Below are 57,671 nucleotides of genomic sequence, written 5' to 3'. Positions count from 1 at the left end.
AACATCTACACAGATGCCAACGGCACGCGCCATATCGCCCTGCATAATGAACCTGATGCGATGGCAAAATGGCGCTATCTCGGTGCCGCCTTGCTGTTAATCGTGCTCCTGGCCTGTGGCCTGACTAACGGCCTGCTGGCACTGCGTCGTATGCATCTGAATCGTCAGCGTATGCTCGCGATTCAGCAATACTACGACACGTGCTTTAACCCTTCCCTCAGCACTATACAGGGCGTGCGCTCCGTATTCTGACCGGCCTGCAACTGTGCTACCCTGTTGCGCGAAAAGGCAATGGGTAAATCCGCCATGATGTGTAACGGTTCTGATATTGATACCGTGCTGTTGGATATGGACGGCACGTTACTGGATCTGGCGTTTGACCGCGTCTTTTGGCGGGAACAGGTGCCGGATGCGCTGAGCGCGCATCGGGGCATCCCTGTCAAACACGCGCGGCAGTTGATGGAAGAAAAATATCAGGCCGTGTCCCATACGCTAAACTGGTATTGTCTGGACTACTGGTCAGAGGCCCTGCAACTGGATATCCACGCGATGCTCTGGGCACACCGTCATCGCGTCCGCTTACGGCCCGATACGCTGCCTTTTCTGCAGATGCTGCGGCGCGCAGGTAAGCGCACTATTCTGCTGACCAATGCGCATCCCTGGAATCTGGACGTTAAACAACGACAAACAGGTTTAGCACCACACCTTGATTTATTACTTTCCACCCATACCTTTGGCTATCCGAAAGAAGATCAACGTTTGTGGCAGGCGGTCGCGCAACACACGGGCTTTGATGCATCACGAACATTGTTCATTGATGACAACGAAATCCTTCTTGATGTCGCTAAATCCTGGGGAATCGGCTGGTGTTTAGGCATCCGTAATCCTGATTCCGGTCGTCCCGAACAACCCTTTCAGCGTCACTATGCAATAAGCCATTACCGCACAGTGATCCAGGCCTGGGAGCAGCTATGAAAGAAAAATCTGAAGACGGTGTTCGTCTTGATAAATGGCTTTGGGCGGCGCGGTTCTATAAAACCCGTTCCATTGCACGCGAGATGATTGAAGGCGGTAAGGTTCATTACAATGGTCAGCGCAGCAAACCAAGTAAGCTGGTTGAACGTGATGCGGAGCTAACACTGCGCCAGGGCAATGATGAACGTACCGTCGTAATTACCGGGATCAGCGAACAGCGGCGCCCGGCCAGTGAAGCGCAGCAGCTTTATCGTGAAACGGACGCCAGCATTGAGAAGCGCGAAAAAATGGCGCTGGCGCGCAAAATGAATGCGCTGACTATGCCCCATCCCGATCGCCGGCCTGACAAAAAAGAGCGCCGCGATTTGATGAAATTTAAGTTATCGGGTGATGAGTAAGACAGGCCTTGATGCCGCTCACCGCCCGCCCAAAGAGAGAAAAATTATGTCTGTAAACGATCAACTGCGCCGTTATCTGTTTGAAAATGCTGCTGTTCGCGGCGAACTGGTCAACGTTTCAAACACCTGGCGTGAAACCATTAAAAACCACGATTATCCACCCGCTGTGCAAACCCTGCTGGGTGAGTTACTGGTGGCAACCAGCCTGCTTACCGCGACGCTGAAATTTGATGGTGAGATCACCGTGCAGTTGCAGGGCGATGGTCCGCTGACGCTGGCCGTGATCAATGGGAATAATCAGCAGGAATTACGCGGTGTCGCGCGAATGAAAGGCGAGATCCCTGACGACAGCACGCTTAAGAGCATGGTGGGCAACGGCTATCTGGTGATTACGATTACGCCAGAAAAAGGTGAGCGCTATCAGGGCGTGGTCGGTCTGGAAGGTGACACGCTGAGCGAATGCCTGGAAGATTACTTCATGCGTTCAGAACAGCTGCCAACCCGACTGTTTATCCGCACCAGCGATGCAGGCGCCGCCGGGATTCTGTTACAGGTTCTGCCCGCACAGGACACGGATAAAGAGGATTTCGACCATCTCGCTACGTTGACAGAGACGATTAAAACAGAAGAATTGATCGACCTGCCGGCAACTGATGTGCTCTGGCGACTGTACCATCAGGAAGAAGTGACCGTTTACGATCCCCAGCCGGTGATCTACAAATGTACCTGCTCGCGCGAACGTTGCGGCGAGGTCCTGAAAACGCTGCCGCAGGAAGAAGTCGATGAGATTATTGCCGAAGACGGCAAAATCGATATGCATTGCGACTATTGCGGATCGCATTATGTTTTCGATGCTGTCGATATTGCCGGTATCCGCAGCAACTCCGTGGAAAACAGCAACCGTCTTCACTGATCCGACCAGGGCGGTTCTGCCGCCCTCACCTCTGCTTTGCTATGCCCTTAATTTACTTGATAAATTATCTTTTTTTACTTTCTTAACATCTTAAAAACGTTCGAAACACGACCTTAACGCGCCCTGAGTCGCATTTTTAAAAGAACATACCTTCCCCCTCAGACTCAGTAGAGTACACTGCGCGCGATCTGTCTCCTCGCCTGACCGGGCGGCCTTTGACCGACACGATCCCAAACTCTTTTTGCCCGTACAGAACAGACACCGATTTAAGGAGCAGTAAAATGCGCGTTAACGGCCTGACCTCGAAAGCCCTTGCCGATCTGGGCATCACCGATACCACTGAGGTGGTTCACAACCCTGATTACGACACGTTATTTCAGGAAGAGATGCGCCCGGAGCTCGAAGGTTTTGAGCGTGGCACCCTGACGCAAAGCGGCGCAATCGCAGTCGATACCGGGGTGTTTACCGGGCGCTCGCCTAAGGATAAGTACATCGTCCGGGATGACACCACGCGCGATACGTTGTGGTGGAACGATCAAGGCACCGGAAAAAACGATAACCAGCCTCTGTCGCAGGAAACCTGGCAAGCGCTGAAAAAATGCGTGACGCAGCAGCTTTCAGGTAAGCGTCTGTTTATTGTGGATGCCTTCTGCGGTGCCAATCCTGACTCACGCCTGAGCGTACGCTTTATTACCGAAGTGGCCTGGCAGGCACACTTTGTGAAAAACATGTTTATCCAGCCCAGCGCTGCCGAACTGGATAACTTCACGCCGGATTTTGTGGTCATGAACGGCGCAAAATGCACCAATCCGGACTGGCAGGCGCAGGGACTGCATTCTGAGAACTTCGTGGCCTTTAACCTGACGGAAAGGATGCAGCTGATTGGCGGCACCTGGTATGGCGGGGAGATGAAAAAAGGGCTGTTCGCAATCATGAACTACCTGCTCCCACTGAAAGGCATTGCGTCAATGCACTGCTCGGCCAACGTGGGTAAAGCCGGTGACGTGGCGGTGTTCTTTGGTCTGTCCGGCACGGGTAAAACCACATTGTCTACCGATCCGGATCGCCAGCTTATTGGCGATGATGAACACGGCTGGGACGATGACGGCGTGTTTAACTTTGAAGGCGGCTGCTACGCCAAAACGATTAATCTTTCTGAGCAGGCCGAACCCGAAATCTACCGCGCCATTCGCCGCAATGCGCTGCTGGAAAACGTGGTGGTGCGTGAAGACGGCAGTATCGATTTTGCGGATGACAGCAAAACCGAAAACACCCGCGTCTCCTATCCGATTCATCACATCGATAATATCGTGCAGCCGGTTTCCAAAGCAGGTCATGCGAAGAAGGTGATTTTCCTGACCGCCGATGCCTTTGGCGTACTGCCTCCGGTCTCCCGTTTAACGCCAGAGCAGACGCAGTACCATTTCCTGTCGGGATTCACCGCCAAGCTTGCCGGCACGGAACGCGGTGTGACCGCCCCCACGCCAACATTCTCAGCCTGCTTTGGTGCCGCCTTCCTGACACTGCACCCCACGCAGTATGCAGAAGTGCTGGTGAAACGCATGGAAGCGGCCGGTGCGCAGGCTTATCTGGTTAACACCGGCTGGAACGGCAGTGGAAAACGCATTTCGCTGAAAAATACCCGCGCCATTATCAACGCGATTCTGGCCGGTGAGCTGGATGATGCGCCAACGGAAACGCTGCCGGTATTCAACCTTCAGGTCCCTAAAACCCTGGGCGATCTGGATGAAGACACCCTGGATCCACGTCGTAGCTGGGAAAGTGAAGCGAAGTGGCACGCTGCGGCGGATGATTTGGCCCAGCGTTTTATCACTAACTTTGAGAAGTATATCGATAATGCGGCAGGTGCCGCGTTGGTTAAAGCCGGTCCACAGCGCTAATCGCCACGGCGCGGCCTGAACCACCGCGCCGTTTTTTTAGCTCAGCGAAAGATTGCCGCTGTTTTGAACCGCTTCCGGAGTTTCTGCTAACGGCAGCCAGGCACGGATGCGTAATCCTCCCCGCTCACTGTCGCCAATTTCCAGCGAACCCTGATGTGCATCGATAATACGCTGCACGATAGCCAGTCCCAGACCGGTACCGCTGGTGCTACGCGCACTGTCACCGCGCACAAAGGGCTGGAACAGATGGGCCAGTTGATCGGGTTTAATACCCGGGCCATCGTCTTCAACCTGGAACCAGGCGCGATGCAGTTCCCGACCGCTGCTGACCTTGATCCAGCCATTTCCATAACGTGCTGCGTTCACCACCAGGTTAGCCAGCGCACGTTTAATGGAAAGGGGATTAATCTCCAGCATCAACTCTTCCGCCATCACCGCATTTTCGATTTCACGCTCGTAACCGCTTTCTGCGGCCACCACTTCACCCAAAACGCTGTTCAGGTCGGCCAGTTCGGTCTGCATTTCCTGACCGGTGCGCAGGTAGTCAATGAACTGCTCGATGATGGCATTGCACTCTTCGATGTCTTTATTGATCGATTCGGCCAGATAGCCATCCTGCTCGTTCATCATCTCTGTGGCGAGGCGAATACGGGTCAACGGCGTACGTAAATCGTGGCTGACGCCCGCCATGAGCAACGTTCTGTCGTCAGCGAGCTGTTTAACCCCTGCCGCCATCTGGTTGAACGCGCGCGTGACCGAGCGCACTTCTGACGCGCCATACTCACGCAGTGGCGGCGGGATAATGCCTTTGCCGACCTGCAGTGCGGCGTGTTCCAGGTCCACCAGCGGGCGGTTTTGTATACGGATAAATAGCCAGGCCCCGCCGATCGCCAGCAACATTATCGCCAGGGTATAGCGGAACAGCGGCGAGAAATCACCCTGGTGAATTTCAGTCAGCGGCACGCGCACCCAGATATCGGGCGACAGCCAGGTCTTTAACCAGACAACCGGGGAGTTTTTATTGACCTCGACGCGCACATCGGTCGGGCCACCAAGCTGCTGCCCCATCTGATCGCTGAGGAACTTATAGTGCTGTGCCCAGCGCAGTCCGCTCTCCTCTGCTGCCGCATTGGTATAGAGCGAAATACCCAGTTCACGATAGATTTCGCGGCGAAACGCGGGTGGCACTTCCAGCTGCGTGCCATCTTCCAGTTGTAGACGGTCCGTCATCAGCATACGGACTTCATACGCCAGAACCTTATTGAACTGTTGCAGGCTGGGAAGAATGGCGAAGTTCAGCACCACCAGGTAGGTCGTTACCAGGCTGACAAACAGCAAGGTAACGATCAACAACAAGGTGCGGGCAAACGAACTTCGTGGCGAGAAGCGCAACCGCCTCATGCTTTACTGCCGTCCGGTACAAAGACGTAACCCAGGCCCCAAACGGTCTGGATGTAGCGTGGGTGAGCCGGATCTTCTTCCACCATGCGGCGCAGGCGAGAGATCTGAACGTCAATGGAACGCTCCATGGCGCTGTACTCACGACCACGGGCCAGGTTCATCAGTTTATCGCGCGACAGCGGCTCACGTGGATGACTCACCAGCGCCTTAAGCACGGCGAATTCGCCGCTGGTTAACGGCATAGGTTCATCTTCACGGAACATTTCCCGCGTGCCCAGGTTGAGCTTGAACTTACCAAACGCGATGACCGCTTCTTCCTGCGAAGGCGCACCGGGCAGCTCATTGGCCTGACGACGCAGCACGGCACGAATGCGCGCCAGCAGTTCACGCGGGTTGAATGGCTTAGGAATATAGTCGTCCGCACCGATTTCCAGCCCCACGATACGGTCCACTTCTTCACCCTTAGCCGTGACCATGATGATAGGCATAGGGTTGCTCTGGCTACGCAGACGGCGGCAAATCGACAGCCCATCTTCGCCAGGCAGCATCAGATCCAGCACCATCAAATGGAAGGATTCGCGGGTTAACAGACGATCCATCTGCTCGGCGTTGGCGACACTGCGCACCTGAAAGCCTTGTTCGGTAAGGTAGCGTTCAAGCAGAGCGCGTAAACGCATATCGTCATCGACGACCAGGATCTTGTAGTTTTCTTGCATTTTTAACTCCCAAAGGCGCGATTGCCTGAGCCAATATTGTTAAAAAAACATGTGGCATAGCGACAGTGTTTAATGGTTTATATTCTAGTCAAAATTGTTACAAAGCATATTAAACAGCAGCTTATATTTAAATTCACGTTCTGCTGACGGAGAAGCCGTTCCGTTTCGTCCTCCATGGGACAGAATACGGCAAATCTGAAATATTGGCTAAAATTCCGCTATTTACTGGTTTTAACACCGTACCAGTGATAATCGCGCTAACAAAAACAACGGGTTGCCAGAAAATTTGACTTAAATCGAATCTGTTATTGCCCGCTTCTCCGGCAAGCTGCGGTTTATGACTCTGATAACAGCATATTCTTCCGCAAAAAAACAGGATAATACGCGACCGTTCTCGGATTAGTATGAGATCCGCTTTTAATGAGTCCACTTGCAGCTAAAGTCCAATAAATCAATCAGTAAAGCTCACTTTGCGTACTGCCTGATATCACCCAGACTAAAGCAACGCCAATCTGTCGCTTTACGGGGAAAACATGAAAAAAACGATCTTACTGCTGAGCGTACTGGCCTTGTCCAGCATCAGCCAAAGTTATGCCGCCCCTGCAGCCGGTGAAGCCGCCGGTGCACAGGCCACCACAACCGCTCAGGGCAACTCCAATGCCATCGGTATTGGTGCCATTGGCGCGCTGTTGGGCGTAGCGCTGGCGACCGCAGGCGGTGGCGGCGGTGATGGTAACAGCAGCAGCACCTCAACCACGACGTCGACCAAAGCGGGTAAATAAGTCAGCCTCCTCGCCTCATTGTGCTTCCCTGAGCGTGAAGCGCAGTAAAAGGGTTTTTAGCCTGTTAAAAACCCTTTTCTCGCCCCCTTTTTCGTCACACCGGATTTGCTTTACACTGAAGCTCTTTTGATTTGACCGGCTGCAGTACATGAGAACGCGACTGATTACCCGTGAAGGTTTTAACACCTTAAAAGCTGAACTTGATTATCTGTGGCGGGAAGAGCGACCCGAGGTCACCAAAAAAGTGACCTGGGCTGCCAGCCTGGGCGATCGGAGTGAAAATGCCGATTACCAGTACAATAAGAAGCGTTTGCGCGAGATTGACCGCCGCGTCCGCTATCTCAGCAAAAGTCTTGAGCAACTGCGTATTGTGGATTATTCGCCCCAACAGGACGGCAAAGTATTTTTTGGTGCCTGGGTGGAAGTCGAGAATGACGACGGTGAAGTGAAACGCTTTCGTATCGTGGGCTACGATGAAATTTTTGGCCGTAAGGATTACATCTCGATTGACTCGCCGATGGCCCGTGCGCTGTTAAAAAAAGCGGTCGGTGATATGGCCATTGTTGAGACGCCAGCCGGGCCGGCCGCCTGGTATGTTAATGAAATTAGCTATATTGAAGCCTGATTCAGAATATCGCTGAAAGCAGGCCCATTCTCTGGCATTTTCGCCCATCAATCCGTATAACTATCGGCTATTTCTCAACCCAGAAAGCATAATAGTCCGATGATGAATGTTCTTAGCCAGCTAATTGCAAGTGAGCTCCAGGCGCGCCCCGAGCAAGTTGACGCCGCCGTCCGCCTGTTGGATGAAGGGAATACCGTGCCATTCATTGCACGTTATCGTAAAGAGGTGACGGGCGGTCTGGATGATACGCAACTCCGCCAGCTGGAAACCCGCCTCGGCTACCTGCGTGAACTCGCTGAACGCAGGCAGGCCATCCTGAAATCCATTGAGGAACAGGGAAAACTCACCGACGACCTGGCTCAGGCCATCAATGCAACGCTCAGCAAAACAGAACTCGAAGATCTTTACCTGCCCTACAAACCCAAACGCCGCACCCGTGGGCAAATCGCCATCGAAGCCGGTCTGGAGCCGTTGGCCGAGACATTGTGGCAGGATCCCTCACACGATCCGGAGCAGCTGGCTGCCGGTTATGTGAATGCCGATAACGGTGTCGCCGATGTGCGCGCAGCCCTTGATGGCGCGCGCTATATCCTGATGGAGCGCTTTGCTGAAGATGCCGCGCTGCTGGCTAAAGTACGCCACTATTTGTGGAAGAATGCCCATCTGGTATCGAAAGTGGTGGAAGGTAAAGAGGAAGCGGGCGCGAAATTCCGCGACTATTTCGACCACCATGAGCCGCTGCATACCGTACCGTCTCACCGTGCACTGGCGATGCTGCGCGGACGTAACGAAGGCGTGCTGCAACTGTCGCTGAATGCCGATCCGCAATTTGATGAGCCACCGCGCGAAAGTCATGGCGAAACCCTGATTGCCGAACACCTGAACCTGAGACTGAATAACGCGCCCGCCGACAGCTGGCGCAAGGCTGTGGTCAGCTGGACCTGGCGCATCAAGGTGATGCTGCATCTGGAAACTGAGCTGATGGGCACGGTTCGCGAGCGGGCCGAAGATGAGGCCATCAACGTCTTTGCACGCAACCTGCACGATCTGTTGATGGCGGCACCTGCGGGCATGCGTGCCACTATGGGCCTGGATCCGGGCCTGCGTACCGGCGTGAAAGTTGCCGTCGTTGACGCAACCGGCAAGCTGGTCGCCACCGATACCGTTTATCCCCATACCGGCCAGGCCGCGAAAGCGGCGGCGGCCGTGGCGGCGCTGTGCGTGAAGCACCAGGTCGAACTGGTGGCGATCGGAAACGGTACCGCCTCACGTGAAACCGAACGTTTCTTCCTTGATCTGCAAAAGCAGTTCCCGCAGGTCACGGCGCAAAAAGTGATCGTCAGCGAAGCGGGCGCATCGGTCTACTCCGCGTCAGAGTTAGCGGCGCAGGAGTTCCCGGATCTGGATGTCTCCCTGCGCGGGGCGGTTTCTATTGCCCGCCGCTTACAGGATCCGCTTGCCGAGCTGGTGAAAATCGACCCGAAATCCATCGGTGTAGGCCAGTATCAGCATGACGTCAGCCAGAGTCAGCTGGCGAAAAAGCTGGATGCGGTCGTGGAAGACTGCGTGAATGCCGTCGGCGTTGATCTGAACACCGCTTCCGTACCGCTGCTGACGCGCGTAGCAGGTCTGACGCGCATGATGGCGCAAAATATCGTCGGCTGGCGTGACGAAAACGGGCGTTTTCAGAATCGTCAGCAGTTACTCAAGGTGAGCCGCCTGGGGCCGAAAGCCTTTGAGCAATGCGCAGGCTTCCTGCGTATCAATCACGGCGATAACCCGCTGGATGCGTCTACGGTTCACCCCGAAGCCTATCCGGTCGTCGAGCGCATTCTGGCGGCCACGGAACAGGCCCTGACCGATTTGATGGGCAATCCGGCCAGCCTGCGGAATCTGAACGCTGTGGACTTTACCGATGCGCGTTTCGGCTTGCCGACCGTGACTGACATCATGAAAGAGCTGGAAAAACCCGGCCGCGATCCCCGTCCTGAGTTTAAAACCGCGCAGTTCGCGGAAGGCGTGGAAACCCTGAACGACCTGATGCCGGGCATGGTGCTGGAAGGTGCGGTCACTAACGTCACTAACTTCGGTGCTTTCGTGGATATTGGCGTTCATCAGGACGGGCTGGTCCATATCTCTTCCCTGTCCGATAAGTTTGTGGACGATCCGCATCAGGTCGTGAAGGCGGGCGACATCGTCAAAGTCAAAGTCATGGAAGTGGATCTGCAGCGTAAACGTATCGCGCTTACTATGCGTCTTGACGAGCAGCCGGGTGAAGGCCATGCCCGCAGTGGTAAGAGCAGCACGGCACGTGAGGAAAGACGTCCCGCAGCGAACAAAGGCCGGGCGCGTCCCGCCAGTCAGCCAGCAGGTAACAGCGCCATGGGTGATGCCCTGGCTGCGGCCTTCGGTAAGAAGCGCTAGTTAACGGCGGTTACGTCGCCTCTTTCCCGGTGCGGAAGGAGGCGACGCTTCACCCTCCCTTCCCCTTTACGCTGTTCTTAGCCCTCCGCCAGGCTTTGCCTGCCAGCAAGCCGTTGCGCCCTTTCGCTGGCTGCGCGTGCGATTAAGTTGAAAATCCTCACCCTGACGCTACGCTAAAAAGACGCCCGTGATAATAACGACACCCGCTGTGGCAGCCCCTTAAAATGGAAAAAATCACTGCTTTACTCGATGCGATTTATGCCGATGCCTTTCCACAGGCTTTACGTGAACGCCTGCTCGTCCTGATTGCAGACGCTCGCGATACCACAAAATTGCCACGTAAAGCGCACTGGGACGAACAGGATGTCGTACTGATTACCTATGCCGATCAGTTTCGCGAACCGAATACGCCTACGCTCCGCACTTTCTCACGCTTTTATCAGCAGCATTTGCAGTCGACCTTTCCACTGGTGCACCTTCTGCCGTTCTATCCTTATTCGTCCGACGACGGTTTTTCCGTCATCGATTACCATCAGGTCAATCCGTTATGTGGCGACTGGCATGACATTGCCCTGCTGCATCAGGAAACACGACTGATGTTCGATTTTGTCTGTAACCATATGTCGGCGCACAGCGCATGGTTTAAGCATTATCTTGCACAGGATCCGGGCTGGGATGATTTTTTTATAAGCCTGCCGCCCACTACCGATCTGAGTGCGGTAACGCGGCCACGGACGTCGCCCTTGCTCACCCCGTTCACGCTGGCAAACGGTGACATTCGTTTTGTCTGGACCACCTTCAGCGCCGATCAAATTGACCTGAACTTTGCCAGCCCTGACGTGCTGCTGCGCATGGTTGAGGTCCTGCTCGACTACCTGAAACGTGGAGCCGATTACGTACGGCTGGATGCAGTGGGCTATATGTGGAAAACACCCGGCACCACGTGCATTCACCTCGAAAAAACGCATCTGCTGGTCAAACTGTTTCGTGCCATCGCCGACGAGGTTGCACCGGGCACCGTGATCATTACTGAAACCAATGTGCCGCATAAAGACAACATCAGCTATTTCGGCAAGGGTTATGATGAAGCCCAGATGGTGTATCAATTCTCGCTGCCGCCGCTGGTGCTGCACGCCATCCACACCGGCTCGGCGCGTGCGTTACGCCAATGGGCCAGTACCCTTACGACAGGCAATGGCAATACCACTTTTTTCAATTTCCTGGCATCGCACGATGGTATTGGCCTGAATCCGGCACGCGGTATTTTATCTGAAGTAGAAATTACCGCCCTGGTGCGCGATCTGGCGCTGGAAGGTGCGCTGATCTCGTACAAAAATAATCCTGATGGCACGACCAGCCCCTATGAAATCAACGTGACCTATTTCGACGCGCTCAACCGTGAAGGCGATGACGATGAAACGCGGCTCAAACGCTTTATGTTAGCGCACGCTATCTTACTGGCGTTTCCAGGCGTACCCGCCATTTATATCCAGAGCATACTGGGTGCACGTAACGATTATGAGGGCGTACGCGAAGCCGGCCATAATCGGGCGATCAACCGGCAAAAATATGCGATGCCGGAGATTGAAGACGCGCTGGCAAACAGGAACGGTTTACGCCATCAGGTTTATACGCATTTGAGTAAACTGATTCAGCAGCGTCGCCGTCTGGCCGCTTTCCATCCCGATAATCCGATGCAGCTCTTTCAAAGTGACAATGCGCTGTTAATAATGAAGCGTGATGAGCCCGCCCGCGGCGATGCGTTACTGTGTGTATTTAATCTCAGTGGCAGACAGGTTAAAGCGCAGTTACCCGAAGCGCGCCTTTTTCAGGATGTGATCAGAGGTGAGAAGGTGGATGGCACCCAGCCTGTGGTGCTGGATGCCTGGCAATTCATGTGGCTACGCTAATTACTTGTACACTTCCGCAGTTGCACTGAACTTACCGTGCTCACGGCCCGCGATCACCCGGAAGTACTTGCCGCCCTTCTCATCCGCTGCTTTTGACAGCTTCTTCTTGGCATCCATTGGCGAGGTGGTTTCTGCCGTGGTGTTTACGGTACCAATTTTGGTCAGATTCATCTTCTGCACTTCTTCTTTGGTGACTTCTTTCGCCGCCAGTGCAGAAAATGACACTGCGCCCATCATCACTGATGCAACTACCCATTTCATAACCTTCATTTGTCTACCCTCATTCATGATCCATTTTTGAGATGTAAGCAGCCGCAAATCGCTTAAGGCTATATCGAACGGCATAGTCATTTCCCTGACTAATCGCATAGAAGTGCAGCGGCCTTGCTCACTCATCAAGTATTGCCGCTACACAGAAATTTGCCAGTTACGGTCTGGGTTAACTGTCTAATCCGCTGATAAATGAAATAATATGCTGGCAGAAGGCGTCAGGATGAGAAATAAACGGCGCATGTGCGGCTTTGTCTGTCACAACAGAAGGCGATGCCGGTAACTGTTGGTCAAGCTGTTGCGCAATGCGACGGGGTACCAGACCATCCAGCGCGCCATAGATGCGCAGAAAAGGCAGTGAAAGCGTGGCAAGCCTGTCACGTAAATCGCATTCGCTCAGAATCTGCAGGCCACCATTCAGCACCGCTACGTCGGGCATTGGCTGTGACAGCACAATGTCTTTCAGCTGGCGTGCATCGGCGCGGGCGCTTTTCGAGCCCATGGTTTGCAGAGCCAGAAAACGCTCAACGGTACGCTGAAAGTCCTGACTCAGCTGCTGCTGAAAGTTATGTAAGGTTAAAGGGGCAATCCCAGGCCAGTCATCGCGGGCGGTAAAGCAAGGTGACGAGGCGACGGTAATCAGGGCACGTAATCGTTCGGGGACGCTCAACGCCAGCTGCGTGGCAACCAGCCCGCCCAGAGACCAGCCCAGCACAGTGGCGCGCGAGGGCAGATGCGGCTCAAGCACCTGTGCCATCGCTTCCAGCGACATCGCCGGAAATCCCTGGCTGCGGCCATAACCGGGTAGATCCACTAAGTGCAGACGGAAATGCGTGCTGAGTCGCGGCACGATGTTTTGCCACACTTCCGCATTCAGTCCCCAACCGTGCAGCAGCACAAGATCGTTATCTCCTTCGCCGCAGGTATGCCAGTAAAGTGAGCTCATCCGTTATGCTTCCATCATTCATTAATAAGGAGGCCACTATGCTACCAATGCCCGCCCTGTGTTGGCTATGCCAGTTGCCGCTACGTCTTGCCCGGCACGGCATTTGCTGTGTCTGTCTGCGCCAGTTGCCCCGCCTGCCCCCGTTATGCCCGGTGTGCGGTCTGCCTGCCGCTTCTGGCAACCTGACCTGCGGGCGCTGCCTGCGTCACCCGCCGCCCTGGCAGACGTTAGTCTGCGTCAGCGCCTGGCAGCCCCCGCTCAGCACATGGGTAAACCAGTTAAAATTCTCCGGGACAACCGCACTAAGGGTGATGCTGGCGCGTTTGCTTTTGTTAAGCTGGTTGAATGCGTACCGTAGCAAACGGACGAGCCGTCCCGATCTGCTGATGTGTGTTCCGCTGCATTCACGACGCTGCTGGTGGCGCGGCTACAATCAAACGGTCCTGCTGGCCGCACCCCTGGCTCACTGGCTGGGCTGTGCATTCAGTCCGGCGTTATACCGACGGCGCGCCGGTGCCGTTCAGCATCACTTAAGCGCCCGCCAGCGTCGTCGCAACTTGCGAGGATCGTTTCATCTTGAAGCCGATGTCACCGGACGCCATATCGCCCTGATCGATGATGTGGTCACCACCGGCAGTACGGTCAAAGAAATCAGCCGGCTGCTCCGGGCGCGAGGCGCAGCCAGCGTGCACATCTGGTGCCTGTGCCGTACCTTGTAGAGCCCGAATGATGGGCGTATTATAACCAACTAAATTAGTCAACTATTGAGCAACTGACATGATCCGAATTACTGATTCTGCCCAAGAGCATTTTTCAAAACTGCTGTCTAAACAAGAAGATGGCACCCAGATTCGCGTATTCGTGATTAACCCGGGTACGCCAACGGCCGAATGCGGCGTGTCATACTGCCCACCCGACGCGGTTGAAGCCACGGATACTGAACTTAAGTTTGAAAAACTGTCCGCGTATGTTGATGAACTGAGCGCGCCCTATCTGGAAGACGCTGAAATTGACTTCGTCACCGATAACCTGGGCTCGCAGCTGACGCTGAAGGCGCCTAACGCTAAGATGCGCAAGGTTTCTGACGATGCGCCACTGGTTGAGCGCGTTGAGTACCTGTTACAGGCGCAGATTAACCCACAGCTGGCCGGACACGGCGGACGCGTTTCGCTGATGGAAATCACCGACGACGGTTTTGCTATCCTGCAGTTTGGTGGCGGCTGTAACGGCTGTTCGATGATCGACGTTACCCTGAAGGATGGCATTGAGAAAGAGTTGCTGGCAGCCTTCCCGCAGTTGAAAGGCGTGCGCGATATTACTGAGCACCAGCGTGGCGAGCACTCGTTCTACTGATGTTCACGCGCGACAGCACCGCTGTCGCGCGTTCCCGTTATCCCGCCTTTCGCCGTTTAGTCACGGTTTTCAGTAGCTTATTGACGTCATCATCGGCAAAGATGCTTTCCAGTGGCTGCGCCAGCTTGCGGCGCCAGTTGGGATATTGATCGACGGTGCCCGGCACGTTAACCGGCGTGGTCATGCCCAGCCAGTCCTCAGGCTGCAACCCAAGCAGTGCACTGTTGGTATCCGCCAGAAAACGGTGCACAGACTGATTCAGACCGGGCGTCATCGCCAGCGACGCCGCCTGTTTTGCGCTCCGTGCCGGCACCGCGCCCGCTTTATGTAGCGCATCGAGCAGCGCCTGCTTTTGCTTCAGTCGCTGCTGCTGCAGGTTGAGGACAGTTTTTTTATCGGGATAAAGCCCAAGCTCCTCGCCAAGCTGCAAATCGCCGCCACTCCAGAACCCTGTCAATGTGGGCAGATCGTGCGTGCTGGCGCTGGCGATTGACTGCCGTGGATAGGCCCGGGGCGCGCGATACTGGCCCTGCCTGCCCTGTTCAAACCACAACACTTTCCACGAAAAGACGCCACTGTCGCGCAGCAGACTGACAATCTCTTCAGGCACGGTACCTAAATCCTCGCCGATCACCATACAGCCCTGTCGGTGGCTTTCCAGCGCCAGAATACCTAACAGATCGTGAACCGGATAAGCCACATATGCCCCTTTATCCGCCGTTTCACCCGCCGGTACCCACCAGAGGCGCAGAAGCGCCATTACGTGGTCGATACGTAGCGCGCCGCAGTCACGCATATTCGCACGCAGGATGTCGATAAAGGGTTGATAACCTCTGGCCTGCAGAACATGGGGATCCATCGGCGGCAGCCCCCAGTTTTGGCCCAGCGGACCAAGCCGATCGGGCGGCGCGCCGATGGACGCTTTCAGCCGGTAGAGCTCTGGATCGTGCCAGGTTTCAGCGCTGCCTTCTGCTACGCCGACGGCCAGATCGCGGTACAGGCCGACACTCATACCCAGCGCCTGACTGCGCGCCCAGCACTGCGAAAACTGCTGCTGCGCCAGCCACTGCAACCACTGCCAGAAAGCAATCTCCTCGCCGTGCTGTTCGCACCAGTTCTGCACCTCCGCGGAGCGACAGTCACGCCAGCTTTCGGACCAGGCAGGCCAGCCTGTCAGCGCGGAGCCTTCACGCTGCATGTCTGCCTGCAGACCGTCATAAACAGCCTGATAGCGCAAACTGTCGCTCCCTTGCTGGATAAATTCGGCAAAGCGTTGTTTCTGCTCATCTTCCGCACGCCGGGCCTGGAACTGAGTCCAGCTATGGCGCAACGCCGTCAGCTTCAGCGCCATCACTGCATCGTAATCCACCCACTCACTTTCCCGGGCCTTGCTGAGTGCTTTTTGGGTTTTCGCGCTTTTCCACCACTTTTGCGCCGCGCGGCTCTGCTGGAAATCCTCTACCTGTGCCACATCAATATAGATGATGTTTAACCAGCGACGGGACGACGGACTGTAAGGGCTGGCAAAAGCGGGGCTGGCCGGATAGAGCGCGTGCAGGGGATTCAGGCCGACAAAATCACCACCGCGCGCGGCAAGCTGCTCCAGCAAATATTCCAGATCGCAAAAATCACCAATGCCCCAGTTTGTTGCTGAACGCACGGTATAAAGCTGAACCAGCGCGCCCCAGCGTTTCTCTCCGGCACGCAAGGCCGGGGGGAGATAACAGCGGCGCGGCGTGACGATCACTCTCGTCTGCCAAGTACGCTTGCCCTTGCTCAGGGTAAGCTGGTGATAACCCTGCCCCAGAGGAGAAGGCAGCGTAAAGGGCGCACCACCTTCGAGTGTTCCGCTAAAAGTTTTGCCTTTCTCTGTCTGCAACTGCCAGCTTATGCGACCGTCAATCTGTGGTGCCAGCACACGTGGGCGATTACCGCTGAAGACCACAACAGGTGGCAGCGGTGATTTGCTGGCTTTCTGCGGGTTTTCCATCACGGCGAGCAAGGCACGCTTTGTCTCATCGCTGATCGCTTCCGGTTCACCGTTCGCATTGAAGTACGTCAGCGCTATTCCTGCCGCCAGTGCGGCTTTATCAAGTGAAGTGGATGTCATCGCAATTCCTTAGCGTTGCGCCTGCCAGATGCGCTGTTGGTAGTCCCGAATCGAACGATCCGAACTAAAAAACCCGGCTCGTGCCGTATTGAGAATGGCGGCGCGCGTCCAGGCTTCCTGATCGCGCCATAACGCCTCAACGCGTTTTTGCGCATCGACGTAAGCCTGATAATCCGCCAGCACCAGCCAGGGATCGCCATTTTTTGTCAGACTCTCCAACATTAGGTCGAATGCATGCTTATCGCCATTACTGAACTTCCCTTTTTTCAGAGACGTCAGTAATTCATCCAGCTCTTTGTTATGCTTGCGGATCTTTTGCGGCTTGTAACCTGCCGCTTTAAGCGCCTTAACCTCATCCACGGTATGGCCGAAAATAAAGATGTTCTCTTCGCCGACCTGTTCGGCGATTTCTACATTCGCCCCATCCAGCGTGCCAATAGTGAGTGCGCCATTTAATGCCAGCTTCATGTTGCCTGTGCCTGAGGCTTCGTAGCCCGCTGTGGAGATCTGCTCCGACAGATCGGCAGCAGGGATCAGGTATTCGGCTGCCGTAATGCGGTAATCCGGCATAAAGACGACTTTGAGTTTGTCGCCAACAAGCGGGTCGTTATTCACCACGTCTGCCACCTTGTTGATGGCATAGATAATGTTTTTTGCCAGGTAATAACCCGGTGCGGCTTTGGCACCAAAGAGAAACACGCGGGGAATCATGCTGGCATCATCGGGATTATCGCGAACGCGTTTATAGCAGTGCAGAATATGCAACAGGCCTAAATGCTGACGCTTATACTCATGCAGTCGCTTGATCTGCACATCAAAGATCGCTTCTGGATTAACAAGGATGCCGGTGCGCTGCGCAATGTAGGTAGCCAGACGCGCTTTGTTATGGCGCTTAACCGCACGGAAGCGCTCACGGAAGGCAGGATCATCCGCACAGGGCTCCAGGCCCTGTAGGGCCGTCAGATTACTGACCCATTCGCATTGAAGCGTATCGTCAATCAGGCTCGACAGGGCGGGATTACACTGCTTAATCCAGCGGCGCGGCGTGATGCCGTTCGTGACATTGTGGAATTTTTGCGGCCAAAGCTGATGGTACTCGGGGAAAAGATCGGTCACGACCAGGCCGGAATGCAGGGCCGCCACGCCATTCACCGCAAAACCGCTCACCACGCACAGGTTTGCCATGCGCACCTGACCATCGGCCACCACTGCCAGCTTCTTCCATATCGCTTTATCACCTGGCCAGCGCTGTTTAACCTGCTGTTTCAGGCGGCGATTGATCTCTTTGATAATGACCATATGACGCGGCAGCACACTGCGCATCAGCTTTTCATCCCAGCGTTCCAGCGCTTCAGGCATTAAGGTGTGATTGGTATAGGCAAACACGCGGCTGGTGATATGCCAGGCCTCATCCCAACTTAGCTGATGCGCATCCAGTAATACACGCAGCATTTCCGGTATAGCGATAGTGGGATGCGTATCGTTTAGCTGGATCACTTCATGATCTGGCAGGGCATGGATACTGCGCCCTGCCTGATGATGACGTCGCAAAATATCCGCCACTGCGCAGGCACACTGAAAATATTGCTGCATCAGGCGCAGGCGTTTTCCCTGTGGGTGATTATCGTTGGGATAAAGCACTTTGGTCAGGCTGGCGGCATCAATCCCCTGCTGTTCAGCCTGTAAAAACTTACCATCGTTAAACAGCGTCAGGTCAAAAGGATGTTCGCTGGTGGCTTTCCACAGCCGTAACGGCAGCGTCACCCCGTTACGGTATCCCGTGATCGGCAGATCCCAGGCTTCCCCGCGAAGATAAAGGGCAGGTACCCATTCCAGGCGACCTTCATCGCGCTTGATCACTTTTCCACCCAGCCCGACACGCACATCCAGCGCTGCGTTATGGCGAAACCAGGGATAGGTGTCGCGCTCCCAGTCATCCGGTTCTTCAACCTGTTTGCCCTCTGCGAAGCGCTGGCGGAACAGGCCATATTGATAATTCAGCCCATGTCCGGTTGCAGGCTGGCCTGCCGTCGCCATGGCGTCCATGTAACAGGCCGCCAGCCTTCCCAGGCCGCCGTTACCTAAGGCTGGATCGACTTCTTCTTCCAGCAGTTCGCTCAGCTCAACCTGATGTTCAGCCAGCAAGGCTTTTACCTCATCAAACCAGCCCAGATTAAGCAGGTTATTACCCGTAAGACGTCCCAGCAGAAATTCCATCGACAGATAGTTCACATGACGTTGTGGCGAGAGGGATCGGGCGGTGGGCTGCACACTGATCACATCATTCACTGCGGCACTGAGTGCCTGCCACCACTGATGCGGCGTCATTTGTCTGGCGGAGGTGTAGCCGAGATGTTGCCATTGGCGGGTTAATGCAGCCTGAAAGCGGGATTTATTGAATTTCTGCTGTGGCATATCACTCCCTTTGTATCCATATGGGTAAGGTAAACATGGCATGCGCATGGGCTGGCAACATGGCCAGCGACCGTTTTAATTAAATACGTGAGTGCGGGAAAAAGCGACAGACTGAGGTAAAAAACGCCAGTTTACTCACTGTCGGGCAGGAATTAGCAAAGTTCGAGGTGAACGTCGTGCTGTTCAATCACCTTCATGACGCTGGCGGGCGGCATTTTATCGGTATAAAGATAATCAAGCTGGCTCATATTGCCCAGGTTGACCATGGCATTACGTCCAAATTTCGAGTGATCCACAACCAGCATGACACAGCGTGAGTTCTCGATGATGGCGCGCTTGGTGCGCACCTCGTGGTAGTCGAACTCCAGCAGTGATCCGTCCATATCAATGCCGCTAATCCCGAGGATGCCGTAATCAAGGCGAAACTGTGAAATAAAGTCCAGCGTCGCTTCGCCCATGACCGCGCCGTCACGGGTACGTACTTCGCCACCCGCAATAATGACTCTGAAGTCCGGTTTGCCCATCAACAGCATGGCTACGTTCAGGTTGTTCGTCACCACGCGCAGATCGCTGTGGCCCAGCAGCGCATGCGCCACCGCTTCCGGCGTGGTGCCGATATCAATAAACAGCGTTGCGCCGTCGGGAATCTGGCTGGCAACGCGCTGGGCAATGCGCGCTTTTTCGGCCGACCACATCATTTTACGGTCCTGCCAGGCGGTGTTCTCCGAGCTGGAGGGCAAAGCCGCCCCACCGTGGTGCCGTTGAATTTTATTTTGATCGGCAAGGTCGTTTAAATCACGACGAATCGTTTGTGGGCTGACTTCAAAATGGTCGACCAGCTCCTCAGTACTGACATATCCCTGACGCCGAACCAGATCAATAATGGCGTCATGACGTTGCGTCTGCTTCACATTCCTCTCCTGTTTCGGGCTTATTCTTCTTCGTTGTGACTAGCGTTTTTTCTTGCGCGTATCAACAAATGCCATCGCCAGGCCAACCAGTAGCCCACCCACGTGCGCGGCGTTGGCGATGGCCAGACCAAAGGCCCCAAACCAGCCGACCACCAGCCAGACGAGGGCAAATCCGATTAACCCGCGCTCCAGACAGATACCACTCTCAGGATCGCGTTCGCCACGCAGCCAGCAATATCCCATTAATGCATAGACCACGCCGGACAGACCACCAAACCAGATGCCGCTGAACTTTGCCTGCAGCCAGCCACTGAGCAGGGCGGAGATCAGTAAAATGACAAAAAGTTTGCCGCTGCCTAACCGTTTTTCTACCGCTCCGCCGAGATACCACCACCACATCAGGTTAAACAGGATATGCAGCAGCGAAAAATGCAGCAACGCATGACTAAACCAGCGCCAGACCTCAAAGTGCTGATCGGCATCGGGCCAGGCTAACCAGTACATTACGGTGCGATCGCCCAGCACCTGCATCAGAATAAAGACGGCGATACAGGCCAGCATCACAACGGTCGTCAATGGTCCGGCCCGCTCACGTATGTTTGCCCAGATGTTGCTGCGCTCATAGCGCAGGCCGCTGTCGGTTTTACCACTTTGCCAGCTCGCTGCCTGGTAGCGCGGATGATTGGGATCGCGCACGAACGCCTGAAGTTCGTTTTCGACCATTGACAGCTGACTTTCATCATCCAGCACAATGACATAGTGACTTTCATGCTCAATACGCAATTTCACGCCACGCGTCGCCATGTAGTCAACAAAAGCCTGCGCCGTGCGCGGCTGATTAAATTGGGTAATGCGCATTACTCACTCTCCGTGTTACGCCCGCTTATTTATTCAGCGCCGCTGGCAACCTGTTGAGGAAAGGCGGCGCGCCAGGCGTCAAATCCGCCATCTATACTGTAAGCCGTGGCAAATCCCTGACCATGCAGATAGTCCGCCGCACCCTTACTGCTGTTGCCGTGATAGCACATCACCAGTACAGGCAGGCTCATGTCAGTGGTGCTGATGAAATCATTGAGGTTGCTGTTCGACAAATGCAAGGCGCCGCGGGCATGGCCGAGTGCAAAACTTTGCGCATCGCGAATATCCACCAGCACTGCGCCCTGCTCAAGATGCGCCTGCGCCTGGTGAACATCGATACATTGGTAGGTTTCCATGGTGTCTCTCATCATGTTTCATCATCAAAATGACAGCTAGTGTAACCCGATAATCCTCGGCAATAACCTGACAATAATTGTGGCTACTCACCTTTCCGCACACATAATGTTATCCATATCACGCAAAATTGTTTTTAAGCGGTTAAATACTGGCATCAATGTTGGTTTGCGATTATGATTATGCTCGAAAACGAACATAAGTGAACTATTCCGAACATCGGAGGAGACAACGTGGAAACCAAAGACCTGATCGTTATCGGCGGCGGCATCAACGGTGCTGGCATCGCAGCAGACGCTGCAGGACGCGGACTGTCGGTGTTAATGCTAGAGGCGCGGGACCTGGCTTGCGCGACCTCTTCCGCCAGTTCAAAACTGATTCATGGTGGCCTGCGCTACCTTGAACATTATGAGTTTCGTCTGGTAAGTGAAGCGCTGGCTGAGCGCGAAGTGCTGCTAAAAATGGCACCGCATATCGCGTTCCCGATGCGTTTCCGCCTGCCGCACCGTCCGCATCTGCGCCCGGCCTGGATGATTCGCACCGGTCTGTTCATGTATGACCACCTGGGCAAACGCACCAGCCTGCCGGGCAGTAAAAGCCTGACCTTTGGGCCGGATTCGGCGCTGAAGCCTGAAATTAAACGTGGTTTCGAGTATTCCGACTGCTGGGTCGATGATGCCCGTATGGTCGTCCTCAATGCGCAGGAAGTGGTTAAGCATGGCGGTGAAGTGCGCACCCGTACCCGCGTTACCCGCGCGTGGCGTGAAAATGGCCTGTGGATGGTCGAAGCAGAAGACATTGACAGCGGCAAAACCTTGACCTGGCAGGCTAAAGGTCTGGTCAACGCAGCCGGCCCCTGGGTTAAGCAGTTCTTTGACGACGGGCTGGCGCTGAAGTCGCCCTACGGTATCCGCCTGATCAAAGGCAGCCATATCGTGGTGCCACGCGTTCACAATGAGAAGCAGGCTTATATCCTGCAAAACGAAGATAACCGCATTGTGTTTGTCATTCCGTGGATGGACGAGTTTTCCATCATCGGCACAACCGACGTGGAATATAAAGGCGATCCGAAAAATGTCGCTATTGACGACAACGAAATCGACTACATCCTGAAAGTGTACAACGGCCACTTTAAAAAGCAGTTAACGCCAGACGATATCGTCTGGACCTATTCCGGCGTGCGCCCGCTGTGTGATGATGAATCGGATTCGCCGCAGGCCATCACCCGTGACTACACGCTGGACGTCCGTGATGAAAACGGTAAAACGCCATTACTGTCGGTCTTTGGCGGTAAATTAACGACCTATCGCAAGCTGGCTGAGCATGCGATGGAGAAACTGGCGAAGTATTATCCCAAGGCTGGCCCGGCCTGGACGAAGAACTGCGTATTGCCCGGCGGTAATATCTCTGGCACCAGTGATGACTACGCTGCCAGCCTGCGCCGCCGTTATCCGTTTATTACTGAAAACATGGCGCGCCACTATTCCCGCACTTACGGCAGCAACACGGAACTGCTGCTCAACGATGCAACGTCGCTGGAAGATCTGGGTGAGAACTTTGGCCACGAGTTTTATGAGGCCGAACTGCGTTACCTTGTTCAGCATGAATGGGTGCGTGAAGTCGACGACGCTATCTGGCGCCGCACCAAGCAAGGTATGTGGCTCAACGAAGCCCAGCAGGCCCGTATCGCTGAGTGGCTGGCGGAGAAGGCCAAGCCGACGCTGTCGCTGGCCTCGTAACAGCGCGTCAGCGTTGAGCGTGCGGCACAACAGGTTACGGCCTGTTGTGCCGTTTTTTTTTGCCTACGCGGCTGGGCGGTGGTGGGAAAGCGGCTGATGAAACGCTGAGAGGGTTTCGCCCGCCAGGCGGCCTGGAGTTTCAGTCTGCCCGGTGCGGGCGACCGACAAGGGGCCGCCAGCCGCCGCGGCCCCTTGACCCCGGGCTCCCGTCCTGCCCACCCGCCGCTGCGCGGTGCCTTCGCTCCTTCAGGATTTCTGCGGACCGCCAGGACGCGCCATCCGTGGCGCGGCCCGGCTCTCGCCGACGTCCTGTCGGCTCATCCGGAAATCCCTCATCCGCTCAGCGGGTGGGAAGGCCGCCCCAAACCCCCGCTTCACTATCTCTGTGTTAAAGCCACTTCCGGTGTCGCTGTAAGTAATCGCAAAACCTGCTCTTGTGGGTTCTGAAGCACTCCCCGTTTATCAAGTCTTCTCTTTTTAAGCCTCACTGAACACATTCAAACAGACAACACCCGCTTTTTTTAAAAAACCAGGACTGGCAGGCGGGGGTTTTTCTGCCGGCATCCGGCGCGCTGAGGAGGGAACGGAGGCCAGGACGGAGCGGCAGGATGCCGCGCAGAGGACGGCTGCGCCAGGGAGGGCGCATCCGGACGGTCCGTCAGGCCGGAGTGAGTGACGAAGGCACAGCGACGGCTGACGGCCGCCGGGATTGTTAAGGGGCTGGCGCGAGCCCCTTAACCCGGCCGCCTGCACGGACAGGCTGAAACTGCCATCGCCTGGCGGGCGGAAAATTCCCGGTGCAGGACCGTAATCTCCCCCGCCCGGCGCGCAAAATATTCCCGGCGTACGACTGTAATCTCCCCCGCCCGGCGGGCAAAATATTCCCGGCGCACGACCGTAATCTCCCCCGCCCCGCGGGCAAAATATTCCCGACACACAACCGTAATCTCCCCCGCCCCGCGGGCAAAATATTCCCGGCGCACAACCGTAAACCCTCACCCCACGAACAACGCCCCAATAAAAAAGGGGCTGTCACCAGCCCCCCTCAATCTCAACTTTATCGCCAGGCTACAACCTCACCGGCGAAATATTCCAGATCTCATCCGCATACTCCTGAATCGTGCGGTCAGACGAGAAATAGCCCATGCCGGCGATGTTCATGGCGGCGCGGCGCTGCCATTCGTCTGGCTGACGATACAGTTCATCGACCTTATCCTGCGTATCCACATAACTGCGGTAATCCGCCAGCAACTGGTAGTGATCGCCAAAGTTCACCAGCAAATCGAACAGGTTACGGTAGCGGCCCGGATCCTGCGGGCTAAAGACACCCGAGGCGAGCTGGGTGAGCACCTGGTGCAGTTCGGCATCTTCTTCATAGTACTTACGCGGGTTGTAGCCTGCCTGACGCAAGGCTTCGACCTGCGGAGTGGTGTTACCAAAAATAAAGAAGTTTTCTTTGCCCACATGCTCCAGCATTTCGACATTGGCACCGTCCAGCGTGCCAATGGTCAGCGCACCGTTGAGGGCAAATTTCATGTTACTGGTGCCCGAGGCTTCGGTACCTGCTGTCGAGATTTGCTCAGAGAGATCGGCTGCCGGAATAATAATCTGCGCCAGACTCACGCTGTAGTTAGGGATAAAGACGACCTTCAGCTTATTTTTAACCTGAGGATCATTGTTAATCACCTTCGCCACATCGTTAATCAAATGGATAATGTGCTTGGCAACGTAGTACGCCGAAGCCGCTTTACCCGCAAAAATATTCACGCGCGGCACCCACTCGGCATCGGGATCGGCCTTGATGCGGTTGTAACGGGTAATCACGTGCAGGACGTTAAGTAACTGGCGCTTATACTCATGAATACGCTTGATCTGAACGTCGAACAACGCGTTAGGATCGATCACCACATCGAGGTTTTTCGCCACCCAGACGGCGAGCCGTTTTTTGTTTTCCAGCTTGGCATCCGCCACTTTCTCAATAAAGGCCGGGTAATCGATACAGGCTTTCAGCTCGCTGAGCTGGCTTAAATCTGTCCGCCAGTTACGACCAATCTGCTCATCCAGTAATTCAGACAGAGGTGGGTTTGCCAGCGCCAGCCAGCGGCGCGGCGTAACGCCATTGGTTTTGTTGCAGAAACGGCCGGGGAACAGGCGGGAGAAATCGGCAAACAGGGACTGAACCATCAGGTTCGAGTGCAGCTCTGAAACGCCATTGACCTTGTGACTGACGACCACGGCCAGCCAGGCCATACGCACCCGGCGCCCGTCGTTCTCATCAATGATAGAAATGCGCGACAGCAGATCCCAGTCGTCAGGATAATATTCCTGAATCGTTTTAAGGAAAAAGTCGTTGATTTCAAAAATGATGCTGAGGTGGCGCGGCAGGATCTTGCCAATCATATCTACCGGCCAGGTTTCCAGCGCTTCGCTCATCAAGGTGTGGTTGGTATACGAAAACACCTGGCAGCACACATCGAACGCATCATCCCAGGTAAATTTATGCTCATCAATCAACAACCGCATCAGCTCGGGAATCGCCAGCACCGGATGGGTGTCATTGAGGTGAATGGCAATTTTGTCCGGCAGGTTGCCCCAGGTCCGGTGCATCGTCCAGTGACGATTCAGAATGTCCTGCACCGTAGCCGACACGAGGAAATATTCCTGGCGCAAACGCAGTTCCCGACCGGAATAGGTTGAGTCGTCGGGGTAAAGCACGCGGGACACGTTTTCTGAGTGGTTCTTGTCTTCCACAGCCGCAAAATAGTCACCCTGATTGAATTTACCCAGGTTGATTTCGTTACTGGCCTGCGCGCCCCACAAACGTAACGTGTTAGTAGAATCCGTATCGTAGCCGGGGATGATTTGATCGTAGGCCATAGCCAGAATCTCTTCGGTTTCCAGCCAGCGAACCTTGGCCCCTTCGTGCTGAACACGGCCACCGAAGCGAACTTTATAACGGGTGTTGAAACGCTGGAACTCCCACGGGTTGCCGTATTCAAGCCAGTAATCCGGTGACTCTTTCTGCTCGCCATCCACAATATTCTGTTTGAACATGCCGTAATCGTAGCGAATGCCGTAGCCGCGGCCCGGCATACCGAGCGTTGCCAGCGAGTCCAGGAAGCAGGCCGCGAGGCGACCCAAACCACCGTTACCCAGACCGGGATCGTTCTCTTCTTCCATCAACTCGGCCAGATCGAGGCCCATTTCGTCGAGCGCCAGATTGAGATCGTCGTAGATCCCCATTGCCAGCAAAGCATTGCCCAACGTGCGCCCCATCAGAAATTCCATCGACAGGTAATAAACCTGCCGCACATCCTGAGAAAGTTGCGCGCGGTTAGAGCGCAGCCAGCGCTCAACCATACGATCGCGCACGGCCAGCAGTGCGGCGTTCAGCCATTCGTGTTTATTCGCAATGGAAGGGTCTTTACCAATGGTGAACATCAGTTTGTATGCAATTGAGTGCTTTAAAGCATCAACCGTCAACGTAGGTGAAGCGTAAGTGAATGGTGTATTCATTTTCAGTTTCCCAATCCGTTACAACAAACGTTGATAAAGATCGCGGTAGGCTTGAGCGGCGACCTGCCAGCTAAAATCCATCCCCATCGCCTGACGCTGCACATAACGCCACAGTGAAGGGCGAGACCACAACACAAACGCGCGACGAATGGCCCTTAATAAAGACCAGGCATTACTGTCTTCAAAACTGAATCCACTGGCAATACCATCCGCAAGGTTTTCCAGCGAACTGTCGTTTACCGTATCGGCCAGGCCGCCCGTGCGACGCACTAATGGCAGGGTGCCATATTTCAGTCCGTAGAGCTGTGTCAGACCACAAGGCTCGAAGCGGCTTGGCACCATGATGACATCCGCGCCGCCAACAATGCGATGCGAAAACGCTTCGTGGTAGCCAATCTGTACGCCAACACTGCCAGGATGTTCCGCCGCAGCGGCCAGGAAACCCTGTTGCAGTTCGGCATCACCTTGCCCTAACAGCACCAGTTGTCCGCCCTGAGCCAGCAAACCGGGCAGCGCTTCCAGTACCAGATCCAGCCCTTTCTGTCGGGTCAGGCGGCTGATCACGGCAAAGACGGGGGCTTTGTCGTCCACCTTCAGTCCCATTGCCACCTGCAGCTGACGCTTGTTTTCCGCTTTGGCTTCCAGCGTATCGCGGTTATAGCGTGAGCTCAGCAGCAGATCATGGGAGGGATCCCAGATTGCCGGATCGACACCATTTAACACACCGCTTAAACGCCCTTCGCGCATCCGTTGGGCCAGCAGGGTTTCCATGCCGTAACCGTATTCGGGCGTGGTGATTTCATGCGCATAGGTTGGGCTTACGGCCGTCACATGATCTGCGTAAAACAGGCCCGCTTTCAGATACGAGATCTGTCCAAAAAACTCCAGGCCGTACATATTAAAAAAGGATTGTGGCAGCTGAATCTGATCCAGATGATGCGCGGAAAACAGTCCCTGATAGGCCAGGTTATGCACGGTGAAAACGGATTTTGCAGGCCGTCCACGCGCTTCAAGATAGGCACAGGTCAGCCCTGCATGCCAGTCGTGTGCGTGGACGATATCGGGCCGCCAGTAGCTGTCCAGACCGCAGCCTAACTCACAGCCCATCCACCCCAGTAAAGCAAAGCGTAAATAGTTGTCGACGTAGGCAAACTGCGATTCATCATGATAAGGACTACCCGGACGATCATAGAGATCAGGGGCATCAATAAGGTAAATGCCTACCCCATCAAACTGCCCAAACAGTAAGCGAACGGGCCCGGCAAACGTCTGCAACTCCGCCACCAACTGCGTATCCGGTATTCCTTTACGTAATGCAGGAAACGCGGGAAGTAACACTCGCGTATCTGTTCCACCCGCAATTTGTGCCTGAGGTAATGCCCCGACTACATCAGCCAGCCCGCCCGTTTTCAACAGCGGGAAAAGTTCTGAACAGACATGTAAAACCTGCATCCTCGACCTCATTAAGTTACCAGGCACGATCCTCGTGCCGATGGGTTGTGTGCCGCTTGTCGTTTATTGTCCCGCACTACTGAGTTTGGCCAGCATGGCGCGGGTTACCAGTACAATGCCTTCTTCTGAACGGAAAAAGCGGCGGCTGTCTTCATCAGGGTTTTCACCAATCACCATCCCTTCTGGCAACACACAGGCGCGGTCAATGACGCAGCGGCGCAGACGACAGGATCGGCCAACCACCACATCAGGCAGCAGTACCGTTGAATCAATGTTGCAAAATGAGTTCACCCGCACGCGGGAAAACATAACCGAATTCACGACCACCGAGCCCGAAATAATGCAGCCGCCAGAGACCAGGGAATTCATTGTCATACCATGGCTACCGGAACGGTCCTGGACAAACTTCGCCGGGGGTAAGGGTTCCATATGGGTACGAATCGGCCAGCTGCTGTCGTACATATCCAGTTCCGGTGTGACCGAGGCCAAATCGAGGTTCGCACGCCAGTAAGCCTCCAGCGTACCGACATCCCGCCAGTAAGGCGGAGCCTCGTGATCGTTTTGCACACAAGAGATCGCAAATGAATGGGCGTAGCCCTCACCACTTTCTACGACCTTCGGCAAAATATCTTTGCCGAAATCGTGGCTTGAACCGGCCTGATGCAGATCGTCCTCCAGCAAACCATAGAGATACTCGGCGTCGAAAACGTAAATCCCCATGCTGGCCAGCGATTTTGTGTCATCGCCCGGCATGGTTGGCGGCTTCGGCGGCTTCTCCACGAAATCGATTACTTTATTGTTTTCGTCAACCGCCATCACACCAAACGCGGTCGCCTCTGCGACGGGCACCGGCAGACACGCGATCGTGCAGCGGGCATCGTTCAGCACGTGATCCAGCAGCATTCTGGAGTAATCCATTTTGTAGATGTGATCGCCTGCCAGGATAACCACATACTGCGCGTTGTAACGCCGGATAACGTCGAGGTTCTGGGTCACCGCATCCGCTGTGCCGCGATACCAGTGCTCAGTGGAAAACCGCTGCTGAGCCGGAAGCAGATCAACAAATTCATTCATCTCTTCGTTGAAGATAGACCAACCACGCTGAATATGTTGGGTTAACGTATGAGATTGATACTGCGTAATGACGCCGATACGGCGAATGCCGGAGTTAACACAGTTGGAGAGCGCAAAATCGATAATGCGGAATTTGCCGCCAAAATGAACGGCGGGCTTGGCGCGTTTGGCGGTCAGATCCACCAGGCGCGTCCCGCGTCCTCCAGCGAGTACAAGGGCGATGGTTTGTGTAGGGAGCTGGCGCGCCAGCATAAGATGTTCTGCTCTTTCTAATTTAACCATGTCTGACTCCTTATCATTGCTTTTGGAACACACACACAGCGTGTGCGGGACCATGCCAGACAGTTAATCGGATGGGGTTACATTCCCCGGTAAAAGGAGGAAGGACGTGCCATTCTCCGTCTGGTAAGGCGATATCACATTGCGTATCTGTCGCATTTATTGTTATTAACCAGCAACCAGAGAGCAGAATTTGCAACCTGCGCATGCCCTGCTTCCAGCCGCCTTCATCCACAGGTTTACCCTGGTCATCCAGCCACTCGACATTGCCGTCCTCGTTCTGCCACCAGCTATCCGCAGTGAGTGCCGGAATGCGCTTACGCAGGTGAATCAGCGATGCGGTAAAGTCGACAAGGCCTTTTTCTTCATCGTCCCACTTGAGCCAGGTCAGTGGGTTGTCCTGGCAGTAAGCATTATTGTTGCCGTGCTGGGTTTGACCACGCTCGTCCCCGGCCAGCAGCATCGGTGTGCCCTGAGCAAGCAACAACGTCGTCAGCAGCGCTTCCGTGCTGCGCCTGCGGCGCTGGGCCACATCCGCACTGACCACCAATCCTTCTGTACCATGGTTATGGCTGTAATTGTTACCGTGTCCGTCACGGTTTTGTTCGCCGTTGGCTTCATTATGTTTTTGACTGAAGCTCACCAGATCGCGCAGCGTGAAACCATCATGCGCGGTGATCATATTCAGGCTGGCATGGGGCTTGCGGCCATTGTGCTGAAAAAGGTCGCTTGAGGCGGCAAACCGGCGGACAAAATCCCCCATCGTCACATCCCCATGCAGCCACGTCCGGCGGGCCGTGTCACGAAACTGATCGTTCCACTCAGCAAACTGTGCGGGGAAATTCCCTACCTGATAACCATTGGGGCCAATATCCCAGGGCTCGGCAATCAGTTTGACCGTTGAGAGGATCGGGCAGCCGCGTATGGCCTCGAACAGCGCGGCGTCGCGATGGTAGTCAGGCTCACGCCCCAGAACCGGTGCCAGATCAAAGCGAAAGCCATCCACGTGGCAGACGCGCACCCAGTAGCGCAACGCCTCCAGTATCCAGTTCATGACCTGAGGATGGCTCAGATTGAGTGTGTTACCGCAGCCAGTCCAGTTGTGATAACCGCCCTGGTCGTCGAGCCAGTAATAGCTGGCATTGTCGATGCCGCGAAAGGATATTGTCGGCCCGGTCTCATCCAGTTCTGCCGTATGGTTAAACACCACGTCCAGGAGCACTTCGATGCCCGCAGCATGCAGGCGCTTCACCGTCTGCTGAAACTCCTGCAGCGGAGACAGCCCATCCTGGCCGGAAGCATAACGAGGATCGACCGCCCAGAGGGCAAAAGGGTTATAGCCCCAGTAGTTGGTTAAGCCCAGACGCAACAGGCGCGGCTCGCTGGCAAAGTGGGCCACAGGCAGTAACTCGATAGCCGTAATGCCCAGTTGGAGCAGGTAATCGATCATCACAGGATGCGCCAGTGCGGCATAAGTGCCACGCAGTGCCTCAGGAATACCGGGATGCAGCTGGGTCAAACCGCGAACATGGGCTTCATAAATCACGCTGCTGCCCCATGGCGTGCGCGGCGCCTGATCTCCCTGCCAGTCGAAATCCTCCATCACCACGACAGATTTGGGTGCCAGCGCCGCGTTATCGCGTGTGTCGGGCTCCGTGTAGCCACAGTGGAAACGCGGATCGTCGGGGATGTCGCCCAGCACTGCTTTGGCACAGGGATCGACCAGCAGCCTGGCGGGATTGAAAACATGCCCCGCCTGCGGTGCCCAGGGGCCATAAACCCGGTAACCATAGCGCTGTCCGGGCTGGACGCCCGGAAGATAACCGTGCCAGATATCGCCGCTACGCGCAGGGAGTTCAACGCGCTGCTCAAGCCCGTTCTCGTCGAACAGGCAGAGTTCAACGCGCTCAGCATGATGGGAGAACAGCGTAAAGTTTACGCCCTTCCCGTCATAGCTGGCACCCAGCGGGTGGGGATGTCCGGCACGCACGATCATTCTCCCTCCCGCACCAACCATACCGTCGCCAGCGGCGGTAAGTTCAGGCTCAGTGACTGGGGACGACCGTGGCTTTCCTGCTGATCGGTATGAACACGATGATTACGTACGTCGCTGCCGTGATAGTCATGCTGATCGGTATTGATGACTTCGCGCCAGCTGCCCGCCTGATTGACGCCAAAGCGATAGCCCGGCCGCGGTACAGGCGTAAAGTTGCTGACGACAATGATTTCATTGCCTTCACGATCGCGACGCACAAAGGCAAAAACTGAATGTTCGGCGTCATCCACCACCAGCCATTCGAATCCGGCCGGATCGAAATCAAGCTGATGAAGCGGGGTGTAATATTGGTAGGTATGGTTCAAATCACGCACCAGACGCTGCACACCGTGGTGCCAGTTGTCTTCCCCTTCCAGCAAATGCCAGTCCAGGCTGACATCATGGTTCCACTCTTTGCCCTGTGCGAATTCGTTGCCCATAAACAGCAGTTTTTTACCCGGGAATGCCCACATCCAGCCGTAGTAGGCGCGGAGGTTGGCAAATTTTTGCCAGGCGTCGCCGGGCATGCGATCCAGGATAGAGCGTTTACCGTGCACCACCTCGTCATGGGACAACGGCAGGACAAAGTTTTCGCTGTAGTTGTACATGATGCCAAAGCTCATCAGGTTGTGATGGTAACGGCGATGAACGGGATCGAGCTTCATGTAGTCGAGCGTGTCATGCATCCAGCCCAGATTCCATTTGTACCAGAATCCCAGGCCGCCGCTTTCAGGAGGACGTGAAACGCCGGGATAATCGGTAGACTCTTCGGCCATCGTCACCGTACCGGGCGCGACATGCCCCAGCGTGCGGTTGGTGTAGCGCAGGAAGTTAATCGCTTCGAGATTTTCCCGACCGCCATATTGATTGGGGATCCATTCGCCCTCGGCGCGGCTGTAATCGCGATAGATCATTGAAGCAACGGCATCCACGCGCAGACCATCAATACCAAAACGTTCCAGCCAGTAAAGCGCATTGCCTGACAGATAGTTACTGACTTCGCGGCGACCAAAGTTGTAAATCAGTGTGTTCCAGTCCTGATGGTAGCCTTCACGCGGATCGCTGTGTTCGTACAGTTCTGTGCCATCGTATTTCGCCAGGCCAAAGTCATCGCTGGGGAAATGGCCTGGCACCCAGTCCAGCAGAACGTTGAGTCCCGCCGCATGGGCCGCCTCGATAAAGTGACGGAAATCATCCCGGGTGCCAAAACGGCGCGTGGGCGCATACATGCCCAGCGGCTGATAGCCCCAACTGCCGTCAAAAGGATGCTCATTGATGGGCAGCAATTCGATATGGGTAAACCCCATCTCTTTCACGTAAGGCACCAACTGTTCAGCCAGCTCTTTGTAGCTGAGCCAGAAGTTGTTGTCGGTATGGCGGCGCCACGATCCCAGGTGAACTTCGTAAATAGAAACAGGCTTGTCGAAATCATTGGCCGCTTTACGGGCCTCGGACATCTCGACTTTTTCTGGCAGGCCACAAATCATCGAGGCCGTTTGTGGCCGCATTTGCGCCTCAAAGGCATAGGGATCGGCTTTGATTCGCAACTGACCCTGCGCATCGATGATTTCAAATTTATAGAGCTGCCCGTTAATGGCCCCGGGAACAAACAGCTCCCAGACCCCCATTTCCTGGCGCAAACGCATCGGATGGCGACGGCCATCCCAAAAGTTGAAATCACCGACAACGGAGACACGACGCGCATTAGGAGCCCAGACGCAGAAACGCGTGCCGATGACGCCATCAATCACATCACCGTGCGCGCCCAGGGTTTCATAAGGCCGAAGGTGAGTTCCTTCCGCCAGCAGCCACAAATCCATCTCCTGCAACAGAGGACCAAAGCGGTAAGCATCATCGATGAGGTTTTGCTGACCATGCCAGTTCACAGCCAGTTGATAGCGAAAGGGATTTTTACGACGAGGAATAACGCCGCTGAAAAACCCGCGCGCGTCATCGCATTTCAGTTGAGCAAGCTTACGTCCTGTGGAGGTTTCGATAACCCAGACTTCAAGGGCCTCGGGGAGCAACGCCCGCACTTCAAGACCGTTTTCCGTTTTATGCATCCCCAGCAGCGAAAAGGGGTCGGAATAGTTACCCGCAAAAAGGGCATTGATCGCCTGGCGATCGGGTAGCTCTGACATGACTTTCTTCCTGTGATAGTTGGCAGGCTAAAAGACCACGATGCACGCGCTATCGCATATCTCTTGCGCTGCTCTTCATTGAGCCATGAGTACAGCGGCGTGGGCGCCAGCAAAAAACGCTTGTCACCACGCGCCTCCTTAAATCACAACCAGTAAGCATTAAGCCTGTCTGCTTGATGCCAATCCCGCAGTATCACCAGACGACTATCCGGCACTCCGAGACATTAGATAATTTTGACTTTTCCCTACCGTCCGGTTCCTGATGCAATCCTGCGCCATTCGGACGATTTTCCTGTATACCGTCGACTTAAACCGCGGATCCGGTATGTGAGCGCCCTTGCACAATGATGAAAAACAGTAAAATATATTAATACATAACGGATCTATGTCTCATAATCTTCACTCAAATGCAGTATCTTTTTTTGGCGCGATCATCTTGCCTGCGTGCCGTATGGACGAAAGGCGGTCAACGGCCTGCCGGACTCGCCACCTGTCTTACGCGCCGGGAGCCGTGAGCCACGGCGACATTTCCCTGGCCGCTTTAACATGACATAAAACGGACAACTGCCGAGTGTGCGTTAACAGTGTGACAGGATGCTGCTCACACGCCGGAACCACGCGCCTTTTGAAAAAAAACGCGGCCAGCTTGCACCGAAAAAAGTCTGTCTTTACCAGCCACAACAACCAGTTAGTGAATACATTAAAACAGCCCGTCTGTTACACGCCCTTGTTAAATCATAGCTTGGCGGCGAGCGTTGACAGAGCAGATCAGCAAAAATTTATTTCTGGACAGGCAAAAAGGGGAAGCGGATCACTTAGTGATCGTAACGGTAGAACAGTTTGCAGGGATTTGTAGAAAAAAGACCAGAAAAAACCGGTCTTTTTCGTCTTTCAGATTTAGTCGATCAACAGACGTAACATGCGGCGCAACGGCTCAGCCGCACCCCACAGTAGCTGATCGCCCACGGTAAAGGCCGAGAGGTATTCTGGTCCCATATTCAGTTTGCGCAGACGGCCGACCGGCGTGTTCAGCGTCCCCGTTACCGCCGCAGGCGTCAGTTCACGCATAGTGATTTCACGATCGTTAGGCACGACTTTTACCCATTCATTATGGGACGCCAGCAGTTGCTCAATCTCGGCCAGCGGCAGATCCTTTTTAAGTTTCAGCGTGAAAGCCTGACTGTGACAGCGCAGCGCACCGACACGGACGCAAAGTCCATCGACAGGAATGACGCGCGGGGTCGCCAGAATCTTGTTAGTCTCAGCCTGTCCTTTCCACTCTTCGCGGCTTTGGCCATTATCAAGCTGCTTGTCGATCCACGGAATCAGGCTGCCCGCTAACGGCACGCCGAAATTATCCGTCGGCAACGTGCCAGAGCGCGTGAAATCCGTCACGCTACGTTCGATATCCAGAATGGCAGAGGCAGGATTTTGCAACGAGGTCGCCACGTGATCGTGCAGCATGCCCATCTGTGTGAGCAGCTCGCGCATGTGACGGGCACCGCCCCCGGACGCAGCCTGATACGTAGCCACGGAAACCCATTCAACCAAATCATGTGCGAACAGGCCGCCCAGTGACATCAACATCAGACTCACCGTACAGTTGCCGCCAACAAAAGTTTTGATGCCGCTGTCGATGCCCTGACGAATAACCTGATGGTTAACCGGATCCAGGATAATAATGGCATCGTCTTTCATGCGCAGCGTGGACGCCGCATCAATCCAGTAGCCATTCCAGCCACTGGCACGCAATTTCGGATACACCTCAGAGGTATAGTCGCCGCCCTGGCAAGTAATGATGATATCCAGCGCCTTCAACGCGTCAATATCAAAGGCGTCCTGCAATGTTCCCTGCTGTTTGCCCGCAAACGTCGGGGCCGCTTCACCATGTTGTGAAGTGGAGAAGAAGACCGGATTGATTACATCAAAATCACGTTCTTCACTCATGCGGGACATCAGCACTGAACCCACCATACCGCGCCAACCCACTAAACCTACATTCTTCATGTCATATCCGTTTCAGGGTGATAAACACCTGACTTTCTCATCGAAGGGAAAAGTGTCGTGGTACTTTCACGCCACTCTGCGTAATAATCAACGTTGCCTGTGATGATTAACTCTACAAAATGCAGATTTTCTGGCAAGTGAATTAATGTAATCGGGCCAACTTTTTCAGCAGCCCTGCTAATAACCCGGCTTTATCTATAACGAGAAGATGTTAAACGAATGACTGAAATGATCTCAGCAACAATATTGTTGTTGTTAATAATGGATCCGTTGGGCAATTTGCCGATTTTTATGTCGGTTTTAAAGCATCTGGAACCCAAACGTCGGCGCGTCGTGCTTATTCGCGAAATGCTGATTGCCCTTATCATCATGTTGTTGTTTTTATTCACGGGCGAACGCATTCTGGCCTTCCTTAATCTGCGTACCGAAACCGTCTCCATTTCCGGTGGCGTTATTCTGTTTTTAATCGCTATTAAGATGATTTTCCCCTCGCCGGAAAGCAGCAGTACCGGGTTACCGGCGGGCGAAGAACCCTTTCTGGTGCCGCTGGCCATCCCACTGGTGGCGGGGCCTTCACTGCTGGCGACACTGATGCTGTTATCTCACCAGTATCCAAACCAGATGTCGCACCTGGTTGGAGCCTTACTCATCGCCTGGGGCGTAACGGTGATGATCCTGCTGTTATCGGGCCTGTTTCTGCGTCTGCTGGGGGACAAAGGCGTTAACGCACTGGAACGCCTGATGGGATTGATCCTGATTATGCTGGCGACGCAGATGTTTTTAGACGGGATTCGTGTGTATCTGAAGCTATAGTTGTCGGCGTTAACCCGGGCAGCGTTGCCCGGGTTAAATCGCTCAGGTGAGCAGGGTAAAGGCGATCATCCCGACCACCGCGCCCACGGTGCCTAAAATGGTTTCCATCAGCGTCCATGTCTTGAGCGTTTCACCTTCGGTCGCGCCGGTGAAGCGGCCAAACAACCAGAAGCCCGCATCATTAACATGGCTGATAATAATGGAACCGCCGCCGATGCAAATGGACAAGGCTGCCAGCTGTGCGCCGGAGTAATGCAACGGTTCTATCACCGGCATGATCAAGCCCACCGTCGTCAGGCAGGCCACCGTCGCCGACCCCTGAATCACCCGGACCGCACCGGACAGAATAAAACAGGCCAGGGCAACCGGCAGCCCGGCACCGGTCAAGGCATTGCCCAGTACCGGCCCTACGCCAGAATCAACCAGCACCTGTTTAAAGACGCCGCCCGCTCCTATTACCAGCAAAATAATCCCCGCAGGCTGCAGCGCACTGCCACAAATCTGCATCACTTTTTCTTTATCCATGCCCTGACGGTACGCCAGGCCATAGATAGCGACCAGGCAGGCCAGCAGAATCGCGATGAAGGGATGCCCGATGAATTCCAGCCACTCGTAAAGTGTAGAGCCCTCAGCGGTGAAGCGTGCACCAATGGTTTTCAGCCCGACCAGCACAAGTGGAAACAGGATAAGCGCCAGGCTAAAGCCAAAAGAGGGCAACTTGCCGGCATCAACGTCGGGCTGATGATCTTCCGGTGGTGCGCTGAACGTTACGCGCTTCGCGATAAAATTGCCAAACAACGGCCCGGCAATCAGCATGCCCGGCAGAGCGGCACACAGCCCAAGCAAAATCATCCAGCCGAAATCCGCATGCATTTGCGAAGCTAACAGCATGGGCGCAGGGCCCGGCAGCAAAAAGGCCGCCGCCGCCGCCACACCGGCAAACAAGGGAATAACCAGCCTGACCAGGTTATCCCCTGTCCGCCTGGCGACAGCGAATGCGATGCTAATCAGCAGCACTACGGCCACCTCAAAGAACAGCGGCAGCGCGCAGATTAAGCCGGCAATGCCCATGGCAAAATGCGCCCGGCTCTCGCCAAAGGTTTTCAGCATGCGAATCGCAATCTGATCCACCGCCCCGGTTTCATGCAGGATCTTGCCAAACATGGCACCCAGCGCCACGACGATGGCTAAGAAACCGAGCGTGCCGCCCATGCCTTTCTGCATCGTTTCCGCGATTTTATCCAGCGGCATGCCCGACAACAGACCCGCGCCTACAGAAACCAACATCAGGGCAAGAAAAGCATGCATCCGGGCTTTCATCACCAGAAAAAGCAGCAGCAGGACAGAGCCTGCTGCAGTCAAAATAAGTGTTGCGGTATTCATGGTCTAGCCTTGATTGATTGCATCCTTAATGGTTGCAACCGTTGCCGCTACAACCTCGTCCAGGGAGTGCGTGATATCGACAGCCAGCACATCCGTTTCATCCGCACCCGGCTCTTCCAGCGTCGCAAATTGTGTTACCAGCATTTGCGGCTTAAAGAAGTGCCCTTTGCGCGCTTTCAGACGCGATTCGATGGTATCGAAATCCCCTTTCAGGTAGACAAAACGCAGGTTGTCGTTGCCCTGTCGAAGCATATCGCGGTAATGCTTTTTCAACGCTGAGCAGACGATGATGGAGATCGCCTGCGTACGTTGCATGGCGAACGCCGCGTCATTCAATGCCTGTAACCATGGCAAACGGTCGTTATCGTCCAGCGGATGGCCTTCTGCCATCTTTAAGATATTGGCGCGGGGATGAAGAAAATCGCCATCGAGAAAAGCGGTGTTCAACTGGTGGGAGACCCGGTTTGCCACAACGGATTTGCCGCTGCCTGAAACACCCATCAAAATAAAAACGTGATGTGGCGTGGATTGCGTCGTCATTTTCTACTCCGGCAAGTCAATGTGCCATGTTACCGATAACAATGATGCTTATCATTCTCCTGGTGACATTACACTCTGGCAACCTTTTTACTGACTGAAGCCTTAAAGTGTGAGCTGACTCATAAATTTGCGCGAATCAGATACTGCCGCCTTCCACAATAGCAAATCCCATATCCAGCGGCTGGCTGACCCGGTTTTCACCGGCAATGCGCGCCAGTAACAACGCGGCCGATTCACGACCTATTTGGTCTCGCGGCGTCAGAACCGTCGCCAGCGCAGGCGTCACCACCTGACTGATATCATGACCGTGAAAACCGGCAATAGCCATTTGGGAAGGCACCTGAAGCCTCTGACGCTGGCACTCAAACATCGCGCCCACCGCCAAATCGTCGTTGGTACAGAACAGGCTGTCCGTCTGAGGATAGCGTCGCTGCGCTTCGCGGAGCAATTCGCCACCGGCACTGAAAGAGGAGGCTTCTTCCATCATGACACTGCGCGGCGTTAATCCGGCTTCGCGCATGGCACTTTCATAACCCCGCTGCTTTTGCAGCGTGCGTTCATCCAGGCGCGCGCCCAGATAAACGGTATGACGGTGCCCTTTTTTCAGAATCGCCAGCGTCATTTGCCGGGCGGCTTCGACGTTGTCAAAGCCTACCGCCATATCCAGACAGGGCGTAACGCTGTCCATCATTTCAATCACCGGAATACCGGCCACCTCCAGCATGCGTAACGTCCCTGCTGTATGTGTGCGTTCGGTCAGAATCACGCCATCGATGTTCCAGCCAAGCAGCGACCGCAGCTGGCGCTCCTCTTTTTCCGGGTTATAACCAAAGTGTGCCACCAGCGTCTGGTAACCGGCTTCATCCGTCACCGCTTCGATTCCCCGCAGAACATCGGCGAACACCTGATTGGTCAGCGAGGGCAGCAACACGCCGATGGCGCGGCTGGTCGCGTTGGACAGCATATCGGGGGCGCGATTGGGGATGTAACCCAATTCATCCAGCGCAACGGCGATCTTCTCCCCCAGCGCAACCGACACCTGCTCAGGATTGCGCAGATAACGACTGACAGTCATTTTGGTGATACCGATACGATCGGCAACGTCCTGTAGAACCGGTCTTTTCTTCTTCATCGTAAGCGCCTGGATCTCGCTGAAAGCACATGATGACGAGTCTACCACTTTTTTACAGGCAGATTGCTAATGGGGCGATGGGGCGAGACAGGCTCGCCCCCTTCAGGCTCAGACCGGCGGCAGGTCAAACAACAACACTTCGGCCGCGCTGTCGGCTTCAAGCGTCAGGCCAGTTTCGTCCCAAACGGCAAAGGCATCACTGTTTGACGCGGATTGCCCGTTCACCTTCACGTCGCCTTTGACAACCTGAATCCAGATACGGCGTCCCGGCTCAATGGTCACGCTGTCGCTTTCGCCTGCCGCAAATACCCAGCGCGATAGCGTCATGTCCTGCCAGACTTTGAGCGAACCGTCACGGGCATCCGGGGTGAGGATAAACTGGCGACCCTGCACATCCGGAAAGCGACGCTGATCGTAACGCGGCTCAATCCCCGTGCGCTCTGGAATGATCCAGATTTGGTAAAGATGCAGCGGTTCTGTTTTGCTGGCGTTGTATTCTGAATGACGTACGCCGGTACCTGCACTCATGATCTGGAACTCACCCGCGGGAATCTGTTCCTTGTTGCCCATGCTGTCCTGGTGTTCCACGGTACCCGACAGGACATAGGTCAAAATTTCCATGTCTTTATGCGGATGCGTACCAAATCCCTGGCCGGGATCGATCACATCTTCATTAATCACCCGCAGGGCTGAGAAGCCCATAAAATTTGCATCGTAATAGTTGGCAAACGAGAAGGTGTGCCAGCTGTCCAGCCAGCCATGATTAGCGTGGCCACGTTCTTCAGCTTTACGTAAATAGATCATGTTCAAATCTCCTCACTGTTTTTTATAGTTTGGTATCAGGTGAGAAAGATTGATAGCTGAAAAACTTCACCTCTCTGTTCAAAAATTATGAACCTCTGGCAAGGGGTTGTTGAACGGAACTGAAGGAAAGCAGGACGGGCGCGCAAAAAAAAAGCCAGCACCCGGCTGGCTAAATAATACTGGAAGCAATGTGAGCAATGTCGTGCTTTCTGACGTCTCGACAACATCCAGAAAGCATGACAATAATAATCATTATCATTCTCGTCTGTAAAGCGATTTTGTGTATTATTTCTGTTGACGCCTGACGTAAATCCCCTGATGTTTAAAGGGCTTACCACGTGCTCATAAGGATAACCGCGATGCCTTCAGTGATGATTCGCCATGCTGTCCCGGCTGATGCCCCCGCGTTAACTCGTCTTTACAGCCAGCCTGAAACCCAGGCCGCGACCCTGCACCTGCCCTATCCCTCGCCCTCACTATGGGAGCAAAAACTGGCTAGTCCACGCGCCAGTGTGCATATGTTGGTAGCCTGTATTGATGAGCAGGTGGTCGGGCAACTCACGCTTGAAGGCGTTACGACAGCACGGCGGCGACACTGCGCCAGCATAGGGATGGGCGTTGATCCGGCGTTTCATCGACGCGGGGTGGGCAAAGCTTTGATGGCGGCAATGGTCGATCTTTGCGACAACTGGCTTCAGGTGACGCGCATTGAACTGACGGTCTTTGCTGACAATCACAAAGCAATCGCGCTGTACCAGCAGTTCGGTTTCCGAATTGAAGGCACCGCGCAGGGCTATGCGATACGCGAGGGGAACATGACAGATGCGCATTTTATGGCGCGTATCAGAGCATAACGAAACGGGCAGCCAGAAGGCTGCCCACCGATATCAATAACCGGCACTCAGATCGCCCACCGTGCGGGGATCAGACGCACCGTACAGCGTACCGTCAGGACCAATCATAATACTTTGTGTACTGCCCATGGCCGGTTGCACTTTAACGTGTTGTCCTTTCGCTTCGAGCAAGCGCAACGTATCCGGGCTGAAGCCCTTCTCAACCCGTAACTGATCGGGCAGCCACTGGTGATGGAAACGCGGCGCATTGGTCGCCTCTGCCACGTTCATGCCGTAATCAATGCTGTTCACGAACATTTGTAATACCGTGGTGATAATGCGACTGCCGCCCGGGCTACCGGTAACCAGCCAGGTTTTTCCGTCCTTCGCAACGATAGTCGGTGACATTGAGGATAACGGACGTTTGCCAGCCTGCACCGCGTTGGCTTCCCCGCCCACCAGCCCATATACATTCGGCGTGCCCGGTTTGGCCGAGAAATCATCCATCTGGTTGTTCATCAGAATGCCGCTGTTACCCGCTACGATGCCACTGCCGAAGTTAGTGTTTAAGGTGTAGGTTACCGCAACCGCATTGCCGCTTTTGTCCACCACAGAGAAGTGAGTGGTTTGATTACTTTCGTAAGGGGCCAGTTTACCGGGCTTAATATCACTGGATGGCCGTGCCTTCGCCAGATCGATTTGCTGTGCCAGCGATTTGGCATAGGCTTTGCTGGTCAGCGCCTGCCACGGGACTTTGACGAAGTCTGGATCGCCCAGATACTCGGAACGATCGGCATAGGCATACTTCTCTGCTTCAGCCATGACCTGCATGGCGTCGGCGCTGCCAAAACCCATTTTTCCCAGATCGAAATTTTCCAGGATATTCAGGATCTGCACGATATGAATACCGCCCGATGAGGGTGGTGGCATCGAGAAGACCTCATAGCCCCGGTAAGTGCCGCTGATCGGCTTACGCTCTACCGCATGATAGGCCGCGAGATCGGCTTTCGTTATCAGGCCGCCGTGCTGCGCCATCTCGGCCGCAATCTGATCGGCAATCTTGCCTTTATAAAACGCATCCGGGCCTTGTTGTGCGATCAACTGCAGGCTGTGAGCCAGATTCTTTTGTACCAGACGTTCGCCTTTCAGCCAGGGCGTGCCATCCGGTTTGAAGAAAATAGCTTTACTGTTGGGATGGGCGAGCAGGACTTCCTTGCCATAGGTGTTAAGATCGTCCGCCAGCGCATCATTCACGATAAACCCGTCGCGCGCCAGTTTGATGGCAGGTGCCAGCAGTTTATTCAGCGGCAGCGTACCGTATTTGTTCACCGCCAGCGCAAAGCCAGCCACGGTGCCAGGCGTGCCTGAAGCCAGCGGTGACGTTAGAGAAAGCTTACTGTCGGCGTTGCCTTGCTTGTCCAGGAACATATCGCGCGTGGCCGCCGCCGGGGCCATTTCACGAAAATCGATCGCCGTGGTCTGTCCTGATGCCGTTCGCAACAGCATAAATCCACCGCCGCCCAGGTTGCCCGCCTGCGGATGCGTCACTGCGAGCGCGAAGCCAACCGCCACAGCGGCATCGACCGCGTTACCGCCCTGACGCAGGATATCCACGCCCACATTGGTGGCCAGCGCATCGACTGACGCTACCATGCCGTTATGGGCTTTGACCGGATGAAACGTATCGCTGTCCACGCCATAGGAGACGGGCGGTGCCTGAACCGGTGCGGCATGTGCCCCCGTAACAACAGTAAAACTCATTAGTAGTGACCAGCTCAGCTGGCGTAACCTGGCTTGCATCATCATTCCGTTCCCACCTTCACGGTTATTTACATTTCTTTATCCTTTATGTAACTGACTACAAACAAAGCCGAATATCAAGGATTAACGCAAATTCAGTGCACTCCTGGAGCAGTAATCTGAACCAGCGCATAAACTTACTCTAACGATCACATGACCTGCTTCAGGCATGCACACACAGCACCGGTCGTTTACTGGAGGATTAAAATGAAAAAGTGGCTTATGGTTTTCGCCGCCCTGCTGCCGTTAACTGGCATGGCGAACATGCTGAACAGCACGAATGATCCCAACAAGCCTGGCTATAATCCCAGCCAGCAACGCATGCAGACCCAGATGCTTAACCAGTCGCAGCAACAGCAGACGAAGTTACAGCAGGACCAGCAGCGGCAGAATCAGGACGTACAGCGGAAGTTGCAGGAGCAGCGGGATAGTGCCCAGCAGCGCGTGATCAAATCGCAGCCGGGCCAGCAGCAGAACCAACAGAATATGAACTAGTGAAAATCGGGGCCAATGCTGTCGATGCTGTCGGTACAGATGGCATCGACGCCCCATTTCAGTAATGTCCTTGCCCGTTCCGGGCTGTTCACGGTATACACCAAAATACGCAGATCGGCCTCTTTCAGCTCAGCGACTCTGGCCTCAGTGAGGACCTTGTGATTCAGGTGAATTGAAGTGCAGTCCAGCGCCCGCGTCTTCTCCCGCCATGCGTTATCCCAGTGATGAGATAACAGGCCGCGCGGCAGTTGTGGTTCGGCCTGCATGGCCGCTTCCAGTGCCACAAAGGAGAACGAGGATAGAAGAGGAAGAGGTTGCCCCTGCCACAGCGTGGCAGCGGCCTGCGCAATTGCGCGTCCGGTTTCGGCGTCGGTCCCTGTGGTCGGTTTAATTTCGATATTGGCCATCAAACCATGCTGACGGCAGCGTGCCGCGACCTCATCCAGTCGGGCCAGCTTTTCGCCCTGAAAGGCCGCGCTGAACCAACCGCCCGCATCAAGCTGCGACAGCTTGTCCCACGGGAGCTCGCCCGCAATGCCCCAGCCGTCGCTGGTGCGATCTAACGTATCGTCATGCAGCAGAAAAATGTGCGCATCTGCCGAGAGTTTGGCATCAAACTCAATCATCAGATGTCCGTATTTTGCGCCAACGTCAATCGCAGCAAGGGTATTTTCAGGTGCCAGCTTGCCACCACCACGATGGGCGACAATGCGCGGATAGGGCCATTGCTTTTCACTCATTCCAGACGCTTCCCGTGACTTGAATCGAAGAAATGTAACGCCTCAACAGGCAGATGCAGCCACAGGGTGCTGCCTGCTTCCGGGCGCTCGCTATGGGGTAAGCGTACCACTAAACGTGCCTCACCGATGCGACCGTGTGCCAGATTGTCGGCACCCAGCATCTCAAGCGTCTCAACACGGAAGGGAATGCCGCCCTGCTGCTGGCTACTGAGTTGAACATGTTCGGGCCGGATACCGAGCACCACGGGGCGATTGGCCCATTTGGCTTTGCCCTCGCCCACCGGAATAGCGTGGGACGCATCAACCACAAAGCGAGCGCCATCTTCGCTGAAATTGCCCTGTATCAGACTCATCGCGGGGGAACCCATAAAGGAGGCCACAAACAGGCTGGCCGGGCGCTCGTAAACGTCGACCGGCGTGCCAATCTGTTCCAGCACGCCTTTGTTCATCACCATCACGCGCTGGGCCAGCGTCATCGCTTCAACCTGATCGTGCGTCACATATAAGCTGGTCGTTTGCAGACGGCGATGCAGTTGCTGAAGCTCAAGGCGCATTTGTACGCGCAGGCGCGCATCCAGGTTAGAGAGCGGCTCGTCGAACAAAAATACGGCGGGTTCACGCACGATGGCACGCCCCATGGCCACGCGCTGGCGCTGTCCACCGGATAACTCACGTGGACGGCGCGTTAACAGATGATCCAGCTCCAGGCTCCGTGCCGCATCCAGCACGCGTTGGCGAATATGCTCTTTACTCATCCCACGAATTCTGAGGCCGTAAGCCATATTTTCTTCGACGGACATATGGGGATAAAGTGCATAGTTCTGGAACACCATGGCAATGCCGCGATCCTTGGGCTCCTCATGCGTGACGCGTTTATCCGCGATATAAATATCGCCGGACGTGACGCGCTCCAGTCCGGCCACCATGCGCAACAGCGTGGATTTGCCACAACCCGAAGGGCCTACCATCACCATAAACTCGCCGTCATTGATCGTGACGTTGAGCGGCTGGATGATTTGATTTTTACCGTCGTAAGATTTGGTCACCGCCTGAAGGGTTACGCCTGCCATCACTATTTCTCACTCTCAACCAGACCACGCACGAAGGCGCGCTGCATAACAAACACCACCACCACGGGTGGAATCAGGGTTAATAACATTGCGGCCATCACTTCGTTCCACTGCGTTGGCGAACCGCTGGTAGAGATCATGCTTTTGATCCCCGCCACGGCCGTGCCCAGGCTGGCGTTATCAATGATTAATAATGGCCAGAGGTACTGGTTCCAGCCATAGATAAACGTGATAACGAACAGCGCCGCCAGATTGGTTTTTGACAAGGGCAGCACGATGTCCCAGAAAAAACGCATCGCGCTGGCACCGTCAATGCGCGCGGCTTCAATAAGCTCATCCGGCAACGACATAAAGAACTGCCGGAACAGGAAAGTGGCCGTCGCGGAGGCCATCAAGGGCAGTGTCAGGCCGCTGTAGCTGTCCAGCATGTTGAGATCGGCAATCACCTGCACCGTTGGGAAAATGCGCACTTCGACCGGCAGCATCAGGGTGATAAAGATCATCCAGAAGAACAGTGAGCGCAGGGGGAAGCGAAACCACACCAGGGCAAAAGCGGACAGAATCGACACCAGAATCTTACCGACGGTGATGCCCAGCGCCATGATAACGCTGTTCATCAGCATCAGGCTAAAGGCCGGACCGTTGCCGTTCACGCCCTGCGTCCAGATATGCGAAATGTTTTCCCACAGGTGAGTACCGGGAATCAGCGTCATCGGGACGTTATAGACGGCGTCGTTATCCAGCGTGGCGGCCACAAAGGCCACATAGAGTGGAAACAGGATGGTCAGAATACCCAGCACCAGGACGACATGGCTGAAAATGTCCAGCCCGCGACGATTTTCAATCATTGATATTGCACCTTACGCTCGACGAAGCGGAACTGAATGACGGTCAGCGCGATAACCAACAGCATCAACACCACGGACTGCGCAGCAGATGAGGAGAGATCCAGACCGGTAAAGCCTTCACGATAAATCTTATAGATGAGCGTCGTCGTCGCCTGGACCGGGCCACCGCCTGTCGCGGCATCAATGACCGGGAACGTATCGAAGAAGGCATAAATCAGGTTGACCACCAGCAGGAAAAAACTCACCGGGGTAATCAACGGAAGCGAAATAGAGAAGAACCGACGCACCGGCCCTGCCCCATCAATGGCGGCGGCTTCGACCAGCGACTTTGGTATCGACTGTAACGCGGCAAAAAAGAACAGGAAGTTGTAGCTCATCTGCTGCCACACGGAGGCCAGCACCACCAGGAACATGGCCTGGCCGCTGTTCTGTGCGAAGTTCCAGTTATAGCCCATGTGGTTAAGCAGGTAGCTCAGCAACCCCAGTCCGGGACTGAACAGGAACATCCACAATACGGCCGCGATCACCGGTGCCACCGCATAAGGCAACAGCAGCAACATCTGATAGAGCTTGCGCAGGCGTACGACGTAGTCCACCAGCGCCGCCAGGAGCAATGAGGACACCATGCCAAAAAAGGCGACCATGCTGCTGAACTTGATGGTGGTCCAGAAGGTGTCCAGATAAAGCCCGTCGGAAAAGAGCCGTTCAAAGTTCGCCAGACCCACAAAGGTGCTGGAGATGCCGAAAGGATCCAGGTTTTGCAGTGAATACCACAACGCTTCACCCGCTGGCCAGACAAAGAAAATAGCGGTGATCAGGAGTTGCGGCAGCACCAGCAAATAGGGTAACAGGCGATTACGAAACACCGGGCGAGATGGAGACATAACGTTCTCTGACTTGGGTGAAAAAAGGCCAGCCGGAGCTGGCCTGCAGAACGGATTATTTATTCTGTTGCTCGAAACGACGCAGCAGCTCATTACCCCGCTTCACGGCGTTATCTAACGCAGCCTGCGGTGTCTGCTTGCCGGTCCAGACGCTTTCTAACTCTTCATCCAGGATGGTACGAATCTGCGGCATATTCCCCAGACGCATGCCTTTGGTGTAAGGCAACGGCGGCTTGTTCATCATCTGGCGAATCGCAATATCCGCACCTGGATTTTTCTCGTAGAAGCCTTCTTTCTTCGTCAGCTCATACGCGGCGGTAGTAATAGGCAGGTATCCCGTTTTCTGGTGCCATTCCGCGGCAATTTTTGGCTCGGTAAGGAACTTCATAAATTCCGCCGCGCCTTTGTAGGTATTGGCATCTTTGCCTTTCATCACCCACAGGCTGGCACCGCCAATAATCGCATTCTGCGGGGCATTCGGAATATCCGCATCGTAAGGCATCATGCCGACGCCGTAATGGAATTTGGCGTAATGGCGGATATCGGCCAGTGAACCTGACGAGGCCGTGGTCATGCCACAGTCACCGTTATAGAACTTCGCGGTGGATTCATCTTTACGACCAAAATAGGTGAAATCACCTTTCTTGTTCATGTCTTCCAGCAACTGGATATGGCGAACCTGCGCCGGTTTATTGAATTCCAGTACCGCATCGGTGCCGTCGAATCCGTTATTTTTTGTGGCCACCGGCAGACCGTTCCAGGCGCTGAAGTTCTCAATCTGAATCCACCCCTGCCAGCCGCTGGCATAGCCACAGCTCATGCCTGATTTACGCAGTGCATCGGCATCTTTTGCCAGTTCCTGCCAGGTTTTGGGTGGCTGATCCGGGTTTAAACCGGCTTTTTTAAACGCATCTTTGTTGTAGTACAGCACAGGCGTGGAGCTGTTGAACGGTTGCGAGATCAGCTGGCCTTTTGAATTGCTGTAGTAAGCCGCGACCGCAGGAACAAACTGCTTCTCGTCCATTGAAATGCCCGCGTCTTTAAAGACCTGATAAACAGGCACAATGGCTTTAGAGGCCATCATGGTGGCGGTGCCCACTTCGTAAACCTGCAACAGCGCGGGCGCTTTTCCGGTGCGGACCGCGGCGATACCTGCCGCCAGACTTTGTTCGTAGTTCCCTTTGTACACAGGGACGATTTTGTAGTCAGGGTGTTCCTGGTTAAAACGTTGTGCCAGTGAGTCAACTTCTTTGCCTAACTCGCCTTCCATTGAGTGCCAGAAAGGGATCTCAGTGACGGCCAGTGCATTACCACTGATCGCCAGACCGAGCAGGGCGCTCATCAGGCTACGACGAAAAGTAACAACGGACATAGGATTTTCCTGTTCAGGTAGGTACGCGCGCTATCACGCATTTTTTGCTCGCGAAGTAACATGACATGTGGAAATGACGGAAAAATAACAGTCAGATGACGGAAAAATGACGACAGAATGTCAGGATATGACAGTGATAAGCGCGTTTAATGGACCGGAAAGCACCGGGCTGAACCGCGCTGCTGAAGCAGGGATAAGTATGTGCCGTAAGGGAAGGAAAATTCGCCGGGTGACAGCCCGGCACAGAGCCTGCAGTCACCCGGCGTAGATGATGGCGGAGAAACCTAGGCGCCCAGATAGGCGCTGCGCACGGCTTCATTCGACAGCAGTGCCGCACCGCTATCCTCCAGCACGACATGACCATTTTCCAGTACGTAGCCCCGATCGGCCAGCTTCAGCGCCTGGTTCGCGTTCTGTTCAACCAGGAAAATCGTCATACCTTCGCTGCGCAGTTGCTCAATCGTGTCAAAAATCTGCTGGATAATAATCGGCGCCAGACCCAGAGAAGGCTCATCGAGTAACAACAGGCGCGGCTGGCTCATTAACGCGCGGCCGATGGCGAGCATTTGCTGTTCACCGCCCGACATGGTGCCCGCACGCTGCACCTTACGCTCTGCCAGACGTGGGAACAGAGTGTAAACGCGATCGATGCGCGCCAGATACTCCGGGCGACTGGCAAAAAAACCGCCCATGGCCAGGTTCTCTTCCACCGTCATGCGTGAGAACACGCGGCGACCTTCGGGCACGATGGCAATCGCCTCACGCATAATGCGCGCCGTTTGCCAGTCGGTAATGGTTTTGCCGTCAAACGTGATCGTACCGCTGGTGGCGCGCGGCTCGCCGCATAATGTGCCCAGCAAAGTGGTTTTGCCTGCGCCGTTTGCGCCGATCAGGGTGACGATTTCGCCCTGATCGATATGCAAACTGACATTATGCAGCGCCTGAATTTTGCCATAGTGCGCACTGACGTTATCAATGGTTAACATGGCCATATTACGCCTCTCCTAAATAGGCACGGATCACATCCGGATTATTACGAATCTCTTCCGGCGTGCCGTTCGCCAGTGGCGTGCCCTGATTCACCACATAAATACGGTCAGAAATGCCCATTACCAGCTTCATATCGTGCTCAATCAACAAAACGGATACCTTATGCTCGCCTCGTAACTCGGCGATCAGCGCATCCAGCTCATGCGTCTCTTTCGGGTTAAGTCCGGCTGCCGGTTCATCCAGCATTAAAATCTCCGGCCGCGTCACCATGCAGCGGGCGATCTCCAGTCGGCGCTGCTGACCGTAAGCCAGGTTACCGGCCTGGCGATTCGCCATATCGAGTAAGCCAACCCGCTCAAGCCAGGTGGCAGCGCGATCCAGCGCCTCGCCTTCACTGCGGCGAAAAGCCGGGGTTTTCAGCAGCCCCGCAAACACGCCACTTTTCAGGTGCTGGTGCTGGGCGACTAACAGGTTTTCAATCACCGTCATTTCGCGGAATAAACGGACGTGCTGGAAGGTCCGCACGATCCCCATACGGGCGATCTTCTGTCCGGGCAGGCCAGTCAGGTTCTTGTCGCGTAAGGTGATACTGCCGCCCGTTGGCTTATAAAAGCCGGTCAGGCAGTTAAAGACAGTGGTTTTACCTGCACCGTTTGGACCAATAAGCGACACAATTTCCTGGGGGCGCAATTCCAGTTTAACGTTGTTCACGGCTAACAGACCGCCGAAGCGCATCATCAGGCCTTCAACGGCTAATAAAGGCTGACTCATGCCTGTTCTCCTTGTTTACCCTGACGCAGTTTCAGGTGCGGTCGTTTCATCGGCAGTAAGCCTTGCGGACGCCAAATCATCATCAGCACCATCAGCGCCCCCAATACCAGCATGCTGTATTCGTTGAGGTCGCGCATCAGCTCACGCGAAACCACCAGCAAAATGGCGGCCAGAATAACGGCAAACTGCGAGCCCATTCCGCCCAACACCACGATAGCCAGAACAAAAGCGGACTCGACAAAGGTAAAGGACTCCGGACTGACAAAGCCCTGGCGAGCGGCAAACAGCGTTCCCGCGAAGCCAGCAAAGACGGCGCTGATAGTAAACGCGGTCAGCTTAATGCGGGTCGGGCTCAAGCCCAGCGAACGACAGGCGATCTCATCTTCACGTAACGCTTCCCATGCCCGACCCAGCGGCATGCGCAGCAGGCGGTTGATCACAAACAGCGTCAGCACCACCAGCAACAACGCCACCAGATAGAGGAATATCACCCGGTCGTTAGGATCGTACTTCATGCCAAAGACATCGTGAAACGTGCCCCATCCCCCCTCGCTGACGCGACGGCCAAACTCCAGGCCAAAAAAGGTGGGCTTAGGAATCTGAGCAATCCCATTCGGACCGCCGGTGATTGCCGTGTTATTGAGCAGCAGAATACGGACGATTTCGCCGAAGCCGAGCGTGACAATAGCCAGATAGTCACCGCGCAAGCGCAGCACCGGGAAGCCGAGCATCAGGCCAAATGCCCCCGCCACCAGGCCCGCCAGCGGCAGACTTTGCCAGAAACCAAAACCATAGTAATGATTAAGCAGCGCGAAGGTATACGCGCCAATGGCATAGAAACCACCGTAGCCCAGCACCAGCAGACCCGACAGCCCTACGACCACGTTCAGTCCCAGACCCAGCATGATGTAGATCAGTGTCAGGGTGGCAATATCGACGCTGCCGCGTGTAACCAGGAACGGCCAGATAACCGCCGCGGCGATCATCAAGCCCATAATGGCTTTTTGCTTTGGCGTTGAGCCGTCGAAGCCCGGCAGCACCAGGCCACCACCGCTACGTGTCAGCTTGCCCTGAAAGAGCGGACGTAGCAGTTGAAACAAAAACACAACGGCACAACCGATGAATATCCAGTTCCAGCGCACGCTGCCGGCATTCACTATCTGTAGCTGCGTACCATTCAGATCGAGGCGCATTCCCATAAAGAAGGCCGCCAGCACCAGCAGCATGACCGCTGAAACAATCGCATTGACCAGACCAAGGCGTTTCATACTTTCTCCACCTCCGGGCGGCCCAGAATACCGGTAGGCATGACCAGCAGCACCACAATCAGTAAGGCAAACGACACCACATCTTTGTATTCGGTGGAGAGATAAGCCGAGGTCAGCGCTTCGGCAATGCCCAGCACCAGCCCGCCAATCATCGCGCCGGGAATACTGCCGATGCCGCCCAGGACCGCCGCAGTAAAGGCTTTCATCCCCGCCATAAAGCCGATAAACGGGTTAATCGAGCCATAAAACTGCCCCAAGAGCACGCCCGCAACCGCCGCCATCGCCGCACCAATCACAAAGGTCAGCGAGATCACCCGGTCAGTATTAATGCCCAGCAGGCTGGCCATTTTGAGGTCTTCCGCACAGGCGCGGCAGGCGCGTCCCATGCGGGAATAACGGATAAACAGGGTCAGGGCCAGCATTGCCAGGAACGTGACCACCCAAATCACGATCTGCATCGTCGACAGCGTGGCGGCAAAGCCGTTGCTTTCGCCCAGCGTCCACTGGCCGGTGATTAAGCTCGGCAGGGCAAGGTCACGTGAACCCTGCGTCAGGCTGACGTAGTTTTGCAGAAAGATGGACATTCCGATGGCGGAAATCAACGCAATCAGACGCTTGGATGCCCGTACGGGACGATAAGCCACCCGTTCGATGCTCCAGCCATAGGCACTGGAGATGATAACGGCCATAACAAAACCGGCGGCAATCATGAGCCAGCCGGTATCAATACCCATAATCATCAGGGCTGCAATAACCATAAAAGAGACATAGCTGCCGATCATATAGACTTCGCCATGGGCGAAGTTGATCATGCCGATAATGCCGTAAACCATGGTGTAACCGATGGCGATCAGCGCGTAGGTGCTCCCCAGAGTCACCCCGTTGAACATCTGCTGAATAAAATAGAGAAACTGCTCGGACATAGTGAGGACCTGCTCAGAAACCAGAAAACCCCTCTCCTGCTGCCAGAAGAGGGTTAGTCAGGCGATGGCGCGTCAGTCACGCCTTCTCCTGCTTCCCCGCTGTCGTACGACGGGGAAGAATCAGTGCCTTATTTAACTGCGGTAGACGAACCGTCTTTGTGCCATTTGAAGACGCCAAACTCGAAGCCTTTCAAATCGCCTTTCTGATCCCAGCTCAGGTCGCCCATCACTGTCGGAACCGGTGCGCCGGTTTTCAGGTTCTTCGCAATCGCATCCGGCTCATCGCTCTTACTGCGCTCCATGCCGGTCACCAGAGACTGGATAGCCGCATAGGTTGTCCAGACAAACGGGCCGGTAGGATCTTTACGGTTAGACGCGCTATTCGCTTTGATGGCGTCCACGATGGCCTTGTTCTGAGGCAGCTGGTCGTAACGTTTTGGCAGGGTTACGTAGAGCCCTTCTGACGCGTCGCCCGCAATGTTAGACAGCGAGGCGTTGCCCACACCTTCTGGCCCCATAAAGCCTGCTTTCAGTCCTGCCGCTTTTGCCTGACGCAGAATCTGGCCCAGCTCCGGGTAATAACCACCGTAATAAACAAAGTCGACGTTTTCTTTCTTCAGTCGCGCAATCAGCGTTGAGAAATCTTTATCGCCCGCAGTGATCCCTTCAAACATCACCACGTTGCCGCCTTTCGCTTTCAGGGTTTTCTGTACCGATTCTGCCAGACCCTGGCCGTATTGCTGCTTGTCGTGCACCACAGCAATGCGTTTTGGCTTGATGACATCCAGAATGTAGTTCGCCGCAGTTGGACCCTGATCAGAATCCAGACCGGTCGTACGCATCACGTCGGCATAGCCGCGTGCAGTCAGTTCTGGCGCGGTAGCCGCAGGCGTAATCATCAGCACGCCTTCATCGTTATAGATATCTGATGCAGGCTGCGTAGAGGAGGAGCACAGGTGACCGATAACATATTTGATACCGTCATTGATGACCTTGTTAGCCACCGCAACCGCCTGTTTCGGGTCACAGGCATCGTCATATTCGACACCGACCAGTTTGTCGCCGTTTACGCCACCTTTGGCATTGATGTCTTTAATCGCCTGTGCGGCGCCGGTAAATTCCATATCACCATATTGCGCGACCGGGCCAGTAGCGGCACCTACGATAGCGATCTTAATGTCTTTCGCCATTGCCGCATGGCTCATCGCCAATGCAATGCATCCTGCCAGTAACGCGCGACCTGTCATTTTCATGCGAACTACCCCATCAGTTATGTCGTGTTTGTTGTGAGTGGTTTTATTTTGGCCAGATAAAGGGGAAAACTGATTTAACAATAAGGAGTTAGCACGCTTTTCTGGCTTTTATTAATAATAAGGCTTTATATTTCAGTCTATTAAACAGGAAGTTTATTCTGTAAAGCAACTGACATATTCATGATTCGCGGCCAAAAGCAGCATAATCAACTGGATGCAATGCGCGGCTTTTGTTCACAAGGCCAGCGCGTTATGCTGGCTTTAAATGCTGACTACCTGTTTATAACTATTATCCTGGCACTCTGTCGCTGTTTTGACCTGTTTTATTGCGTAAAATGTGCCGGGGTTCTGATTACGGGAATTGACTACACTTTCGGCTTTTACACGGACAGGTGTTTGTTATGAAGCTTACTATTTTGCGGTTGACCTCTCTAACGCAGCAGGATCGGATCGATCTGGAGAAAATCTGGCCTGAGAGGGATTTGGCCACGCTGGAAAACGCGTTAAATGAAAATCACCGCCTTTATGTCGCACGCTTCAACGACCGTTTGCTGGCGGCGTTACAGTTAGAGATAGCCGGTATCCACGGTAAAGTGCATCATCTGACCGTCAGAGATGTCACGCGACGTCGCGGTGTCGGGCAATATTTGCTGGAAGACACGATGAAGCAGAACCCATCGCTGGAGGACTGGTGGATTGCTGATGACGGTAGCGAAGATCAACGCGTTCGGGCGGCGTTTATGCAGGCCTGTGGATTTCGTGCGCAGGTTGATGGCTGGGTAAAATAAATCGCGGGCAATAAAAAGGGCGACCTGAGGCCGCCCTGTCTCGTCAGGCTTCGATAGCCATTCGGAGTTTTTTCATCGCATTCTTCTCAAGCTGTCGGACGCGCTCAGCAGAAACACCGTATTGATCGGCCAGTTCCTGCAGAGTGGTTTTGTTGTCTTCGTCCAGCCAGCGGGCACGGATAATATGCTGGCTGCGCTCGTCCAGCCCTTCCATTGCATAAGTCAGCTTATCGGCTGCATGCGATTCCCAGTTATCCTCTTCGATGCCGTCCGCAAAGTCAGAGGTTTTATCCTGGAGATACAGCACCGGCGCCATGGATTTTCCTTCGCCGCTTTCATCGTCAGCGGACATATCGAAGGTCATATCCTGAGCCGCCATGCGCGATTCCATTTCTCGCACATCTTTGCTGCTCACGCCCAGCTCACGCGCCACCATCTCGACTTCGTCCTGGTTAAACCAGCCCAGACGCTGCTTGGTTTTACGCAGGTTAAAGAACAGCTTGCGCTGTGCCTTAGTGGTTGCCACTTTCACGATGCGCCAGTTACGCAGCACATACTCGTGAATTTCTGCTTTGATCCAGTGAACGGCAAAGGACACCAGACGAACACCCACTTCAGGATTGAAGCGACGAACGGCTTTCATCAAGCCAATGTTACCTTCCTGGATCAGGTCAGCCTGAGGCAGGCCATAGCCAGAATAGTTACGAGCGATATGAACAACAAAGCGTAGGTGAGACAGGATCAGCGTCTTTGCCGCATCCAGATCGCCCTGGTAATGCAGCCGTTCAGCCAACGCTTTTTCCTCTTCTGCCGACAGCATCGGCCAGGTGTTGGCAGCCCGAACGTAAGATTCCAGGTTGCCCAGAGGAGCAATAGCTAAAGTTTGCATTTCTTTGGTCATTCAAACCCTCACAAAATCAGTGGAATTGCCGCATCTTTCCATAAGCGCACGTCACATTATGTCAACGTCGCAGGAAAACCAAAAGCAATCTGTGCTACTTAGAAAACAAAGTTATCCACAAGTTCAATTATAGCAGTGAATATTTTACACACAGATGACAGCAGGGCAACATCCTCTGCGCCCACTGTCGGCAGCAGAGGATGATTATAACAAAAAAATGTTGCAGCGCTTTACTGGGGCGTAAATCGACGTAAATGTTGTACGGTTGCCAGCCAGGCGGCAATCCAGCCGATAATGGCGGCGATGAGCAACAGCAGTAACGCCTCATCCCAGGAAAACCCTTCCAGAGAGAAGGTGGTGCCAAATACCGACGCCACCTGAGCCACAACAGACTGCAGGCGCAGCACCAGCACTTCAGACAGGATCAGGGAAAGTACCGCGCCACTAAACCCCAGTAACGCGCCACCATACAGGAACGGCCGCAGGATAAATCCATCCGTTGCCCCGATCAGCTTCTGAACGTTGATCGTATCGCGGCGGGCAAAAATACTCAGCCTGACGCTGTTACCAATCACGAGGAAGACCGCCACGATCATCAGGATACCGATCATCGACGCAATTTGACCGACCAGGCCGGTCAGCGCCGCCAGACGGGCAAACCAGCTGTCATCCATCCGTACCTCATCGACGCCCTGCACTTTCGCCACTCTGTCGCGTAACGTTTGCATGGTGTCCGAATTCTGGAAGTTGAGCTTTGGCGTAATGATAACGACAGCAGGCAGCGGATTCTGTTCCAGCATGTCCATCGCGCCGCCGAAGCCTGACCAGTTGCGGAATTCATTCAGGGCTTCTTCACGCGTCAGATAGTTAACGTGATCCACGCCCTCAACCTGTTTCAGTTGCGCGGTCACATTCTCAGCAGCCGTATCATCCAGCGTTTTTGAGAGATACACCGTCAGCTGCGGCGCGGGATACCACTGCGAAGCCGCCTGACTGACGTTTTTCCACACCATATAGCAGACGCTGGGCAGCGTCAGGGAAATCGCAATCACCATCACTGTCAGCAACGTCGCCAGCGGCTGACGCCACATATCTGACAGCGTACCGCGTAGCGCGTAGCGCCACTGTTCCTGCCAGCCACCGCGTAACGCTTTACTCTTTGACGGTTGCTTCGCCTTCGGGGCTGCCGCGCGTTTGTTGCGTTTATTGACCATCGTGGCCTCCGTGCAGGCGTCCTTTATTCAGCGTCATTACCCGATAATTGCGGCGACCAATAAGGGCAACATCATGCGTCGCCATCAAAACGGTCACACCTACGCGGTTAAACTCTTCAAACAGGCGCAGGATGTCTTCTGACAGCGCCTCATCCAGGTTACCCGTTGGTTCGTCAGCCAGAAGAACGGCGGGCTTATTCACGACGGCACGGGCAATACCGACACGTTGCTGTTCACCGCCGGAGAGCTGAATAGGAAAACTTTTTGCTTTGTCGAGCAGGCCCACTTTATCGAGCGCCGCCGAAACACGACGACGGATATCCTCGCCGCTGGCACCGGAGATGATCAACGGGATGGCCACATTGTCATAAACGCTACGATCCATCAGCAGATGGTGATCCTGAAAGATCATCCCGATCTGACGACGCAGGAACGGCACTTCGCTGTTACGTAGGCGCGAAATATCGTGTCCGCTAAACCAGATTTGCCCGGCGCTGGGGCGCTCAATGCCACAAATCAGCTTCAGCAACGTGCTCTTACCTGCCCCGGAGTGGCCGGTCAAAAACGCCATTTCGCCAGGACGCAGATTAAAATCTACGCCCTGCAGCGCCTGACGTCCGCCGAGATATGCCTTACTGACCTCTTCAAAGCGAATCATCCTAATTAGTCCTCTCGGGCAAACAGTGCCTCAATAAAATCCTCGGCCTTGAAGGGCCGTAAATCGTCGATGCCTTCTCCGACACCGATATAACGGATAGGGATGCCAAACTGATCGGCGACCGAGAAAATCACGCCACCTTTGGCTGTCCCATCCAGTTTAGTCAGTGTAATGCCGCTCAGCCCTACCGCTTCATGGAACAGTTTGGCCTGGCTGATGGCATTTTGCCCGGTACTGGCATCCAGGGTCAGCATGACTTCATGTGGCGCCTGCTCATCCAGCTTCTTCATCACACGGGTAATTTTCTTCAGCTCTTCCATCAGGTGCGATTTATTTTGCAAGCGCCCTGCGGTATCCGCGATCAACACGTCAACGCCACGTGATTTGGCCGCCTGGATGGCATCGAAAATCACCGAGGCAGAATCCGCGCCGGTATGCTGCGCGACAACGGGAATGTTGTTGCGCTGGCCCCAGACCTGAAGCTGTTCAACAGCGGCCGCACGGAACGTATCGCCCGCCGCCAGCATCACAGATTTACCTTCTGCCTGATACTGACGTGCCAGCTTGCCGATGGTGGTGGTTTTACCCACGCCGTTCACGCCGACCATTAAGATGACAAACGGGGTTTTACCTTCGACATTCAGCGGTTCATCGACTTTCGCCAGGATCGCCGCCATTTCGCTTTT

General features: G+C 54.8%; 50 protein-coding genes (2 of these 50 running past the window's edge). 16 read left to right on the top strand and 34 right to left on the bottom strand.

Going from position 1 to position 57,671, the window contains the following annotated elements:
• The 5 genes from RAC65_RS13505 to pckA form a co-directional block, all read left to right on the top strand.
• Window positions 1-252 carry the end of an intracellular growth attenuator family protein gene (locus tag RAC65_RS13505; RefSeq protein WP_033741582.1) on the top strand. It extends 1,884 nt beyond the left edge of the window, so only the last 252 of its 2,136 coding nucleotides appear in the window; its start codon lies beyond the left edge, outside the window; its stop codon occupies window positions 250-252.
• A gap of 57 nt (window positions 253-309) precedes the next feature.
• A complete protein-coding gene (gene yrfG / locus RAC65_RS13500; protein ID WP_375096810.1) occupies window positions 310-975 on the top strand; it encodes a GMP/IMP nucleotidase in 666 nt (221 codons plus the stop codon).
• Window positions 972-1,373, top strand: a complete 402-nt coding sequence (hslR, locus tag RAC65_RS13495) for a ribosome-associated heat shock protein Hsp15 (RefSeq protein WP_006121008.1) — start codon at window positions 972-974, stop codon at window positions 1,371-1,373. Before yrfG ends, hslR begins: the two co-directional genes overlap by 4 nt.
• Before the next feature lie 46 nt (window positions 1,374-1,419).
• Window positions 1,420-2,286 (top strand): Hsp33 family molecular chaperone HslO, encoded by an 867-nt coding sequence (hslO, locus tag RAC65_RS13490; protein WP_006121009.1) that lies wholly within the window; start codon window positions 1,420-1,422, stop codon window positions 2,284-2,286.
• A gap of 281 nt (window positions 2,287-2,567) precedes the next feature.
• Window positions 2,568-4,187, top strand: a complete 1,620-nt coding sequence (gene pckA, locus RAC65_RS13485) for a phosphoenolpyruvate carboxykinase (ATP) (RefSeq protein WP_185200422.1) — start codon at window positions 2,568-2,570, stop codon at window positions 4,185-4,187.
• Between the two features lie 36 nt (window positions 4,188-4,223).
• Here the strand turns inward: pckA and envZ are convergent, their stop codons facing one another.
• Together envZ and ompR are read right to left on the bottom strand one after the other, a co-directional pair.
• Complete coding sequence (envZ, locus tag RAC65_RS13480; protein ID WP_006121011.1) at window positions 4,224-5,588, bottom strand: two-component system sensor histidine kinase EnvZ; 1,365 nt, start codon at window positions 5,586-5,588, stop codon at window positions 4,224-4,226.
• Complete coding sequence (gene ompR, locus RAC65_RS13475) at window positions 5,585-6,304, bottom strand: two-component system response regulator OmpR (protein WP_001157751.1); 720 nt, start codon at window positions 6,302-6,304, stop codon at window positions 5,585-5,587. The genes envZ and ompR overlap by 4 nt, the downstream gene beginning before the upstream one ends.
• Before the next feature lie 533 nt (window positions 6,305-6,837).
• Between ompR and yjbE the strand changes: the two genes are divergently transcribed.
• The 4 genes from yjbE (at window position 6,838) to RAC65_RS13455 (ending at window position 12,045) form a co-directional block, all read left to right on the top strand.
• Complete coding sequence (gene yjbE / locus RAC65_RS13470) at window positions 6,838-7,086, top strand: exopolysaccharide production protein YjbE (RefSeq protein WP_006121012.1); 249 nt, start codon at window positions 6,838-6,840, stop codon at window positions 7,084-7,086.
• 148 nt (window positions 7,087-7,234) lie between these two features.
• On the top strand, window positions 7,235-7,711 hold the full coding sequence (gene greB, locus RAC65_RS13465; RefSeq protein ID WP_033741594.1) for a transcription elongation factor GreB: 477 nt from the start codon (window positions 7,235-7,237) through the stop codon (window positions 7,709-7,711).
• A gap of 99 nt (window positions 7,712-7,810) precedes the next feature.
• The gene (locus tag RAC65_RS13460) at window positions 7,811-10,135 is read left to right on the top strand and encodes a Tex family protein (protein WP_164482656.1); all 2,325 of its coding nucleotides are present in this window, start codon (window positions 7,811-7,813) and stop codon (window positions 10,133-10,135) included.
• 224 nt (window positions 10,136-10,359) lie between these two features.
• Window positions 10,360-12,045: a sugar phosphorylase gene (locus RAC65_RS13455; protein WP_054632969.1), complete on the top strand. Its 1,686-nt coding sequence runs from the start codon at window positions 10,360-10,362 to the stop codon at window positions 12,043-12,045.
• On the opposite strand, the gene RAC65_RS13450 is transcribed toward RAC65_RS13455, so the two are convergent.
• Together RAC65_RS13450 and bioH are read right to left on the bottom strand one after the other, a co-directional pair.
• The gene (locus RAC65_RS13450; protein ID WP_033741618.1) at window positions 12,046-12,315 is read right to left on the bottom strand and encodes a YdgH/BhsA/McbA-like domain containing protein; all 270 of its coding nucleotides are present in this window, start codon (window positions 12,313-12,315) and stop codon (window positions 12,046-12,048) included.
• A gap of 169 nt (window positions 12,316-12,484) precedes the next feature.
• A complete protein-coding gene (gene bioH, locus RAC65_RS13445; protein ID WP_375096802.1) occupies window positions 12,485-13,261 on the bottom strand; it encodes a pimeloyl-ACP methyl ester esterase BioH in 777 nt (258 codons plus the stop codon).
• 38 nt (window positions 13,262-13,299) lie between these two features.
• On the opposite strand from bioH, the gene gntX reads away from it, so the two are divergent.
• Together gntX and nfuA are read left to right on the top strand one after the other, a co-directional pair.
• On the top strand, window positions 13,300-13,980 hold the full coding sequence (gene gntX, locus RAC65_RS13440) for a DNA utilization protein GntX (protein WP_375096801.1): 681 nt from the start codon (window positions 13,300-13,302) through the stop codon (window positions 13,978-13,980).
• A 58-nt stretch (window positions 13,981-14,038) separates the two neighbouring features.
• On the top strand, window positions 14,039-14,614 hold the full coding sequence (nfuA, locus tag RAC65_RS13435) for a Fe-S biogenesis protein NfuA (protein ID WP_033741605.1): 576 nt from the start codon (window positions 14,039-14,041) through the stop codon (window positions 14,612-14,614).
• A gap of 37 nt (window positions 14,615-14,651) precedes the next feature.
• Here the strand turns inward: nfuA and malQ are convergent, their stop codons facing one another.
• The 5 genes from malQ to glpE form a co-directional block, all read right to left on the bottom strand.
• Complete coding sequence (gene malQ, locus RAC65_RS13430; RefSeq protein WP_375096800.1) at window positions 14,652-16,724, bottom strand: 4-alpha-glucanotransferase; 2,073 nt, start codon at window positions 16,722-16,724, stop codon at window positions 14,652-14,654.
• Window positions 16,725-16,733: 9 nt separating this feature from the next.
• Entirely contained in the window at window positions 16,734-19,139 is a 2,406-nt protein-coding gene (gene malP, locus RAC65_RS13425; protein WP_033741607.1) for a maltodextrin phosphorylase, read from the bottom strand.
• Between the two features lie 152 nt (window positions 19,140-19,291).
• Window positions 19,292-20,050, bottom strand: coding sequence for a DeoR/GlpR family transcriptional regulator (locus RAC65_RS13420; protein ID WP_006121023.1), 759 nt, complete (start codon window positions 20,048-20,050; stop codon window positions 19,292-19,294).
• A gap of 39 nt (window positions 20,051-20,089) precedes the next feature.
• Complete coding sequence (gene glpG / locus RAC65_RS13415; protein WP_375096799.1) at window positions 20,090-20,908, bottom strand: rhomboid family intramembrane serine protease GlpG; 819 nt, start codon at window positions 20,906-20,908, stop codon at window positions 20,090-20,092.
• A 29-nt stretch (window positions 20,909-20,937) separates the two neighbouring features.
• Window positions 20,938-21,264: a thiosulfate sulfurtransferase GlpE gene (gene glpE, locus RAC65_RS13410; protein ID WP_006121025.1), complete on the bottom strand. Its 327-nt coding sequence runs from the start codon at window positions 21,262-21,264 to the stop codon at window positions 20,938-20,940.
• 231 nt (window positions 21,265-21,495) lie between these two features.
• Here glpE and glpD point away from each other — a divergent pair, with 231 nt between their 5' ends.
• Window positions 21,496-23,001: a glycerol-3-phosphate dehydrogenase gene (glpD, locus tag RAC65_RS13405; protein WP_039342698.1), complete on the top strand. Its 1,506-nt coding sequence runs from the start codon at window positions 21,496-21,498 to the stop codon at window positions 22,999-23,001.
• 1,068 nt (window positions 23,002-24,069) lie between these two features.
• Here the strand turns inward: glpD and glgP are convergent.
• The 6 genes from glgP to asd all read right to left on the bottom strand — a co-directional run bounded on the left by glgP (window position 24,070) and on the right by asd (window position 35,505).
• On the bottom strand, window positions 24,070-26,517 hold the full coding sequence (gene glgP / locus RAC65_RS13400) for a glycogen phosphorylase (RefSeq protein ID WP_375096798.1): 2,448 nt from the start codon (window positions 26,515-26,517) through the stop codon (window positions 24,070-24,072).
• An 18-nt stretch (window positions 26,518-26,535) separates the two neighbouring features.
• Entirely contained in the window at window positions 26,536-27,969 is a 1,434-nt protein-coding gene (glgA, locus tag RAC65_RS13395) for a glycogen synthase GlgA (RefSeq protein ID WP_033738165.1), read from the bottom strand.
• Between the two features lie 63 nt (window positions 27,970-28,032).
• The gene (glgC, locus tag RAC65_RS13390; RefSeq protein ID WP_033738167.1) at window positions 28,033-29,325 is read right to left on the bottom strand and encodes a glucose-1-phosphate adenylyltransferase; all 1,293 of its coding nucleotides are present in this window, start codon (window positions 29,323-29,325) and stop codon (window positions 28,033-28,035) included.
• 13 nt (window positions 29,326-29,338) lie between these two features.
• On the bottom strand, window positions 29,339-31,318 hold the full coding sequence (glgX, locus tag RAC65_RS13385; RefSeq protein ID WP_193751023.1) for a glycogen debranching protein GlgX: 1,980 nt from the start codon (window positions 31,316-31,318) through the stop codon (window positions 29,339-29,341).
• Entirely contained in the window at window positions 31,315-33,498 is a 2,184-nt protein-coding gene (gene glgB / locus RAC65_RS13380) for a 1,4-alpha-glucan branching enzyme (RefSeq protein WP_324029510.1), read from the bottom strand. The genes glgX and glgB overlap by 4 nt, the downstream gene beginning before the upstream one ends.
• Window positions 33,499-34,395: 897 nt before the next feature.
• Complete coding sequence (asd, locus tag RAC65_RS13375) at window positions 34,396-35,505, bottom strand: aspartate-semialdehyde dehydrogenase (protein WP_033738171.1); 1,110 nt, start codon at window positions 35,503-35,505, stop codon at window positions 34,396-34,398.
• A gap of 219 nt (window positions 35,506-35,724) precedes the next feature.
• Here asd and RAC65_RS13370 point away from each other — a divergent pair, with 219 nt between their 5' ends.
• Entirely contained in the window at window positions 35,725-36,318 is a 594-nt protein-coding gene (locus RAC65_RS13370; RefSeq protein ID WP_006121032.1) for a YhgN family NAAT transporter, read from the top strand.
• 42 nt (window positions 36,319-36,360) lie between these two features.
• Here RAC65_RS13370 and gntU read toward each other — a convergent pair whose 3' ends face one another.
• From gntU to RAC65_RS13350, 4 genes are all read right to left on the bottom strand, one after another.
• Window positions 36,361-37,701, bottom strand: a complete 1,341-nt coding sequence (gene gntU, locus RAC65_RS13365; protein WP_039342707.1) for a gluconate transporter — start codon at window positions 37,699-37,701, stop codon at window positions 36,361-36,363.
• A gap of 3 nt (window positions 37,702-37,704) precedes the next feature.
• Window positions 37,705-38,241, bottom strand: a complete 537-nt coding sequence (gntK, locus tag RAC65_RS13360) for a gluconokinase (protein WP_006121033.1) — start codon at window positions 38,239-38,241, stop codon at window positions 37,705-37,707.
• Between the two features lie 136 nt (window positions 38,242-38,377).
• Complete coding sequence (gene gntR, locus RAC65_RS13355; RefSeq protein ID WP_375096797.1) at window positions 38,378-39,373, bottom strand: gluconate operon transcriptional repressor GntR; 996 nt, start codon at window positions 39,371-39,373, stop codon at window positions 38,378-38,380.
• A 108-nt stretch (window positions 39,374-39,481) separates the two neighbouring features.
• Window positions 39,482-40,177 carry a pirin family protein gene (locus RAC65_RS13350; RefSeq protein ID WP_033738177.1) on the bottom strand — a complete coding sequence of 232 codons (696 nt, stop codon included), beginning with the start codon at window positions 40,175-40,177 and terminating at the stop codon, window positions 39,482-39,484.
• Between the two features lie 359 nt (window positions 40,178-40,536).
• On the opposite strand from RAC65_RS13350, the gene RAC65_RS13345 reads away from it, so the two are divergent.
• Complete coding sequence (locus tag RAC65_RS13345) at window positions 40,537-41,031, top strand: GNAT family N-acetyltransferase (RefSeq protein WP_262959578.1); 495 nt, start codon at window positions 40,537-40,539, stop codon at window positions 41,029-41,031.
• A gap of 33 nt (window positions 41,032-41,064) precedes the next feature.
• On the opposite strand, the gene ggt is transcribed toward RAC65_RS13345, so the two are convergent.
• Window positions 41,065-42,810 carry a gamma-glutamyltransferase gene (gene ggt / locus RAC65_RS13340; protein ID WP_375096809.1) on the bottom strand — a complete coding sequence of 582 codons (1,746 nt, stop codon included), beginning with the start codon at window positions 42,808-42,810 and terminating at the stop codon, window positions 41,065-41,067.
• Between the two features lie 207 nt (window positions 42,811-43,017).
• Between ggt and RAC65_RS13335 the strand changes: the two genes are divergently transcribed.
• Window positions 43,018-43,305: a DUF2756 domain-containing protein gene (locus tag RAC65_RS13335; protein WP_033738183.1), complete on the top strand. Its 288-nt coding sequence runs from the start codon at window positions 43,018-43,020 to the stop codon at window positions 43,303-43,305.
• On the opposite strand, the gene ugpQ is transcribed toward RAC65_RS13335, so the two are convergent.
• The 10 genes from ugpQ to RAC65_RS13285 all read right to left on the bottom strand — a co-directional run bounded on the left by ugpQ (window position 43,302) and on the right by RAC65_RS13285 (window position 53,424).
• A complete protein-coding gene (gene ugpQ, locus RAC65_RS13330; RefSeq protein WP_058701432.1) occupies window positions 43,302-44,045 on the bottom strand; it encodes a glycerophosphodiester phosphodiesterase in 744 nt (247 codons plus the stop codon). The genes RAC65_RS13335 and ugpQ overlap by 4 nt on opposite strands.
• The gene (locus RAC65_RS13325) at window positions 44,042-45,115 is read right to left on the bottom strand and encodes a sn-glycerol-3-phosphate import ATP-binding protein UgpC (RefSeq protein WP_033738186.1); all 1,074 of its coding nucleotides are present in this window, start codon (window positions 45,113-45,115) and stop codon (window positions 44,042-44,044) included. Before RAC65_RS13325 ends, ugpQ begins: the two co-directional genes overlap by 4 nt.
• A 2-nt stretch (window positions 45,116-45,117) precedes the next feature.
• Window positions 45,118-45,963: a sn-glycerol-3-phosphate ABC transporter permease UgpE gene (gene ugpE, locus RAC65_RS13320; protein WP_006121040.1), complete on the bottom strand. Its 846-nt coding sequence runs from the start codon at window positions 45,961-45,963 to the stop codon at window positions 45,118-45,120.
• A complete protein-coding gene (ugpA, locus tag RAC65_RS13315; protein WP_006121041.1) occupies window positions 45,960-46,847 on the bottom strand; it encodes a sn-glycerol-3-phosphate ABC transporter permease UgpA in 888 nt (295 codons plus the stop codon). The genes ugpE and ugpA overlap by 4 nt, the downstream gene beginning before the upstream one ends.
• 55 nt (window positions 46,848-46,902) lie before the next feature.
• Complete coding sequence (gene ugpB, locus RAC65_RS13310; protein ID WP_033738192.1) at window positions 46,903-48,219, bottom strand: sn-glycerol-3-phosphate ABC transporter substrate-binding protein UgpB; 1,317 nt, start codon at window positions 48,217-48,219, stop codon at window positions 46,903-46,905.
• 284 nt (window positions 48,220-48,503) lie between these two features.
• Entirely contained in the window at window positions 48,504-49,211 is a 708-nt protein-coding gene (livF, locus tag RAC65_RS13305) for a high-affinity branched-chain amino acid ABC transporter ATP-binding protein LivF (protein WP_058701434.1), read from the bottom strand.
• Window position 49,212: 1 nt separating this feature from the next.
• Window positions 49,213-49,980: a high-affinity branched-chain amino acid ABC transporter ATP-binding protein LivG gene (gene livG, locus RAC65_RS13300; RefSeq protein WP_006121046.1), complete on the bottom strand. Its 768-nt coding sequence runs from the start codon at window positions 49,978-49,980 to the stop codon at window positions 49,213-49,215.
• Window positions 49,977-51,248 carry a high-affinity branched-chain amino acid ABC transporter permease LivM gene (locus RAC65_RS13295; RefSeq protein WP_033738194.1) on the bottom strand — a complete coding sequence of 424 codons (1,272 nt, stop codon included), beginning with the start codon at window positions 51,246-51,248 and terminating at the stop codon, window positions 49,977-49,979. Before RAC65_RS13295 ends, livG begins: the two co-directional genes overlap by 4 nt.
• Window positions 51,245-52,171, bottom strand: a complete 927-nt coding sequence (livH, locus tag RAC65_RS13290; RefSeq protein ID WP_375096796.1) for a high-affinity branched-chain amino acid ABC transporter permease LivH — start codon at window positions 52,169-52,171, stop codon at window positions 51,245-51,247. The genes RAC65_RS13295 and livH overlap by 4 nt, the downstream gene beginning before the upstream one ends.
• Window positions 52,172-52,299: 128 nt before the next feature.
• Window positions 52,300-53,424, bottom strand: a complete 1,125-nt coding sequence (locus RAC65_RS13285) for a branched-chain amino acid ABC transporter substrate-binding protein (protein WP_006121049.1) — start codon at window positions 53,422-53,424, stop codon at window positions 52,300-52,302.
• Window positions 53,425-53,825: 401 nt separating this feature from the next.
• Between RAC65_RS13285 and panM the strand changes: the two genes are divergently transcribed.
• Window positions 53,826-54,212, top strand: coding sequence for an aspartate 1-decarboxylase autocleavage activator PanM (gene panM, locus RAC65_RS13280; protein WP_058701437.1), 387 nt, complete (start codon window positions 53,826-53,828; stop codon window positions 54,210-54,212).
• Window positions 54,213-54,255: 43 nt separating this feature from the next.
• Here the strand turns inward: panM and rpoH are convergent, their stop codons facing one another.
• The 4 genes from rpoH to ftsY all read right to left on the bottom strand — a co-directional run.
• Window positions 54,256-55,113 (bottom strand): RNA polymerase sigma factor RpoH, encoded by an 858-nt coding sequence (gene rpoH / locus RAC65_RS13275; protein WP_006121051.1) that lies wholly within the window; start codon window positions 55,111-55,113, stop codon window positions 54,256-54,258.
• Between the two features lie 230 nt (window positions 55,114-55,343).
• On the bottom strand, window positions 55,344-56,327 hold the full coding sequence (gene ftsX / locus RAC65_RS13270; protein WP_033738206.1) for a permease-like cell division protein FtsX: 984 nt from the start codon (window positions 56,325-56,327) through the stop codon (window positions 55,344-55,346).
• Window positions 56,317-56,985 carry a cell division ATP-binding protein FtsE gene (gene ftsE / locus RAC65_RS13265; protein ID WP_006121054.1) on the bottom strand — a complete coding sequence of 223 codons (669 nt, stop codon included), beginning with the start codon at window positions 56,983-56,985 and terminating at the stop codon, window positions 56,317-56,319. The genes ftsX and ftsE overlap by 11 nt, the downstream gene beginning before the upstream one ends.
• Before the next feature lie 5 nt (window positions 56,986-56,990).
• Window positions 56,991-57,671, bottom strand: partial view of a signal recognition particle-docking protein FtsY gene (gene ftsY, locus RAC65_RS13260; protein ID WP_054632936.1) — the 3' portion only. Its footprint extends 921 nt past the window's final position; 681 of the gene's 1,602 nt are visible here — the last part of the coding sequence; its start codon lies off the right edge, out of view; its stop codon occupies window positions 56,991-56,993.

This window comes from Pantoea sp. BS_8, assembly GCF_041954965.1.
GTDB classification, from domain to species: Bacteria; Pseudomonadota; Gammaproteobacteria; order Enterobacterales; family Enterobacteriaceae; genus Pantoea; species Pantoea stewartii.
The sequence above is the reverse complement of the archived record's forward strand: the minus strand, read 5'-3'. Positions and strand labels throughout refer to the sequence as shown.

Coding starts and splice junctions, on each gene's coding strand:
- yrfG (WP_375096810.1), top strand. CDS start 310: ATGTGTAACGGTTCTGATATTGATACCGTGCTGTTGGATATGGACGGC.
- hslR (WP_006121008.1), top strand. CDS start 972: ATGAAAGAAAAATCTGAAGACGGTGTTCGTCTTGATAAATGGCTTTGG.
- hslO (WP_006121009.1), top strand. CDS start 1,420: ATGTCTGTAAACGATCAACTGCGCCGTTATCTGTTTGAAAATGCTGCT.
- pckA (WP_185200422.1), top strand. CDS start 2,568: ATGCGCGTTAACGGCCTGACCTCGAAAGCCCTTGCCGATCTGGGCATC.
- envZ (WP_006121011.1), bottom strand. CDS start 5,588: ATGAGGCGGTTGCGCTTCTCGCCACGAAGTTCGTTTGCCCGCACCTTG.
- ompR (WP_001157751.1), bottom strand. CDS start 6,304: ATGCAAGAAAACTACAAGATCCTGGTCGTCGATGACGATATGCGTTTA.
- yjbE (WP_006121012.1), top strand. CDS start 6,838: ATGAAAAAAACGATCTTACTGCTGAGCGTACTGGCCTTGTCCAGCATC.
- greB (WP_033741594.1), top strand. CDS start 7,235: ATGAGAACGCGACTGATTACCCGTGAAGGTTTTAACACCTTAAAAGCT.
- RAC65_RS13460 (WP_164482656.1), top strand. CDS start 7,811: ATGATGAATGTTCTTAGCCAGCTAATTGCAAGTGAGCTCCAGGCGCGC.
- RAC65_RS13455 (WP_054632969.1), top strand. CDS start 10,360: ATGGAAAAAATCACTGCTTTACTCGATGCGATTTATGCCGATGCCTTT.
- RAC65_RS13450 (WP_033741618.1), bottom strand. CDS start 12,315: ATGAAGGTTATGAAATGGGTAGTTGCATCAGTGATGATGGGCGCAGTG.
- bioH (WP_375096802.1), bottom strand. CDS start 13,261: ATGAGCTCACTTTACTGGCATACCTGCGGCGAAGGAGATAACGATCTT.
- gntX (WP_375096801.1), top strand. CDS start 13,300: ATGCTACCAATGCCCGCCCTGTGTTGGCTATGCCAGTTGCCGCTACGT.
- nfuA (WP_033741605.1), top strand. CDS start 14,039: ATGATCCGAATTACTGATTCTGCCCAAGAGCATTTTTCAAAACTGCTG.
- malQ (WP_375096800.1), bottom strand. CDS start 16,724: ATGACATCCACTTCACTTGATAAAGCCGCACTGGCGGCAGGAATAGCG.
- malP (WP_033741607.1), bottom strand. CDS start 19,139: ATGCCACAGCAGAAATTCAATAAATCCCGCTTTCAGGCTGCATTAACC.
- glpG (WP_375096799.1), bottom strand. CDS start 20,908: ATGCGCATTACCCAATTTAATCAGCCGCGCACGGCGCAGGCTTTTGTT.
- glpE (WP_006121025.1), bottom strand. CDS start 21,264: ATGGAAACCTACCAATGTATCGATGTTCACCAGGCGCAGGCGCATCTT.
- glgP (WP_375096798.1), bottom strand. CDS start 26,517: ATGAATACACCATTCACTTACGCTTCACCTACGTTGACGGTTGATGCT.
- glgA (WP_033738165.1), bottom strand. CDS start 27,969: ATGCAGGTTTTACATGTCTGTTCAGAACTTTTCCCGCTGTTGAAAACG.
- glgC (WP_033738167.1), bottom strand. CDS start 29,325: ATGGTTAAATTAGAAAGAGCAGAACATCTTATGCTGGCGCGCCAGCTC.
- glgX (WP_193751023.1), bottom strand. CDS start 31,318: ATGATCGTGCGTGCCGGACATCCCCACCCGCTGGGTGCCAGCTATGAC.
- glgB (WP_324029510.1), bottom strand. CDS start 33,498: ATGTCAGAGCTACCCGATCGCCAGGCGATCAATGCCCTTTTTGCGGGT.
- asd (WP_033738171.1), bottom strand. CDS start 35,505: ATGAAGAATGTAGGTTTAGTGGGTTGGCGCGGTATGGTGGGTTCAGTG.
- RAC65_RS13370 (WP_006121032.1), top strand. CDS start 35,725: ATGACTGAAATGATCTCAGCAACAATATTGTTGTTGTTAATAATGGAT.
- gntU (WP_039342707.1), bottom strand. CDS start 37,701: ATGAATACCGCAACACTTATTTTGACTGCAGCAGGCTCTGTCCTGCTG.
- gntK (WP_006121033.1), bottom strand. CDS start 38,241: ATGACGACGCAATCCACGCCACATCACGTTTTTATTTTGATGGGTGTT.
- gntR (WP_375096797.1), bottom strand. CDS start 39,373: ATGAAGAAGAAAAGACCGGTTCTACAGGACGTTGCCGATCGTATCGGT.
- RAC65_RS13350 (WP_033738177.1), bottom strand. CDS start 40,177: ATGATCTATTTACGTAAAGCTGAAGAACGTGGCCACGCTAATCATGGC.
- RAC65_RS13345 (WP_262959578.1), top strand. CDS start 40,537: ATGCCTTCAGTGATGATTCGCCATGCTGTCCCGGCTGATGCCCCCGCG.
- ggt (WP_375096809.1), bottom strand. CDS start 42,810: ATGCAAGCCAGGTTACGCCAGCTGAGCTGGTCACTACTAATGAGTTTT.
- RAC65_RS13335 (WP_033738183.1), top strand. CDS start 43,018: ATGAAAAAGTGGCTTATGGTTTTCGCCGCCCTGCTGCCGTTAACTGGC.
- ugpQ (WP_058701432.1), bottom strand. CDS start 44,045: ATGAGTGAAAAGCAATGGCCCTATCCGCGCATTGTCGCCCATCGTGGT.
- RAC65_RS13325 (WP_033738186.1), bottom strand. CDS start 45,115: ATGGCAGGCGTAACCCTTCAGGCGGTGACCAAATCTTACGACGGTAAA.
- ugpE (WP_006121040.1), bottom strand. CDS start 45,963: ATGATTGAAAATCGTCGCGGGCTGGACATTTTCAGCCATGTCGTCCTG.
- ugpA (WP_006121041.1), bottom strand. CDS start 46,847: ATGTCTCCATCTCGCCCGGTGTTTCGTAATCGCCTGTTACCCTATTTG.
- ugpB (WP_033738192.1), bottom strand. CDS start 48,219: ATGTCCGTTGTTACTTTTCGTCGTAGCCTGATGAGCGCCCTGCTCGGT.
- livF (WP_058701434.1), bottom strand. CDS start 49,211: ATGGCCATGTTAACCATTGATAACGTCAGTGCGCACTATGGCAAAATT.
- livG (WP_006121046.1), bottom strand. CDS start 49,980: ATGAGTCAGCCTTTATTAGCCGTTGAAGGCCTGATGATGCGCTTCGGC.
- RAC65_RS13295 (WP_033738194.1), bottom strand. CDS start 51,248: ATGAAACGCCTTGGTCTGGTCAATGCGATTGTTTCAGCGGTCATGCTG.
- livH (WP_375096796.1), bottom strand. CDS start 52,171: ATGTCCGAGCAGTTTCTCTATTTTATTCAGCAGATGTTCAACGGGGTG.
- RAC65_RS13285 (WP_006121049.1), bottom strand. CDS start 53,424: ATGAAAATGACAGGTCGCGCGTTACTGGCAGGATGCATTGCATTGGCG.
- panM (WP_058701437.1), top strand. CDS start 53,826: ATGAAGCTTACTATTTTGCGGTTGACCTCTCTAACGCAGCAGGATCGG.
- rpoH (WP_006121051.1), bottom strand. CDS start 55,113: ATGACCAAAGAAATGCAAACTTTAGCTATTGCTCCTCTGGGCAACCTG.
- ftsX (WP_033738206.1), bottom strand. CDS start 56,327: ATGGTCAATAAACGCAACAAACGCGCGGCAGCCCCGAAGGCGAAGCAA.
- ftsE (WP_006121054.1), bottom strand. CDS start 56,985: ATGATTCGCTTTGAAGAGGTCAGTAAGGCATATCTCGGCGGACGTCAG.